This window comes from Pseudomonas sp. NFACC43, assembly GCF_900119645.1.
Taxonomy (GTDB): domain Bacteria; phylum Pseudomonadota; class Gammaproteobacteria; order Pseudomonadales; family Pseudomonadaceae; genus Aquipseudomonas.
In genome coordinates this window covers 229652-287322 of sequence record NZ_FPKK01000002.1, presented here as the reverse complement: position 1 = coordinate 287322, position 57671 = coordinate 229652, and the positions used below count along the sequence as shown (strand labels likewise).

The 57671-nt window shown below is 63.9% G+C and carries 47 protein-coding genes and 1 pseudogene (2 of these 48 running past the window's edge); 29 read left to right on the top strand and 19 right to left on the bottom strand.

The window, feature by feature from the left end:
* The 4 genes from spoT to BT179_RS05150 form a co-directional block, all read left to right on the top strand.
* A protein-coding gene (gene spoT, locus BT179_RS05165) for a bifunctional GTP diphosphokinase/guanosine-3',5'-bis pyrophosphate 3'-pyrophosphohydrolase (protein ID WP_072390731.1) crosses the window boundary here: on the top strand, positions 1 to 1059 show its 3' portion. Its footprint begins 1047 nt before the window's first position; the window shows 1059 of its 2106 coding nt (coding positions 1048–2106); the start codon falls outside the window, past its left edge; its stop codon occupies positions 1057 to 1059.
* Between the two features lie 23 nt (positions 1060 to 1082).
* A complete protein-coding gene (locus tag BT179_RS05160) occupies positions 1083 to 1463 on the top strand; it encodes a RidA family protein (protein WP_024780260.1) in 381 nt (126 codons plus the stop codon).
* Positions 1464 to 1518: 55 nt separating this feature from the next.
* A complete protein-coding gene (locus tag BT179_RS05155) occupies positions 1519 to 2259 on the top strand; it encodes a hypothetical protein (RefSeq protein ID WP_072390736.1) in 741 nt (246 codons plus the stop codon).
* 469 nt (positions 2260 to 2728) lie between these two features.
* A complete protein-coding gene (locus BT179_RS05150) occupies positions 2729 to 3472 on the top strand; it encodes an SDR family NAD(P)-dependent oxidoreductase (protein WP_072430962.1) in 744 nt (247 codons plus the stop codon).
* Between the two features lie 320 nt (positions 3473 to 3792).
* Here BT179_RS05150 and BT179_RS26935 read toward each other — a convergent pair.
* Positions 3793 to 3933 (bottom strand): annotated as a pseudogene (locus BT179_RS26935) (DUF6124 family protein); the annotation flags it as partial.
* Positions 3934 to 4122: 189 nt separating this feature from the next.
* Here BT179_RS26935 and BT179_RS05145 point away from each other — a divergent pair.
* Together BT179_RS05145 and BT179_RS05140 are read left to right on the top strand one after the other, a co-directional pair.
* Positions 4123 to 4488 (top strand): hypothetical protein, encoded by a 366-nt coding sequence (locus tag BT179_RS05145; protein ID WP_072390746.1) that lies wholly within the window; start codon positions 4123 to 4125, stop codon positions 4486 to 4488.
* Positions 4489 to 4634: 146 nt separating this feature from the next.
* A complete protein-coding gene (locus BT179_RS05140; protein WP_072430963.1) occupies positions 4635 to 6383 on the top strand; it encodes a diguanylate cyclase in 1749 nt (582 codons plus the stop codon).
* 30 nt (positions 6384 to 6413) lie between these two features.
* On the opposite strand, the gene BT179_RS05135 is transcribed toward BT179_RS05140, so the two are convergent.
* A complete protein-coding gene (locus BT179_RS05135; RefSeq protein WP_072430964.1) occupies positions 6414 to 7271 on the bottom strand; it encodes an NAD-dependent epimerase/dehydratase family protein in 858 nt (285 codons plus the stop codon).
* 188 nt (positions 7272 to 7459) lie between these two features.
* Between BT179_RS05135 and exbB the strand changes: the two genes are divergently transcribed.
* The 6 genes from exbB to BT179_RS05105 all read left to right on the top strand — a co-directional run bounded on the left by exbB (position 7460) and on the right by BT179_RS05105 (position 14295).
* Positions 7460 to 8440, top strand: coding sequence for a tonB-system energizer ExbB (exbB, locus tag BT179_RS05130; RefSeq protein ID WP_072430965.1), 981 nt, complete (start codon positions 7460 to 7462; stop codon positions 8438 to 8440).
* Positions 8441 to 8446: 6 nt separating this feature from the next.
* On the top strand, positions 8447 to 8875 hold the full coding sequence (gene exbD, locus BT179_RS05125) for a TonB system transport protein ExbD (protein ID WP_072390758.1): 429 nt from the start codon (positions 8447 to 8449) through the stop codon (positions 8873 to 8875).
* The gene (locus tag BT179_RS05120) at positions 8872 to 9627 is read left to right on the top strand and encodes an energy transducer TonB family protein (RefSeq protein ID WP_072390761.1); all 756 of its coding nucleotides are present in this window, start codon (positions 8872 to 8874) and stop codon (positions 9625 to 9627) included. The genes exbD and BT179_RS05120 overlap by 4 nt, the downstream gene beginning before the upstream one ends.
* 183 nt (positions 9628 to 9810) lie before the next feature.
* Positions 9811 to 10731: a hydrogen peroxide-inducible genes activator gene (locus tag BT179_RS05115; RefSeq protein WP_072390764.1), complete on the top strand. Its 921-nt coding sequence runs from the start codon at positions 9811 to 9813 to the stop codon at positions 10729 to 10731.
* Positions 10732 to 10740: 9 nt separating this feature from the next.
* Complete coding sequence (gene recG, locus BT179_RS05110; RefSeq protein ID WP_072390767.1) at positions 10741 to 12816, top strand: ATP-dependent DNA helicase RecG; 2076 nt, start codon at positions 10741 to 10743, stop codon at positions 12814 to 12816.
* Between the two features lie 78 nt (positions 12817 to 12894).
* Positions 12895 to 14295, top strand: a complete 1401-nt coding sequence (locus BT179_RS05105) for an aminoacyl-tRNA deacylase and HDOD domain-containing protein (RefSeq protein ID WP_072430966.1) — start codon at positions 12895 to 12897, stop codon at positions 14293 to 14295.
* A gap of 82 nt (positions 14296 to 14377) precedes the next feature.
* Here BT179_RS05105 and BT179_RS05100 read toward each other — a convergent pair whose 3' ends face one another.
* Positions 14378 to 14761: a helicase gene (locus BT179_RS05100; protein WP_072430967.1), complete on the bottom strand. Its 384-nt coding sequence runs from the start codon at positions 14759 to 14761 to the stop codon at positions 14378 to 14380.
* 463 nt (positions 14762 to 15224) lie between these two features.
* On the opposite strand from BT179_RS05100, the gene BT179_RS05095 reads away from it, so the two are divergent.
* Positions 15225 to 15599, top strand: coding sequence for a DUF6124 family protein (locus BT179_RS05095; protein ID WP_072430968.1), 375 nt, complete (start codon positions 15225 to 15227; stop codon positions 15597 to 15599).
* A 659-nt stretch (positions 15600 to 16258) separates the two neighbouring features.
* Here BT179_RS05095 and tagQ read toward each other — a convergent pair.
* From tagQ to tagH, 12 genes are all read right to left on the bottom strand, one after another.
* Positions 16259 to 17197: a type VI secretion system-associated lipoprotein TagQ gene (tagQ, locus tag BT179_RS05085; protein WP_072430970.1), complete on the bottom strand. Its 939-nt coding sequence runs from the start codon at positions 17195 to 17197 to the stop codon at positions 16259 to 16261.
* An 84-nt stretch (positions 17198 to 17281) separates the two neighbouring features.
* Positions 17282 to 18985: a formylglycine-generating enzyme family protein gene (locus BT179_RS05080; protein WP_371264377.1), complete on the bottom strand. Its 1704-nt coding sequence runs from the start codon at positions 18983 to 18985 to the stop codon at positions 17282 to 17284.
* A gap of 16 nt (positions 18986 to 19001) precedes the next feature.
* Positions 19002 to 20198 carry an ABC transporter permease gene (locus BT179_RS05075; protein ID WP_072430971.1) on the bottom strand — a complete coding sequence of 399 codons (1197 nt, stop codon included), beginning with the start codon at positions 20196 to 20198 and terminating at the stop codon, positions 19002 to 19004.
* The gene (locus BT179_RS05070; protein WP_072390795.1) at positions 20198 to 20914 is read right to left on the bottom strand and encodes an ABC transporter ATP-binding protein; all 717 of its coding nucleotides are present in this window, start codon (positions 20912 to 20914) and stop codon (positions 20198 to 20200) included. The genes BT179_RS05075 and BT179_RS05070 overlap by 1 nt, the downstream gene beginning before the upstream one ends.
* Positions 20914 to 24018 (bottom strand): serine/threonine-protein kinase, encoded by a 3105-nt coding sequence (locus BT179_RS05065; protein WP_072430972.1) that lies wholly within the window; start codon positions 24016 to 24018, stop codon positions 20914 to 20916. The genes BT179_RS05070 and BT179_RS05065 overlap by 1 nt, the downstream gene beginning before the upstream one ends.
* Complete coding sequence (locus tag BT179_RS05060) at positions 24015 to 24746, bottom strand: PP2C family protein-serine/threonine phosphatase (RefSeq protein WP_072390801.1); 732 nt, start codon at positions 24744 to 24746, stop codon at positions 24015 to 24017. The genes BT179_RS05065 and BT179_RS05060 overlap by 4 nt, the downstream gene beginning before the upstream one ends.
* Positions 24747 to 25400: a type VI secretion system-associated protein TagF gene (gene tagF, locus BT179_RS05055; protein ID WP_072390804.1), complete on the bottom strand. Its 654-nt coding sequence runs from the start codon at positions 25398 to 25400 to the stop codon at positions 24747 to 24749.
* A complete protein-coding gene (tssM, locus tag BT179_RS05050) occupies positions 25397 to 28897 on the bottom strand; it encodes a type VI secretion system membrane subunit TssM (RefSeq protein ID WP_072430973.1) in 3501 nt (1166 codons plus the stop codon). The genes tagF and tssM overlap by 4 nt, the downstream gene beginning before the upstream one ends.
* Positions 28894 to 30204, bottom strand: a complete 1311-nt coding sequence (locus BT179_RS05045) for a DotU family type VI secretion system protein (protein ID WP_072390810.1) — start codon at positions 30202 to 30204, stop codon at positions 28894 to 28896. The genes tssM and BT179_RS05045 overlap by 4 nt, the downstream gene beginning before the upstream one ends.
* Before the next feature lie 6 nt (positions 30205 to 30210).
* Entirely contained in the window at positions 30211 to 31545 is a 1335-nt protein-coding gene (gene tssK / locus BT179_RS05040) for a type VI secretion system baseplate subunit TssK (RefSeq protein ID WP_072430974.1), read from the bottom strand.
* Between the two features lie 15 nt (positions 31546 to 31560).
* Positions 31561 to 32067, bottom strand: coding sequence for a type VI secretion system lipoprotein TssJ (gene tssJ, locus BT179_RS05035; protein ID WP_072390816.1), 507 nt, complete (start codon positions 32065 to 32067; stop codon positions 31561 to 31563).
* Between the two features lie 66 nt (positions 32068 to 32133).
* Positions 32134 to 33597 carry a type VI secretion system-associated FHA domain protein TagH gene (gene tagH / locus BT179_RS05030; RefSeq protein ID WP_072430975.1) on the bottom strand — a complete coding sequence of 488 codons (1464 nt, stop codon included), beginning with the start codon at positions 33595 to 33597 and terminating at the stop codon, positions 32134 to 32136.
* A gap of 431 nt (positions 33598 to 34028) precedes the next feature.
* Between tagH and tssA the strand changes: the two genes are divergently transcribed.
* From tssA to comJ, 14 genes are all read left to right on the top strand, one after another.
* Positions 34029 to 35066 carry a type VI secretion system protein TssA gene (gene tssA, locus BT179_RS05025; RefSeq protein WP_072430976.1) on the top strand — a complete coding sequence of 346 codons (1038 nt, stop codon included), beginning with the start codon at positions 34029 to 34031 and terminating at the stop codon, positions 35064 to 35066.
* An 81-nt stretch (positions 35067 to 35147) separates the two neighbouring features.
* Positions 35148 to 35654 (top strand): type VI secretion system contractile sheath small subunit, encoded by a 507-nt coding sequence (gene tssB / locus BT179_RS05020; protein WP_003177230.1) that lies wholly within the window; start codon positions 35148 to 35150, stop codon positions 35652 to 35654.
* A 2-nt stretch (positions 35655 to 35656) separates the two neighbouring features.
* Positions 35657 to 37153 (top strand): type VI secretion system contractile sheath large subunit, encoded by a 1497-nt coding sequence (tssC, locus tag BT179_RS05015; protein WP_072390825.1) that lies wholly within the window; start codon positions 35657 to 35659, stop codon positions 37151 to 37153.
* A gap of 166 nt (positions 37154 to 37319) precedes the next feature.
* A complete protein-coding gene (locus tag BT179_RS05010) occupies positions 37320 to 37808 on the top strand; it encodes an Hcp family type VI secretion system effector (RefSeq protein WP_072390829.1) in 489 nt (162 codons plus the stop codon).
* A gap of 81 nt (positions 37809 to 37889) precedes the next feature.
* Entirely contained in the window at positions 37890 to 38339 is a 450-nt protein-coding gene (locus tag BT179_RS05005) for a type VI secretion system amidase effector protein Tae4 (protein ID WP_072390833.1), read from the top strand.
* On the top strand, positions 38339 to 38776 hold the full coding sequence (locus BT179_RS05000; protein WP_072390836.1) for a hypothetical protein: 438 nt from the start codon (positions 38339 to 38341) through the stop codon (positions 38774 to 38776). Before BT179_RS05005 ends, BT179_RS05000 begins: the two co-directional genes overlap by 1 nt.
* Entirely contained in the window at positions 38770 to 39282 is a 513-nt protein-coding gene (gene tssE / locus BT179_RS04995) for a type VI secretion system baseplate subunit TssE (RefSeq protein ID WP_072390839.1), read from the top strand. The genes BT179_RS05000 and tssE overlap by 7 nt, the downstream gene beginning before the upstream one ends.
* Positions 39279 to 41138 (top strand): type VI secretion system baseplate subunit TssF, encoded by a 1860-nt coding sequence (gene tssF, locus BT179_RS04990; RefSeq protein ID WP_072430977.1) that lies wholly within the window; start codon positions 39279 to 39281, stop codon positions 41136 to 41138. The genes tssE and tssF overlap by 4 nt, the downstream gene beginning before the upstream one ends.
* The gene (gene tssG, locus BT179_RS04985; protein ID WP_072430978.1) at positions 41102 to 42154 is read left to right on the top strand and encodes a type VI secretion system baseplate subunit TssG; all 1053 of its coding nucleotides are present in this window, start codon (positions 41102 to 41104) and stop codon (positions 42152 to 42154) included. Before tssF ends, tssG begins: the two co-directional genes overlap by 37 nt.
* A complete protein-coding gene (tssH, locus tag BT179_RS04980) occupies positions 42147 to 44825 on the top strand; it encodes a type VI secretion system ATPase TssH (protein ID WP_072390847.1) in 2679 nt (892 codons plus the stop codon). Before tssG ends, tssH begins: the two co-directional genes overlap by 8 nt.
* 186 nt (positions 44826 to 45011) lie before the next feature.
* Complete coding sequence (locus tag BT179_RS04975; protein ID WP_072390850.1) at positions 45012 to 46943, top strand: type VI secretion system Vgr family protein; 1932 nt, start codon at positions 45012 to 45014, stop codon at positions 46941 to 46943.
* An 18-nt stretch (positions 46944 to 46961) separates the two neighbouring features.
* The gene (locus tag BT179_RS04970) at positions 46962 to 47396 is read left to right on the top strand and encodes a DcrB-related protein (protein WP_072430979.1); all 435 of its coding nucleotides are present in this window, start codon (positions 46962 to 46964) and stop codon (positions 47394 to 47396) included.
* A gap of 12 nt (positions 47397 to 47408) precedes the next feature.
* Positions 47409 to 51773: an RHS repeat-associated core domain-containing protein gene (locus BT179_RS04965; RefSeq protein ID WP_256343831.1), complete on the top strand. Its 4365-nt coding sequence runs from the start codon at positions 47409 to 47411 to the stop codon at positions 51771 to 51773.
* Positions 51773 to 52252 (top strand): competence protein ComJ, encoded by a 480-nt coding sequence (comJ, locus tag BT179_RS04955; RefSeq protein WP_072397218.1) that lies wholly within the window; start codon positions 51773 to 51775, stop codon positions 52250 to 52252. Before BT179_RS04965 ends, comJ begins: the two co-directional genes overlap by 1 nt.
* Positions 52253 to 52380: 128 nt before the next feature.
* Here comJ and BT179_RS04950 read toward each other — a convergent pair whose 3' ends face one another.
* The 4 genes from BT179_RS04950 to BT179_RS04930 all read right to left on the bottom strand — a co-directional run bounded on the left by BT179_RS04950 (position 52381) and on the right by BT179_RS04930 (position 56057).
* The gene (locus tag BT179_RS04950) at positions 52381 to 53895 is read right to left on the bottom strand and encodes a DUF6630 family protein (RefSeq protein ID WP_072431373.1); all 1515 of its coding nucleotides are present in this window, start codon (positions 53893 to 53895) and stop codon (positions 52381 to 52383) included.
* A 343-nt stretch (positions 53896 to 54238) separates the two neighbouring features.
* Complete coding sequence (locus BT179_RS04940; RefSeq protein WP_072397222.1) at positions 54239 to 54514, bottom strand: HU family DNA-binding protein; 276 nt, start codon at positions 54512 to 54514, stop codon at positions 54239 to 54241.
* Between the two features lie 190 nt (positions 54515 to 54704).
* Entirely contained in the window at positions 54705 to 55853 is a 1149-nt protein-coding gene (locus tag BT179_RS04935; protein ID WP_072431372.1) for an NAD(P)/FAD-dependent oxidoreductase, read from the bottom strand.
* Between the two features lie 36 nt (positions 55854 to 55889).
* Complete coding sequence (locus BT179_RS04930) at positions 55890 to 56057, bottom strand: rubredoxin (protein WP_072397226.1); 168 nt, start codon at positions 56055 to 56057, stop codon at positions 55890 to 55892.
* A gap of 195 nt (positions 56058 to 56252) precedes the next feature.
* Here BT179_RS04930 and BT179_RS04925 point away from each other — a divergent pair, with 195 nt between their 5' ends.
* Together BT179_RS04925 and ubiA are read left to right on the top strand one after the other, a co-directional pair.
* Positions 56253 to 56816 (top strand): chorismate--pyruvate lyase family protein, encoded by a 564-nt coding sequence (locus BT179_RS04925; protein ID WP_072431376.1) that lies wholly within the window; start codon positions 56253 to 56255, stop codon positions 56814 to 56816.
* Positions 56816 to 57671, top strand: partial view of a 4-hydroxybenzoate octaprenyltransferase gene (ubiA, locus tag BT179_RS04920; protein WP_072397228.1) — the 5' portion only. 35 nt of this gene lie beyond the right edge of the window; only the first 856 of its 891 coding nucleotides appear in the window; it begins with the start codon at positions 56816 to 56818; its stop codon lies beyond the right edge, outside the window. The genes BT179_RS04925 and ubiA overlap by 1 nt, the downstream gene beginning before the upstream one ends.

Genomic DNA, 57671 nt, shown 5'->3' with positions numbered 1-57671 from the left:
AAGAGCACCCATGCCCGGGCCCGACAGTGGGTCAAGGGCGTGCTCGAAATGCAGCAGCGGGCCGGCAACTCCCTTGAATTCATCGAGAGCGTGAAGATCGACCTGTTCCCGGACGAGGTCTACGTGTTCACGCCCAAGGGCCGGATCATGGAGCTGCCCAAGGGCTCCACGGCGGTGGACTTCGCCTATGCGGTGCATACCGACGTCGGCAACAGCTGCATCGCCTGCCGGATCAACCGTCGCCTGGCGCCGCTGTCCGAGCCGCTGCAAAGCGGCTCCACCGTGGAAATCGTCAGCGCCCCCGGCGCGCGGCCGAACCCGGCGTGGCTCAACTTCGTGGTCACCGGCAAGGCCCGCACCCACATCCGTCACGCCCTGAAACTGCAGCGCCGCTCCGAATCCATCAGTCTGGGCGAACGCCTGCTGAACAAAGTGCTGAACGGCTTTGACAGCTCCCTGGACAAGATCCCGGCCGAGCGCGTGCAGGTGATGCTCAACGAGTACCGCCTCGAACTCATCGAAGACCTGCTCGAAGACATCGGCCTGGGCAACCGCATGGCCTATGTGGTCGCCCGCCGCCTGCTCGGTGAAGGCGAACAGTTGCCAAGCCCTGAAGGCCCGCTGGCGATTCGCGGCACCGAAGGCCTGGTGCTCAGCTACGCCAAGTGCTGCACGCCGATCCCGGGCGACCCTATCGTCGGACACCTGTCCGCCGGCAAGGGCATGGTGGTGCACCTGGACAACTGCCGCAACATCAGCGAAATCCGCCACAACCCGGAAAAATGCATCCAGCTCTCCTGGGCCAAGGATGTCACCGGCGAATTCAACGTCGAGCTGCGAGTCGAGCTTGAACACCAGCGCGGCCTGATCGCCCTGCTGGCCAGCAGTGTCAACGCCGCCGACGGCAATATCGAGAAAATCAGCATGGACGAACGCGATGGCCGCATCAGCGTCGTCCAACTGGTGGTCAGCGTGCACGACCGCGTGCACCTGGCCCGCGTGATCAAGAAACTGCGCGCCCTGGCCGGGGTCATCCGCATCACCCGCATGCGCGCGTAGCCCACCCATAACAAGGAGTCCTCATGACCAAGACCGTTATCACCAGCGACAAGGCCCCGGCCGCCATCGGCACCTATTCCCAGGCGATCAAGGCAGGCAACACCGTGTACATGTCGGGCCAGATCCCACTGGACCCGAAAACCATGGAGCTGGTGGAAGGCTTCGAAGCCCAGACCGTGCAGGTATTCGAAAACCTGAAAGCCGTGGCCGAAGCGGCCGGCGGTTCGTTCAAGGACATCGTCAAGCTCAACATCTTCCTCACCGACCTGAGCCACTTCGCCAAGGTCAACGAGATCATGGGCAAGTACTTCGAACAGCCCTACCCTGCCCGCGCGGCCATCGGCGTAGCCGCCCTGCCCAAGGGCGCGCAGGTCGAGATGGATGCCATCCTGGTCATCGAGTAACAAGGCCGGCGCAGCGTCCCCCGCTGCGCCGTTTTCGTTTTGAAAGGATTTCACCATGCGCAAAGCGCTTGCTCTCCCGCTGCTCGCCCTTCTCCTGGCCGGCTGCGCCAGCGACCCCGCCGACCGTGATATCAGCGGCACCTGGATCAACCAGGCGGCCATCGACGCTGCCGCCAAGGGCGGGCCGCTGCGCGAAGCGCTGCAGGCCTATGGCCCGAACCTGGAATGGGACGTCAACACCCGGGCCGGCCAGGCGCGCTACACCAATGGTTTTGAAAACGTCGAAGGCAAGCTGCTGGGCGAAGAAGACGGCGCGTGGAAAGTCGATTTCTATGGCAGCTCCGCCAGCGAACTCAAGCGCGACGGCGATCAGCTGAACCAGGCCGCCACCGAGAACGAACCCGAACAAGTCTTCGACCGTGCCCAGGTTCAGGTCCCGGCAGGCGCTCCCCTGGGTGCCAGCTTCGAACGCACCCTGTACGCCGCCTACCTGGGCGGCACCTGGCACATCCAAAGCGGCCCCGGCCAGGGCGCCACCGTGCAATTCCAGCCCGACGGCCAGGTCAGCGGCCTACCGGGCGCCGACCGCTATGCCCTGTGCCTGGCAGGCGACTGCGCCTCCATGAGCGGCGGCAACGACAACATCTGGCTGCAACAGAATGGCCAGGGCAACACCTGGATCTTCGCCCGCAATGGCAAGACGCTGGAAATCTTCCAGACCGTGAACGCGGCACTGGCGGATGAAATGCCGTCGTTCTCGCCGGGCAACCGACAGTGGGTATTGGAACAGCAATAAGCTGGACCTGAGCCTTTCAATCCTCTGCTCGCGATAGCGCGGTGAAGCGCCGCAGCCATCGCGAGCAAGGTTGACTGATCGATGCCGGTGCGACTGCCGCTAGCGAACTCAGTAGACCAGTTACCCACCCAATGAATCTCTATCGCACATTCTCTCGCCGATACCCCCCCAGCGGCGCCCCTCCCCTGAATACGCCGGAAGGCGACCCGCACCCAGCCCAGATTTTCTAGGATCCAAGGTTTTTCACTTCAGTAGTGCCCAATTCAGGCGGTCGACGCGTGTGATGTATATAGGCAGTAGAGAGCGAGATGGGGTCATTAAGACCTCCTCCCTAGTCTTTAAGACAACTCTAGTAAGTTGTCATAAAGACACCTCATGCTCTCAACCTGCTGATTTTATTAGCATCATGCTGCTGGCACAGAAAATGTAAAAAGCAATGCGGTTATTTCAATGATCGCGGAGCAGCGTAATGGACAGTGAGTACGACAATCGCATTGCAGTGGTAACGGGGGCCAGTTCAGGCATCGGCCTGGCCGTGGTGCAGCAGCTGCTGACTCAGGGCGCGTTGGTGGTGGCAATGGCGCGAGGGCGAGGCGGACTTACCGAACTCAAGGATATCCATGGAGATCGCCTGCATCTGTTCAAGGGCGATGTCACCTCGATGGCTGACCTGGAAGGGCTGGCGCGCTACAGCAGCGGTCTCGGCCCGGTGGATTTCCTGGTGCCCAATGCGGGAGTGGCAATCTTGGAAAACAGTCTGGACAGCACTGGTTTTGCCCGCAATTGGGAGGTGAACGGAGCAGGAGCACTAAACACCTTATCGGTATTACGTTCGCAATTGGCAACGTCCGCTTCGGTGGTATTCATCGGAACCTTTCTCAGCGCGCTGGCATTTCCAGGCCTTGCCGGCTACATCGCTTCAAAAGCGGCATTGACCGCTCATGCACGCACGCTGGCGGTGGAACTGGCCAGTGCGGGCATCCGGGTCAACGTTGTATCGCCGGGGCCAACCGCGACGCCGATCTGGAGGACGTTAGGGCTGGACAATGCTCAATTGTCGGCGGTAGCGGAAGCGGTTAATGAACGCTTGATCGGAGGCGAGTTTCTCCAGCCTGAGGCAGTGGCCGATGTGATCCTGTTGCTGCTGTCCAACCGCTCACGCGGTATCTATGGACAGGACATTGTGGTGGACGGCGGCTACACACTGCGCTAGATGCAGCGACATATCGAATGACTTACAACGCGTGATGATGCTGGGCTGCGCACCCATGGACCGGCTGCGAACGAAGCATCTGCCCGAAGAGCGAGGCAGGTGCTTCTGATCAACCGGTATCCATTACGCTCCAGAATCCGCGACATTATCTTCACGGCTCTCGCCTCGCCAGATCAGGAAGATGTGAATCGCATCCACGATTACCGGTTCGATCCGGCTGATGTTCCGTAAAGGCAGCCTTGCGAAAAGCTGCTCTAGATGGCGCCCCCCCTGAAAAACCCGATACAACGCATCAGTTTTTTCATCGGTCCCACTTGCCGTTATCGCGGCTCGACGTTATCCAACGCCCGATTCGCCAGCAACGTACCCAGCTCGATCAATTGCTGAATTCCATGGGCAACATGGCGGCGGGAGCCATCCAGTTCGAAAGCCAAGTCGCTGACCATGGCATCCGCACAAGCCGGCGGATTCTGGCGTAGTCGTAGGCAGAGGCGCAAAGCGGCGTGGCCTGGTGGAAGCCTGGCAGTCAGGAGATGAAGCACGCGGCGGGAGCCTCTCATTGCCCTGGCCGCCAGGCTTTGATCTATGGTGTCGAATCGCTCTGCCACAAGGCAGCGGCGCAATCCACCACTTCGCTTGGAAGAGAAACCATGCTGTTCAAAACCGATGACGAGCTGATCGCCGAGCGCTACTTCCGCTCCTCCCAGGACATTGGCGCCCTGTTTGGCATTAGCGCTGGCTTCACCTGCCTGCAATTCCCCGATCCCCGCCCCTTCGCGATGATCGTCACTGCGCTGTTTTTTCTTTGGGGCTATCTGTCGGGCGACGGTTACCGGCGGGTCGCCAAGGCCTACCTCAAGCAATACCCAGGCCCCTTGGGCGGCATCCGGTTCGCCTTTACCAAACTTCCCCTCGTGGTGCTCTGCCTGGGATTTCTCACCTTGATCATGATGGGCGCCGTGACCGCCGAACGTATTTCAGCGTGGGGACGGTTCTTGCCGCCGTCGCCTTTCTGAGCAATGACGCCTGGTTGAAACCCCTTGAGAGCATTCCCACCCCGGGCTTTGGCCCACACGGACTAGGCTTGGGATGAACTCCAACGAAACCTCCTGTTCCGTATCTTCAAAGCGCAGGTCGTTTACCTCCATGTGCAGGGGCCTTGATGGGATACCGTAAACCCAGCTTGAAAATCGCAGCCGCCGCGGCGGTGATCATCATGAGCTTCAATGCCGCCGTTGCGCCGCTGTGCCTGTCCTGGGTGGGGCAGACCCAACGTGACCGTCAGTTGGTCGAGGACCAACTGACCTCCCTTCGTGGCTTGCTCGAGCTGGTGGTGGATGCTGAAACCGGGCAGCGCGGCTACATCATCACCGGCGATGACCGTTTTCTGCAGCCCTACTACGCCACCATGACCAATCTGCCCGAAGGACTGCGCACGCTCGAAGCGCTGTACGCCACCGATCCGGAGCAAGAACAACAGGCCGTCCAGGGCATACGGGCCCTTGTGGACGAGAAGATGGCGAACCTGGCCGAGACCATCAAGCTGCGCCGTGACAAGGGCTACGACGCGGCCATGCAAGTGGTGATGCAGGGCGTCGGCAAGGGGCTGACGGACCGCATCAGGGAAAGCATCGCCACTCAGGTCAAAGGCGAAATGGATGAAGTTGTGCAGCTCGATCAGCAACTGGTGCAAAAAGCCCTGTTGGCCGTTGCCTTTTCCCTGTCGGGCACTTTGCTCACGCTGGTGCTGCTGGCCTGGCTTTTCCTGAGGATGCGTGAAGCCATACGCCAGACCGAAAACTCGGCTTTGGAGGCGTCCCAGGAGTCGAGTCGTGTCGAGGCGGGCATGGTGTTGCTGCGAAAACGCAACAGGGAAATCTCGCTACTCGGAGAAATGTCCCAACTGCTGCAGACCGAAATGACCCTGGCCGAAGGCCTGAAAGTCACTGCGGAATATTGCAATCATCTGCTGGCGAGAACCGCAGGTTCCGTTTATCTGTACAGCCAGGCAGCCGATCTGTTCGAGCTGGCCGGTGAATGGGGGGATGGACAACCCGCCTCCCCGACCATCATCCCCCACGAATGCTGGGGCCTGCGGCGTGGCAATGCCCACCATGGTGTGCTCGGCCAGCCACTGATTTGCTGCGAGCATTACTCGCCGCTGGACCCAGCCTCCGAGCGCAACCAGTCCAACCTCTGCCTTCCGCTCATCGCCTACGGCGAAGTGATGGGGATGTTCTACATTCGCAAGCTTGCCGAGGCCGGTAGCCAGGAAGCTTTCAGCGAGACGCAAATGGAGATCGCCAAGTCGATTTCCGAGCAGGTCGCGCTGGCCCTGTCCAACGTCAAGCTGCGCAATGCGCTGCATGACAAGTCGATCCGCGACCCACTGACCGGGCTGTTCAACCGCCGTTATATGGAGGAAACCCTCAACCGGGAGATGGCCCGGGCACAACGCATGGAGTCGCCGTTGAGTGTAGTCATGCTGGACCTCGATCACTTCAAGCAGATCAACGACATGCATGGCCACGCTGTCGGCGATGCCGTGCTGCGTTCGGTGGCGAATCTGCTGAAACAGTCGCTACGGACTTCGGACGTGGCCTGTCGGTATGGCGGCGAGGAGCTCATGCTCATCCTTCCCAACTGCACCAGCGAGCACGCCGTGCAGAAGGCACAACAGCTGTGCGATTCGGTGCGTGCGTTGATCATCACCGAGGCCGGCAAGGCCCTCTCGGTCACGGCCTCGTTTGGCGTGGCCTCGACGGGCATCGGTCATTTCGATGCGGCGGAGCTGGTCGGGATGGCGGACAAGGCGCTTTACCAGGCCAAGGAGACGGGGCGCGACCGGGTTGTTTTGCAAGCCTGCCGCCCTGAGGCGGCTGCAAGCCCGGTGCACCCGCAGGTGCCCTGAGCACAGCCGCATCCACCGCAGGCTGACGGATCAGCAGCGCCCTTCCAGAATCGCCGCATACCCCTCACGAAAGCTCGGATAACGCGGCGACCAGCCCAGGGCCTTGGCCCGGGCGTTGCTGCAACGCTTGCTGCCGGCGCGACGGACGCTGGCGTTTTCGGCCCATTGGGTGACACCCAGGTAGTCCCGCAGCCAGCCCACCACGTCGGCCAGGGCGGCGGGAGCATCGTCGACGCCGATGTAGCAGTCGTCCAGGGTCTTGCCCTGGCGATCGGCTTCCAGCAGGAAGGCCAGCAGGCCTGCGGCGTCATCAGCGTGGATGCGGTTGGCGTACAGGGGCGGGTCTTCCACCACACTGTAGCCCTGGCGCACCTGGGTCAGCAGCCATTCGCGGCCAGGGCCGTAGATGCCGGTCAGGCGGACACGGCTGGCCGGGATGCCGCTTTCGAGCGCCACTTGCTCAGCCTCGAGCATCAGCCGGCCGGAGTAGCCGCCGGCCACGGTGGGCGAGGTTTCATCGACCCACTCCCCCGCCTGTTGCCCGTACACGCTGCTGCTGGAGACAAACAGCAGCCGTTTCGGTTGCTGCCCGTGCTGCCTCAACCAGACCAGCACATGCTTCAACCCTTCGACATAGGCGGCGCGATAGCCCACTTCGTCATGTTCGGTGGCTGCGGCGCTATACACCAGGTAGTCCAGCGGAGCGGTAGGCCAATCGGCGGGGCATTGCTGGCTGAACAGGTCACCCGCCACCCCGAGCACACCCGCCGGGAGGTTGGAAACCGTACGGCGCAAGCCATACACCTGCCAGTGTCGGGCCTGTAGCTGGCTGGCCAGACGGCCGCCGATATCACCGCAACCGGCGATCAGAACAGAAGGCGCGGACATCAGAAACTCCTCGTTTAAAGCCGCAGACTAGCCCTCGAAAGGGACGAGCGGCTAGCGATGTCGGAAAAAAAGATACTCTATTACTTCTGCTAACAAGAATTACTTGCAATAATGCTCGCCACTTTTGTTCTCGGCCCCACGAGGCCTGGAAGAACATCAACCTTCTTTATCTCTCAGGTCCGGCCAGCATGAAACACTCTCTATCCTTCGCTTCGCCAACCCAACGACCTCGCGCCTGGAGCGCCGTGGCTGCGCTGTTGTTCAGCCTGCTGCTGACGCCCGTCGCCGCGTTCGCCGATGCGCAGACGCCCGCTACGGCTGCCCCAGCCACCGCGCCTGCCACCCAGGCACCTGCCGATGCGGCCGCTCCGGCTGCAACGCCGGTGGCCACCGAGCCGGCCCAGGCCGTCGAAGCCACACCGACCGACGCGCCTGAAGTGCTTGAAGCCGACAACACCCTGGGCATGGCCCATGACCTGTCCCCATGGGGCATGTACCAGAACGCCGACGTCATCGTGAAGGCCGTGATGATCGGCCTGGCCATCGCCTCGATCATCACCTGGACCATCTGGATCGCCAAGGGCTTCGAGCTGCTGGGAGCCAAGCGTCGCCTGCGCGGTGAGATCGCCGCCCTGAAAAAAGCCACCACCCTCAAGGAAGCCAGCGCCACTGCGGCGAAGGAAGGCACCCTCGCCAACCTGCTGGTGCACGATGCGCTCGAAGAGATGCGCCTGTCGGCCAACAGCCGCGAGAAGGAAGGCATCAAGGAACGCGTGAGCTTCCGCCTCGAGCGCCTGGTGGCCGCCTGCGGTCGCAACATGAGCAGCGGCACCGGCGTACTCGCCACCATCGGTTCCACCGCGCCGTTCGTGGGCCTGTTCGGTACCGTGTGGGGCATCATGAACAGCTTCATCGGCATCGCCAAGACCCAGACCACCAACCTCGCCGTCGTGGCGCCCGGCATCGCCGAAGCCTTGCTGGCGACTGCGCTGGGCCTGGTGGCGGCGATCCCCGCCGTGGTCATCTATAACGTTTTCGCCCGCTCCATTGCCGGCTACAAGGCCCAGGTGTCCGACGCGTCGGCCGAGGTGCTGCTGCTGGTCAGCCGCGACCTCGACCACCTGCCGCCTGAGCGCAGCTCGCAACCGCACATGGTGAAAGTGGGGTAATCGGCCATGGGCCTGCATTTGAAAGAAGGCGCAGACGACGATCTGGCCGAGAACCACGAAATCAACGTCACCCCATTCATCGATGTGATGCTGGTGCTGTTGATCATCTTCATGGTGGCGGCCCCGCTGGCCACCGTGGACATCAAGGTCGACCTTCCGGCGTCGACGGCCAAGCCCTCGCCCCGGCCTGAGAAACCGATGTTCCTGAGCGTCAAGGCCGACCAGCGCCTGTTCCTGGGCGAAGAGGAGGTCAAGGCCGAGAACCTCGGCGCGGCCCTCGATGCCAAGACCCAGGGCAAGAAGGACACGACGATCTTCTTCCAAGCCGATAAAGGCGTGGACTACGGCGACCTGATGAGCGTGATGGATGCCCTGCGCGGCGCCGGCTACTTGAAGGTCGGTCTGGTCGGCTTAGAGACGGCGCCCAAGAAATGATCACGACGCGCCAAAAGCTGACGCGTTACAGCGGTAGCCTGGCCGTGGTGCTGGGCGTGCATGCGCTCGCCATCGCGCTGGCGCTGAACTGGACGACACGGCCCCCCATCGAACTGCCGCCCCAGGCGATGATGGTGGAGCTGGCACCGGTTCCCGCCCCGCCACCGCCGGCGCCGCCTAAAGTCGTCACGCCGCCGAAACCGCCGGAGCCGGTCGAAGAGCTGCCGTTGCCCAAACTCGCCGAAGCGCCGAAGGCGGAAATCGCCGTGCCCAAGCCGGTCAAGCCCAAGCCCAAGCCTCAACCGCCCAAGCCCAAGCCCGTGGAGAAAAAGCCGGAGCCGCCGAAGGAACAGCCCTCGGAGCAGAAGCCCAGCGACGCCCAGCCGACCCAGGCACCGACGGAAAAATCCGCGCAGCCGGCCCCTGGCCCTTCGCCCGCACAGTTGGCGGCCAAGGCCAGTTGGCAAGGTACCTTGCTGGCCCACCTGGGCAAGTACAAAAAGTACCCGGCCAGCGCACAAGCGCGGGGCAAGGAAGGCTTGAACCGCCTGCGGTTCGTGGTGGACGCCGAAGGCAACGTGTTGTCCTTCGAACTGGTAGGCAAGTCGGGCAACGCCGATCTGGACCGGGCCACCCTGGAAATGATCCGCCGCGCCCAGCCACTGCCCAAGCCCCCGGCGGACATGCTGACCAACGGCTCCATCGAAATCGTTGCGCCGTTCGTGTATTCCATCGACAAGCGCAGGCGCTGATATTTGCAAGCCCCTGTTACAGGGGCTTGTGACCTTGTGGCGGGGGATTTATCCCCTCGCCACAGGTTGTTTCTTTCGCCACCGCCCCCTATTGCCCGGTGTCACACCGCACCTTCAGTCTGATAACGTGCGTCTATCGATTGCAGCCGGTATGCTTGGCTCGCAACTTCATGGATGCTCGCTATGACCCTCACAGAATTACGCTACATCGTGACCCTCGCCCAAGAGCAGCATTTCGGCCATGCGGCCGAGCGTTGCCACGTCAGCCAGCCGACCTTGTCGGTGGGCGTGAAGAAGCTTGAAGACGAACTCGGTGTGCTGATTTTCGAGCGCAGCAAAAGCGCCGTGCGCCTGACCCCGGTAGGCGAAGGCATCGTTGCCCAGGCCCAGAAGGTCCTTGAGCAGGCCCAGGGCATCCGCGAACTGGCCCAGGCCGGCAAGAACCAGCTCACCGCTCCGCTGAAGGTCGGCGCGATCTACACGGTGGGTCCGTACCTGTTCCCGCACCTGATTCCACAGCTGCACCGGGTCGCCCCGCAGATGCCGCTGTACATCGAAGAAAACTTCACCCATGTGCTGCGCGACAAACTGCGCAACGGCGAGCTGGACGCGATCATCATCGCCCTGCCGTTCAACGAAGCCGACGTGCTGACCCTGCCGCTCTACGACGAGCCGTTCTACGTCCTGATGCCGGCCCAGCACCCCTGGACCCAGAAAAAGACCATCGACGCCGCCCTGCTCAACGACAAGAGCCTGTTGCTGCTGGGCGAAGGCCATTGCTTCCGCGACCAGGTGCTCGAGGCCTGCCCGACCCTGACCAAGGGCAGCGAAGGCGCCAAGCACACCACGGTGGAGTCCAGCTCCCTGGAGACCATTCGCCACATGGTCGCCTCGGGCCTGGGGATTTCGATCCTGCCGCTGTCGGCGGTGGACAGCCATCACTATGCCCCCGGCGTGATCGAAGTCCGCCCGATGACCGCCCCCGTGCCGTTCCGCACCGTCGCCATTGCCTGGCGCGCCAGCTTCCCGCGACCCAAGGCCATCGAGATCCTCGCTGATTCGATCCGCCTGTGTTCCGTGGCCAAGCCGCCGTCCGCCAAGTAAGCCGCTGCCATGACTGAGCTGTCCAAAGTACCGGTCACGGCACTCAAGGGTGTAGGCGAGGCCATGGCCGAGAAACTGGCCAGGGTCGGGCTGGAAAACCTCCAGGACGTGTTGTTCCACCTGCCGTTGCGTTACCAGGACCGTACCCGCGTGGTGCCCATCGGCCACTTGCGCCCGGGGCAGGACGCGGTGATCGAAGGCACCGTCAGCGGCGCCGATGTGGTCATGGGCCGGCGCCGCAGCCTGGTGGTGCGCCTGCAGGACGGCACCGGCGGGCTCAGCCTGCGCTTCTATCATTTCAGCAATGCCCAGAAGGAAGGCCTCAAGCGTGGCACTCGCGTGCGCTGCTACGGCGAGGCGCGGCCTGGCGCTTCCGGGCTGGAAATCTATCACCCGGAATACCGCGCCATCACCGGCGACGAGCCGCCTCCGGTAGATGAGACCCTGACCCCGGTCTATCCCCTCACCGAAGGCCTGACCCAACAGCGCCTGCGTCAGCTCTGCCAGCAGGCCCTGACCCTGCTCGGCCCCAGCAGCCTGCCGGACTGGCTGCCCACGGAGCTGGCCCGGGACTACCAACTGGCGCCGCTGGCCGATGCGATCCGCTATCTGCATCACCCACCCGCCGATGCCGATGTCGAGGAGCTTGCCCTCGGTCATCACTGGGCCCAGCACCGCCTGGCTTTCGAAGAGTTGCTGACGCATCAACTGTCCCAGCAGCGCCTGAGGGAAAGCCTGCGCTCGTTGCGCGCCCCGGCGATGCCCAAGGCCAGGGATCTGCCGGCACGCTACCTCGCCAACCTCGGCTTCACCCCCACGGGCGCCCAGCAACGGGTGGGCAACGAGATTGCCTACGACCTGAGCCAGCCCGAGCCGATGCTGCGGCTGATCCAGGGCGACGTGGGCGCCGGCAAGACCGTGGTCGCCGCCCTCGCCGCCCTGCAAGCCCTGGAAGCGGGGTATCAGGTAGCGCTGATGGCGCCCACCGAGATCCTCGCCGAACAGCATTTCATCACCTTCCAGCGCTGGCTCGAACCGCTGGGCATCGAAGTCGCCTGGCTGGCCGGCAAGCTCAAGGGCAAGAACCGCACCGCCGCCCTGGCGCAGATCGCCGAAGGCGCGCCGATGGTGGTGGGCACCCATGCGCTGTTCCAGGACGAAGTGCAGTTCAAGAACCTGGCTCTGGTGATCATCGACGAACAGCATCGCTTCGGCGTGCAACAGCGCCTGGCCCTGCGGCAGAAAGGCGTGGGCGGACGCATGTGCCCGCATCAGTTGATCATGACCGCCACACCGATCCCCCGCACCCTGGCCATGAGCGCCTACGCCGATCTCGACACCTCGATCCTCGACGAACTGCCGCCGGGGCGAACGCCGGTCAACACCGTGCTGGTCACCGACACCCGCCGGGTGGAAGTGATCGAGCGCGTGCGCAGCGCCTGCGCCGAAGGGCGTCAGGCCTATTGGGTGTGCACGTTGATCGAAGAGTCCGAAGAGCTGACCTGCCAGGCGGCGCAGAGCACCTATGAAGACCTCACCGCCGCCCTCGGCGAGTTGAAGGTCGGGTTGATCCACGGGCGCATGAAGCCCGCCGAGAAGGCCGCCGTCATGGCCGAATTCAAGGCCGGAGCCTTGCAGTTGCTGGTCGCCACCACGGTCATCGAAGTGGGGGTGGACGTACCGAACGCCAGCCTGATGATCATCGAGAACCCCGAGCGCCTGGGCCTTGCACAGTTGCACCAGCTACGCGGCCGGGTCGGTCGAGGCAGCGCCGCCAGCCATTGCGTCCTGCTCTATCACCCGCCGCTGTCCCAGATCGGCCGCCAGCGCCTGGGTATCATGCGCGAAACGAACGACGGTTTCGTCATCGCCGAAAAAGACCTTGAACTGCGCGGCCCCGGTGAAATGCTCGGCACGCGCCAGACCGGTCTGCTTCAATTCAAGGTAGCCGACCTGATGCGTGACGCCGATCTGCTCCCTGCGGTACGCGACGCAGCCCAGGCTCTGCTGGAGCGCTGGCCGGACCACGTCAGCCCGTTGCTGGATCGCTGGCTGCGTCATGGGCAGCAATACGGCCAAGTGTGAGCAGTCTCTCAGTTTCCGGGCGCGTCCGCCGGGCAAGCTGGTTATACTGCTCAACTTGTTGGAAAACGGATACAGACCATGACTGACGCTGCTCTCGCCCCAGAAATCCCGCATGCTCCGTCTGTTATTCGGCTGCTGCTCGAGAAATCAGGCATCGCCTTCGACGAAGTTCTCGAACGACCGGGCCTGAACCCTGCCCGCAAGGTGCAGGCCGTTCTGCTGCACGATGCCGTCGGCGCACTCATGGTGCTGTTTCCCCAAAGCCAGTTGCTGGATCTCAATCGCCTGGCCGAGCTCACCGGCCGCAAGCTCACGGCGGTGCCGACCGAAAAGCTGGAGCGCATGCTCGGCAAACACAGCCTGAACATGTTGCCAGGCCTGCCCGCGCTCACCAGCTCCCCGTGCCTGTATGAAGAAAGCCTGCTGCGCGAGCCGATGCTGCTGATCAACTCGGGCGAGCCGGGGGTGTTGCTGGAAGTGACCAGCGAGGCCTTCAAGAGCATGCTCACCAAGGCCAGCGCCGCCACATTCGGCGAAGCCTTGAGCAATATCACCCCCAACCTGGACCGTCCCCACGACGACCGCGCGGAAATCACCCAGGCGGTACAGGCCTTCACGGCCCGGCGCATCCAGCAACGGCTGGAAGAAACCATCGAGATTCCGCCGCTGGCCGAGACCGCTCAGAAAATCATCAAGCTGCGGGTCGATCCGGACGCCACCATCGATGACATCACCGGCGTCGTCGAAACCGACCCGGCCCTGGCCGCGCAAGTGGTGAGCTGGGCCGCCTCACCCTACTACGCCTCGCCGGGCAAGATCCGTTCGGTGGAAGACGCCATCGTCCGGGTGCTGGGCTTCGACCTGGTGATCAACCTGGCGCTGGGCCTGGCCCTGGGCAAGACCCTGAGCCTGCCCAAGGACCATCCGCAACACACCACGCCGTACTGGCAACAATCGATCTACACCGCCGCCGTCATCGAAGGCCTGACCCGCGCCATGCCTCGCGCCCAGCGCCCGGAAGGCGGCCTGACGTACCTCTCCGGCCTGCTGCACAACTTCGGCTACCTGCTGCTTGCCCACGTCTTTCCACCGCACTTCTCGTTGATGTGCCGGCACCTGGAAGTCAACCCGCACCTGTGCCACAGCTATGTCGAGCAGCACCTGCTGGGCATCAGCCGCGAGCAGATCGGTTCATGGCTGATGCGCTACTGGGACATGCCCGACGAACTGGCCACCGCCCTGCGCTTCCAGCACGATCCGCATTACGACGGCGAATACGCCGCCTACCCGAACCTGGTCTGCCTGGCGGTGCGTCTGCTGCGCGCCCGGGGCATCGGCTCGGGTCCCGACGAGGAAATCCCCGACGCCCTGCTCGAACGCGTGGGCCTGGCGCGAGAGAAAGCCAACGACGTGGTCAGCAAAGTGCTTGAAGCTGAAGTGTTGCTGCGGGAACTGGCATCGCAGTTCAGCCACGGCTGAGTAGACTCACCTGGCTTGTGCAGGTCAGTGAAGCTCTTGTGGCGAGGGGATTTATCCCCTCGCCACAAGTATCCGCAGCACCTCAGACCTTGGACTTGGCCTTCTTCGGCTTCAAGTACCGGGTCAACCCCTGAAACCAGATCACCAGCGCCGGGTTGCCCTTGATCTGGATGGACTTGTCCTGGATACCGCTCATGAACGCCAGTTGCTTGTTCTTGGCCTGCATCGTGGCCAAGCCGTAGGCAGCGTCCTTGAAGGCAATGGCGAACGCTGGAGTTGGGTGGGTGCCGGACTGGCTGGTGATGCGCTGGTTTTTCACGGTGAAATGCCGGGCGACCTTGCCATCCAGAGTCTGCAGCTGGAACACCAGGTCCTTGTCGCCCAGTTGCTGCTGAAACGCCGGGTTGGTCCGGCTGGCCTTGCCCATCAACAACCCCAGCATCCACAGCAGGAAACGAAATTTCATCGGCACGGCCTCGTAAGAAAGATGAATGGCCGGGGCAGTTTAGCGATTCTTTGGCGGAACGCCATCATCGTGACGCTTTAGCGGAAGATGAGCAGTATTTCCTGCATGATGACTGCCAAGTCACGTTTTCCCAGCATGACCGTTTCCCTTCAGCTCCCTCGGAGATTTCCTTCAAAACGCCGGGCTGTCCATGAACTAGGCAGGGCTTCCGAGCGCCGCTAACCTCTGTTCGTCATCGCAAAAAAACGGTGACACGGACGTGCAAGTCCGTCTCAGGTCGCATTCGTTTATGGCTATTCGTCGAGCATTTTTCTATGCTCGCGGACTGTTATGGCGGCTGCGCGTGGGAGATCTTCGGATCTGCCGGGTTCCTGAGACCGGTCTTGCACACCTGCGCACAGCTGCCACCACTTTCGAAGTGCAATCGAAGGGTGTCGGCTCCATCACTCTCAGGATATTCACTATGTTCAAGGTCACCCCTAATCCACCGCCAAGCGGTCACATGTCCCGCGTCGATGCCCTCGAAGAAAAAAAGCTCGAAGACGCCGCCACCCGCGCCCTCGACTACTACCTCAAACCCCACCCCTCCTCATCTCCCGCACCCGATAAAAACCAGCTGTTCATCGTTGCCCCTCATATCGACACCGAAACCCTGCTGGCCAACGCCTCCGAAGACCTGCAATCGATCAGCACCATCGCCGCCGAACTGGCCGACGACGTCGACGACTCCCGCCGCAGCATAGCCTTGGCCATCAGCCGCATGGCCGATGGGGTTCAGTTGCTGGTCGAGCGGGCATTGGATGATCTGGAAACCCGAGAGACGGTGCAGAACGCCTAGATGTAAAGCCTTGCAATGAGGCAAACCGCGGCGACGCCATCGCGAGCAGGCTCGCTCCCACAATTGGACCGACGCATGGCCGGACGAGATAGGTCGGCTGTCAGGCCGCCTCGCTTTGGCTTTGGCTTTGGCTTTGGCTTTTGATCTTAGGCGCCCCATTAACCACAAGGGCCGAACGCAGGCATTGTGGAGTGGGCATCCCGGCATGGATGCCGGGATAGCCGCGCTGGGCCATGGATGGCCCTTCGCGGCGGGCCCACGGAGCAATGCCTTCGTTCGGGAACACCTCGCCTTGGCGAGGTGCCCAGTGGTGGGGCGAAGCCTTTTTGGTTACTTTTGGGGCATTTGCCAAAAGTAACCCGCCGTAAGGGCGGAACCATAAGCAGCCGTTACCGCAGCAATGGATATGCACACGGTCAACAAAATCCCCGCCAACTGCCAGGCAGCCATCGCGAGCAAGCTCGCTCTCACAAGGGAATCGGGGATAACGCGGATACTGCGACCAGCACAAAACAACTGTGGGAGCGAGCTTGCTCGCGATGGCGGCGGGTCAGTCAACATGAATGCCAACTGAACGGACGCTATCGCGAGCAAACTCGCTCCCACAGCTTTAACGCAGCGATCACTCCCCGAGGGAATGATCAGCAGCCCTCACTCAATCAAACGTTCGGGCAAGGCACCGGTGCCCAGTCGCCCAGGTCCGGGTTCTTGCACATGCTGTTGACCTGGGTGGTGCCGGCGCTGGCCACCTGCTTGCTTTCATCCTGCTTGGCCTTGGCGGTCTGCAGGGTCTTCTCGGTGGTCACCGCCTCTTTCGGCACGGTTGGCAGCACTGGCGGCTTTTTCGCAGGCTTCACGGGTTTCTTGGTCTTGGTGGTGGTCGCCACGACCGGGGTGGTCTCGGCGGTCGCCACGGTCACGACGTCGGTGCGCTGCACGCCCACTTGCTGCAGGTCTTTTTCATAGGCCTGGGTGTAGTTGTTCAGGTCTTCCGAAGCCTTGCCGTTGACCGCGACGATCAGGTCGTTGGACTCTTTCAGGCCGGCGACGATTTCTGCCAGGCGCTTGCGGCCCTCGGTGTCGTTGACGGTCTTGGCCTTGCGGTCGGCAACCAGTTTGGTGAACGCGCTCTGGTAGCACTGCTGCGAAGCCTTGGCGTACGCGGTGCTGCGGTCGATGTCGGTAACGCTTTTGTTGACGTCGGCGGCATAGGAAGCGATGCGCTGGTTGTCATCAGCGATCTGCTTCTGGCGCTCGGTGTAGTAACCGGCGGCGCCGCCCGCCAGGGCACCGCCCGCCGCACCGATGGCGGCGTTGCGGCCACGGTCTTCCTTGTCGGCGGTCAGGGCGCCCAGCAGCGCACCACCGACGGCACCGACAGCGGCACCGGTGATGACCGACTTGGTCATGTTCCCCTCAGTGGCCCGCAGGTGCTGCACCGGCTCGTAGCAGTTGGGGTAGTACTCGACCTTGGTGCTCGATGCGACCTTGGACGTCGGCGACGTCGCGCAGCCGGTCAGGACGGTGCTGAAGCCGACCGCGACCATCAGCAAATGACGCTTGGAAACCGAAGCAAAAGGTTTACGGGAGAAAAGCATAGTTGTGTTCTCTTTTAAGTTTTGACCAGCTCAGCACGGCCCAACGCCGCCTGAGTCCCTTCCAAGCTCGCTGACAACGGGCGGTCATGATCGTTGACCGCTCGATGCGAGCAATTCCTTCAATATCGCCGCCGGATCGGCTCGTTTTTGCTGACGATAGTCACCGACATGGCGAACGAACAACGTTGCGCGCGCCACCAGGCTCTTGCCCAGCACCGGCTTGCGCTCCAATTCCTCCTTGATGCGTTGAAACTGCGCCTGGATCACGGCATCGGTGTAGCGCGTGCCCGTGGCGAGGTTGTCGATGTAGATCGCCACCGCGCCGTCCAGCGCGCTGCGGCCGTTGTCGATGGCCGTGGCGAACAGCTGGGCGCTGGCTTCGTCCTTGGCCTCCACGGCCGCCTCGCGACTGCGCTGCAGATTGGTCAGGCGAATGTTGTAGTTGTTGACGGTCTCGGCCACCAGGGCCGCGGACTGGATCAGATTGCCGGCCGCTTCCTCACGCTGCTGGGCGATGAGCGACACGTTGCGCTTGAGCTCTTCATTGACCAGCCCCAGCTCGGCCTGCAGGCGTGGATCGACGCTGGCGGCGATGATGCTGTCCAGGCGCTTGGTGGGATCCTGGGCGTCGTCGATGGCATCGGTCAGGGACGCGAGGCGGCCCTCTTTCTGCCACTGGGCGAACAGTTCCTTGTAGCGTGAGCGCGGTGCCGACAAGGCCCCCACGGCCACCCGGAAACCGGTGGTTTCGTTGCTTTGCTCGGTACCGTCAGCGGCGAACAGCGGGTACTCGCGGCGCATGCCGGTGAACAGCGTGCCCTCGCCTTCCAGGTAATTGCCGCCCTTGACCACAAAGCCGCCATACGCCCCCTGGCGACGTCCGGAATGCACCAGCTGGAAGGACTCCTGAACCATTTCCGCCGCGTTGCCGATCACGTCGAACAGACCGACAGGGTTCGGCAGTTTGGTGCCGATGGGCATCAAGCGTGCGGCCTGGCCGGTGCCGCCGGCCACCTGGTTGAACACCGCCCAGTCAGCCAATGGGCCATCGCCTTCGCTGCCTTCGACCCGCCGGGGGAACAGCCGCCCTTCCAGATCCTGGCGGCTGACGGCTTGCCCGCCCCGGGCGGCGAATTCCCATTCCACTTCGGTGGGCAGGCGCACGAAGCCCAACCCGCCGTCTTCGGCGGACGTACCGCGGCCGCTCACCGGCAACAGGTCCTTGTGGTATTTCATCAGCCAGGCGCTGTAAACGGCCGAGAAACGCTCAGCCTCGAATTTCGACAATTTCACCTTGGGCAGGCGCCCGGCCATGCCCTGGGGAAGCTCGGCCAGCAAAGCCTCACAGGCCGGTGCCGGTTCGCCGCTGGCCAGGGACTGTGCCTGGGCCATCACCTGGGCGTATTGCCGGGCCGTGACTTCGTACTTGCCGATGAAGTACAGCATCGGCTTGAGCGGGGTCTGGGCATCGGTCTTGGGCATCAACGGCGTGATGGTCTTGTTCCACTCCTTGGGCAGGTCCTTGAGGGTGAACTGGCCGTTGATGAAGTCGCGCCGGTAACCGGAAATGAACGACTGCTGGTAGCCGGCCTCACCCTCGCTGAACGGATAGCCCAGGCTGATCTCGCGGTCGTCCAGGGTGCCCTGGGCGAGGATGTAGACGTAGCGGAACACCATCTGCCCCTCGCACGGCAGCGGCAGGCTCACGTCGTCGGGCAACGGCTTGGGGTTGTCCAGCTTGTCGGTGCCTTCATCGGCACACACAAGGCCGGCCAGGCTCAGCGCCATGGCGGCGCCCAATAGCTTATACATCGCGGATTCCTTCAGAGGCCTGGATGCGCGCCACCCGCCAGCCGCCGCACGCCGCCGCCAAGGCACTGGTGCCGAGCACGGCCACCAGGGCCAGGATGTAGTGACGCACCAGCAGATGGCTGGCGTACTCGCCCGGCATCTGCGCAAACAGATAATTGAGGCCCGACTGCGCCAGGCCATACAGGCCGGCGCTGAGCAAGGCCGCAAACGTGGCACTGTAGAGCGCCTGCAGCACCACGAACAACAACAGCGCCGCGGTGGAGACTCCCAGCAGGCGCAGCACCGACAGCTCCCGACGCTTGCGCTCGACCGCCGCCAGCGCTCCGGCGAAGATCGCCGCGAATGCCCCGGCCAGGGCCAAGCCGGCGATGATCCAGAACACGATCGACAGATTGCGACTCAGCGATTGCACTTGTGCGATGGCCTGGGCCTGGGTGGCCACCAGCAGGTTCTGCGCGGCGAAGTACTGACGCAGCGGCTCCACGTCGCCGAGGCTGCGGGCATACAGGCGGAATGCCGGGTACACCCGCTGCTCGGCCACGCCCACCGCATCGCCGGGCCAGCCGAACGCGGCTACGGCACGACCGTCGCGGTAGTCCTCGGCCGCCTCCAGCAAGGCCAGTGGCGCAAACAGGCCATCCCGGGCAAAGGCCTCCAGGGGCAGCACGTGCAGCACCTGGACCCGCGTGCGCTGCGCCTCGCTGCGACCGGCCACCTGCCGGCCGAAACTGGCCTGCAACCAATCACCCGCCCTGGCACCGAGCTTCTCGGCCGCGGTCTGGCTGAGCACCACCTGGTCCAGTCCTTGTGGCAGCGGCAGGCGCTCCAGCAAGGGATCGTTGGCGGCGGTGGGTATCATCTCGACGGTGACGCCCGCCGTGGCACTGCTCAAGTCCGCCGTGGCGGCGATCTGCCGGGTTCGCGGCAAGGCAAAGGCCACGTCACCGCGCTGGCTCAATTGTTCGATGAAAGCGGCGCTGAACCGGCCACCGCCCAGAGGGATGATTTCCCGGGTGGCCGGATCGTTCTGCAGGCGTTCGGTCAGGCTGGTGACCAGGCCGAACTTGAGGCCGAACAGCACCAGCAACGGCGCCACCACGGCCACCAGCGCCAGCACCGAGCACGCCGACAGCCAGGCATCGTTGCGGTAATCCTGCCAGGCCAGGGAAGCCACCAGCGCGCCGCGCATCAGCAAGCCTCCCCGAGGGTGGCGGTCACGCCGCCGTCCGTGTCGCGACGGCAACTGATACGCCGTACCTGCAGACCGCTGGCCCGGGCCAAGGCTTCGTCGTGGGTGGCGACGACACAGCACACGCCGCTGTCACGGGCCTGGGACACCAGCAACTGCATGACTCGCTCTGCGTTCAAGGGGTCGAGGGCAGCGGTCGGTTCGTCCGCCAACAACAGGCGCGGGCCGTGGGCCAGGGCGCGCGCGCAACTGACCCGCTGGCGCTGGCCCACGGAGAGGTCCGCCGGCTTCTTGTCCAGTTGGTCGGCTATGTCCAATTTTTCGGCCAGGCGCGTCACGCTGCCGTCATCCTTCAAGCCCAGCAGTTTGCGCGATAACTCGATGTTGCCGCGTACGTTCAGGAAGCCCAGCAGGCCACCGGTCTGCAGAACATAGCCCAGGTGACGACTGCGCAGCTCAGCCAAGGTGTCCTGTTGCGACCCACGCCACAGTTTGCCGATATCCAGCGACATATTGCCGGGCGCGAAGTCGAACTGCCCGGCCTGGTCCGGCGCCAGCACCAGCGCCAGCAAGTCCAGCAACGTGCTTTTGCCGCAGCCACTGGGACCGACCACCGCCAATTGTTCACCGGCACGCAGGTGCAGCCTCCCAATTACCAGGCTGTAGCGCTGGCTGCCGGTGCCCCGGCTCTTGTGCACGGCGTTCAGGGTCAGCATCACGGCAGCGTCGACAGCGGAACACGGTACAAGGCATCGCCAGGCTCGGCATCGCCGAACCGTACCCAGTTCGCCAGGTCGTTGTGGAAGGTCTCGTAGAGGCGGATCTTGGAATCCAGCTCATCGATGAAATCTTCCTGCTCGGCCACGCTCAACGACAGCCACAGATCCTGGGTCATGTTCAGCGACTTGCTGCGGTACGGCAGCCCTTCCAGGTACTCGCCGAGGATCCCGCCATCGGCCAGGTTGCCACCCTTGCGCAAGGCCGACGGGTCGCGGCTCATGTAGGCACTGGCGCTGGCGATTTCCTGGAAGAAGTCCTTGGGCGAACGCTGGGTCTTGCGAGCCGCGTCGACGATCAGCTTCAGCGACTGCTGCAGGTCGTTGAGTTGCAGCTTGGTCAGCATCACGCAGACCTGGAACGCCGGCAGCGCCGGATTGGTCAGGTCGCGGTCAGCGGTCCAGGCGCTGACCAGCTGTGGCGCCTGGCTGGCGGCCTTGCGGCCCAGGAAATCCATGTGCATCGCATAGCCCACCGCTGCCGACTTGTCGGCCAGGCTCGGCGCGGCACTCAACATCGGTACGCTTTGCGGCTTGTTGCTGCGCACCTGGTGCACCAGGTCGGCGAACACCGAACCGATCTCGTCCACGCGCTCGCCGAACTTGCGCACATCGGCTCCAGGCACGGGGATGTACAGGTCGCCGATCTGCGGGTTGGCGTCGGCCGTCAGGATGCGGTACTGGCTCTGGGCGCCGGCGTGGGTTTTCTTGCCGGCGTCGCTGAGCAGGTGCAGGGCGTAGATCTTGATCTGCTTGCCCAGAGCCGCCTGGCGCACTTCGGCCTCGTTCATCTGGGTGGCGGCGAACGGGTCGTTCTTGCGCAAGGCACCGGCGTCGGTGACCAACAGGATCAGGCGCCCGCCGTAGCCGGACCAGTCCATGCCTTCCACCGCTTCCATGACACCGGCAAACGCGTCCTCGTTGAACGAATGGCTCGATACCGTGGAAGCCTTGACCTGCCGCGCCAGATCCATGAAACGTTGCGGGTCGCGCCCCTGCTCCAGGGTGATGAGGGTCTTGGCGACGTATTCCAGGCCCGGGGTCTTCTTGACGCTGCTGCGGAAACCCACCATGCCGAAGCTGACGCTGTCCAGCTCGCCCCGTTCGGCGATACGGGTCTGCAGTTGATGGACCACGTCGCGAACCTGGTCGATGTAGGGCTGCATGGACACGGTGGTGTCCACCACCAGCACCACGGCGGTACGGAACGCATCGGCGTTGGCCGTGGTGATCGGGGTGTTGGTCGAGGCGCGGGGCGTGTTGCCCGGGTCGATGGAGGCCACGTTCAACAACTGCACCGGCTGGCCGTTTTCATCGAAGCTCTCGCGGGAATCGAAGATCGGCAACAGGTAGAACTGATTCTGCGGCACCGCGCTGGCGGCCGGTTCCAGGGCCAACACTTGCTGGTTGTCCTCGCGGTTCTGCTGGGCCTTGAGCAGGACGTTCCTGGCGTTCATCGGGTTCGCCAGCAGCTTCTCCACTTCACCGGGCTGACGCAGGAACATGACCGGCGCGCGGCCCGAACGCTCGGTGAACTTGAGCACCAGGCTCTGCTTCCAGTCGCTGACCTGGGCGGCCGGCAGCCAGCCATCGCTGCGTCCGTCCGTGGCGGCGCCCACCCGTACCCACGGACTGCCATCGACGTCCTTGCGCTGGTAGACATACAACACGGAAAACGCCGGCAGCGCCTTGCCCGGCGCGGCACCCGGCTCATCGACCAGGGTCGCGCCCGGCTTGCTCAGTACCCGCTGGAACAGGGTTTTCTTGCCAGCCATCAACAACGGCCGCTGGCCGCCATCGGCCTGGTTCGCCACGGGCGGATTCACTGGGGGCGTCACGGGAGGCTGGGCCGGTGAGGCATCGGGGGCTTTCGCCGGTGGCACGTCGGGGGTCTTGGCCGGCGGTTTCGTGGCCGATGAACCGGAAGCAAGCGGCGGCTTGCTGGCCTGGCCGCTGTCGCCGGACAGCCACCAATAACCCGCGCCGCCCAATGCCAGCGCCACGGCCACCGCCACGGCGGCCAGGGCGAATACCGGGGTCTTGCGCGGTGGCGAAACCGCCGGTCGCGACGGGCTCACCGGCGGTGGAACCGGCCTGGCCTGGGGTTGAGCCTGGGACGAGGGCGGCACCGGGCCGCTCGGGATGTCAATGGACATCGGCGTCAGGCCGGCCAGGTCATCCCCCACAGGCTTCGTCGACACCGGCAGCGGCAAAGGCCGGATCAGGGTCGCGTCGGACTCCGGCGGCAGGTTGTCCAGGGCCCGCAGCAAGGCGGCCGCATCCGGGAAGCGCTCCGCCGGATCCTTCGCCAGCAGCTTGCGCAGCACGTCCTGGTACCGGCCGTGATGCACCGGCAGTTCCGGCAGCGGTTCGGTCAGGTGGGCCAGTGCCGTGGACAGCGCGTCGTTGCCGGTATAGGGCAGTTTGCCGACGAGGATTTCATACAGCACCACGCCCAGGGCATACAGGTCGGCGCGGCCGTCGATGTCCTGTCCGCGAGCCTGTTCCGGGCTCATGTAGCTGGGCGTGCCCACGGCGAAACCGGCCTGGGTGAACTGGGTGCGGTCGTCCAGTGACTTGGCGATGCCGAAGTCCGAGAGCACCGCCGTGCCGTCGGCGCGGAACAGGATGTTGGCCGGCTTGACGTCGCGGTGTACCAGGCCCAGCCCATGGGCATAGCCCAGCGCGGAAGCGATCTGGCGGATATAGGCCAGCCCCTGCTCCGGCGAAAGGCCGGCGGCGATGCGCTCCTTGAGCGTGCCGTTGGGCAGGTACTCCATCGCCATGTAATACAGCTCACCGACGTTGCCGATGTCATGGATGGTGACCGTGTGAGGGTGCGACAGGCGGGCCAGGGTCTTGCCTTCGCGCAGGAAGCGCTCGCAGAACGTCGGGTCGGCGGCCAGTGCCGCGGCCATGACTTTCAATGCCACCTTGCGTTCCAGGGATCGCTGGGTCGCCAGGTAGACACTCGCCATGGCGCCTTCGCCGATCTCCCCTTCGATGTCGTAGCCGGGGATCTGGATATTCAACACGGAACTCATGACGGCACCTTCACGACCACCACGGTGATATTGTCCGGCGCACCGCGCATCAGGCCCAGGGACACCAGGCTGCTGGCAATTTCGCCGGGGTCGTCGTGGTTCAGCACTTCGCGGATCTCATCGTCCTCGACGGTCTTGGTCAGCCCGTCGCTGCACAGCAGGTAACTGTCGCCGGGCACCAGCAGCAGTTCGACCAGCGCCAGCTTCAACTGCGCCTCGACCCCGATGGCCCGGGTGACCACGTTGGCCCGGGGATGGACCCGGGCTTCGGCTTCGCTGAGCAGGCCACTGTCCTGCAGGTCCTGGACGTAGCTGTGGTCCCGGGAGATGCCTTCGAGCACCCCGTCGCGCAGGCGATACAAGCGGCTGTCACCGGCCCACAGGCACATGCCGCGCAGGTCTCGGGTGGCCAGTACCACGACGGTGCTGCCCATCATGGTGACGCCGCGGTTGGCGGTTTCTTCGCGCACGGCGGCGTTGACCCGCAGCAGATCGCTCTGCAGCGCCGCGACGTATTCATCCAGGGAGCGGCCCACGGCAATGGATCGCAGACTGTCGACGATCAGGCTGCTGACGTAATCGCCCGCGGCGTGCCCGCCCATGCCATCGGCCACCACCCAGAGGCCGTTTTCCGGCAGGTCCAGGCAGGCGTCTTCATTGACCTGGCGGACCATGCCGACATGGCTCTTGCTTGCAGACTTGAATGCTTTCCCAGCACTTGGACGCATCTACACAACACCTTCTTGGCCGAGCAAAAATTGCGCGAAATCGGCGGCAGCCGGCAGGCCCCGACACCGCATCAAACCGGGCGCGATGCGCTCCGAACCCTGCCCCCACCACAGGCTTGTGCCTTCGCAGGCCGACTCGGCGAGCGCGGTCATGCGCGCCTGTGGGTCGGTGGCATCGAAGCGATGCAGGCTGGCGAACTGGCTGCTCGGCAGGCGCGTTCGATACGCAGGGCTGCCCAGGCTTTCCAGCTCCGTGCCGAAAGCCTCGAAACTGGCCTCCACGTTCAGGGTGCTCAACAGCAGGTTTTCCACCCGCTCGAACCACTCGTCCGCACCACCCACCACCGACGCCGGATCGGCGTCGGGTTCCAGCAGCACCGCCACCGTCAAGGGGAAATAGCGGCCGACCCGGTCGATGCTGGGCATCACCACGCCCACGGCCGCCTCCGGCCCGCATACGCCCGGCGCGACCATGAAGCGCCACAGCGGGCTGACCAGATAGGCGTCCAGCCAGCGCTCGCCAAGGCTGGTCTGGCTGGCGAGCAGCCCCGCCGCCAGCCAGGAGTCCCACGGGGCGATGAAGCTCTGGGGCAAGCCACGGCTGACGAAGTCCCCCCGGCTGGCCAACTTTCCATAGAAGCCCGGTGTACTCATAGCCGCTCCGGCAGGCTGAAGCCGCTCAGTACCCGGCTCTTGAACGGGTTGAAGGCACTGTTGGCCCGCAGCTCGTAGGAGGCGCTGGCGCCATCGACCCGCAGCCGCAGGTTGAAGCGGTCCGGCGAGTTGCCAGCCGTCAGGTCCGATTGTTCCAGCAGGCGGAACCAGGCCCACGGACCGTCCAGGGTGATGCCGGAACGGCCGCTGGACGATGGCGGCATGATGGAAATCCGTACCACGCCGATGCTGCCGGGGTTGGGCCATTGCATGGCGGTCGGCCGGCTCGGACCGTGGTCGTAGCTCAGCTGTTGACCGTCGAGGTCCAGCAGGAACTGGGTGATGGTGGAATCCATCGCCACTGGCTTGAGCTCGAAACGCACCATCGGTTGCGTGCCGCCGGAACGGAAGAACGCATCGCGGATGGTGGCCGCGCGCTGGAAGGTCTGCAGCACGCCGGGGGCGATGCCGAGCTTCTGGGCGGCGCCCGGTTGCCAGCGCCAGGTCGGCGTCGATGTGTCGACGTAGGGCTGCAGGTATTTGCGGAAGTAATTGTCCATCACCCCGCCCACCCCGAAGAACTGGCCGAAGTCATCCAGGGTCGCATCCCGCGCGCTGCCCGGCGACATGGGGTAACGCCCCGCCAGGGACTGGCGATAGATGTTCACCACTTCGCTGGTCCAGGCGGCGTTCAGTTGATTGCGTACCCCGCCCATCATGCTGTTGGTGGTGGAGTTGACCACCGACTTGACCAGCCCTTGCACCAGCGGCGGCTGGCGCTCGGCGTTCAGGCTGACACGGGTGGCCGCAGCGGCGGCCTGGTTCTTGGCTTCACCGAGCAGCGCGTCGCCGCTGGCACCGACCATGGCGCTGACCTGCACGTACAGGGCGTTCATGTCGGCCAACAGGCCATCGATGGCCGCCGGCTCGCCATCCGTCTTGCTGACGATGCTGTTGAGCTCGGCGAAGTGCGCGGTCACTGGATCGTCGCTTTGCGCCGGTGCGCTCTGGGTCGCCTGTTCCTGGCCCAGCAGGCTGCCCAGGCGTTCCTTGAGTTTGTCGACACCCCCCTCCGTGGGCACGCCCTGGGCGGCCAGCTGGCGCTCTTGCTGTTGCAGATCGGTTTCCTTCGCCACGGCCACCAGCAGTTTTTTCAGGGGCGACGTCGGACCGGAAATCACCCGCAACACGTCGGCGGCCTGGGCCACGCTGGTGATGGGCACGAAGTCGATATCGGCCAGCAGCGCGTCCCATTGCCGCTGGTAGTCCTCGAAGTACAGGCGACGCACATCGGCGGCCAGGCTGGCGACGTTCTGCTGGTCGGCCTGCTCAAAGCCCAGCACCCACTGCTCTTCGGCCAGGGTGCCGGTCTGGCTCAGGCTGGCGAGCAGGAAGCCCTGGCGATAACCCTTGACGGTGAAGAACCCGCTCAACGGCTCGCCCAGCGGCTTGCCGCTCTTGCGACTGAACACCAGCGCGGCGTCGCGCCCGGCGGCTTCGTTGATGCGGAAGTCGGGTACGCCGTCGGGCAGTTTCTGCCGCTTGATCCGGTCGTAGACACGCTGGGCCACCGGCAGTTGTTGCAATTGCCGACGCAGGTCGTCGATCAGCCGCGGGTCCAGGCGCGCGGTCGGCGGACGGCGCTCGAACAACGCCTGCAGATGCTCGCCCAAGGCCAGGCGCTGCTCGGCCGGCAGGTCTCGCGGCAGGCTGCGATCCCAGTCCAAGGCGACCCAGGCCTTGATGAAATCGGCATCGTAGTGCTCGTTGTCGGCGAGCATCAGGTAGGCCTTCAAGCCCTCATAGAGGAAGTCCGAATTGCCGCCGCTGTGCAGTTGCTCTTCGATGCGCGTCAGCAGGCGCGGGGCGAACACCGCGATCAGCAGCTTGCGGTAGACGCTGCCGGACTCGGCTTCGAGCATGTCGCCCTGGTACAGGCCCAGGCCTTCGGCCCAGCTCGGGGCGTCGTCGGCCAGATGTTTCACGGCGTTGAGCAATGGCAGCACCGCCAGCACATCGCGCTGCGCCGGGCTGAGGTTCTGCACCGTCTGGCCCAGCGGCGCGACCTTCTGGTCGACCTGGGCGATATAGGCCTGGTTGGCGCGATAACTGACCCACCACAAGGTGCCGACCACCAGCACCAGCACCACGGTGCTAGCCAGCACGCCCCGGGCGATCCACTTGCGCCGGCGCTCGACCTTGGGGTCGACGCCCACCAGCCCACGCTCGGCGAAGGCCACGGCGGTGAAGAGCTTCTCGATGAAGTAACTGCGCCCGGTACCGGTCTGGCGCGCCAGATGCTGGCGGTCCAGGTTCATGCTCTGGGCCATGGAGCCGATCAGTCGATCGATCGGGCTGCCTTCCTGGGTACCGCTGGTGAAATACACCCCACGCAGCAACACGCGCTCTTCGAAAGCATTGGGCTTGAACACCCCTTCGAGGAAGCTTTGCAGGCAATCCTTCAGGGCGCCGAACTGTTGCGGGAAGCCATAGATCAGGTCGCGTCGCGCCGGATCGCGCTCCTGCTGCAGGCGCTCTACCAGACGGTCGTTGAGGCGCTGCTCCAGGCCGGCGAATTCGCTTTGCAGGTGGGCCAGCGGGCTGTCGTTGCTCTTGCCATCGTCCAGGGCAAAGGTCATGCCCCAGACCTGGGCGCGTTCTTCCTTGCTCAGGGTGTCGAAAAACTCCATGAACCCCGGCACCAGGTCGAGCTTGGTCAACATGAGGTAGACCGGGAAGCGCACCCCCAGCTGGGTGTACAGCTCCTGGATGCGCAACCGGATCGCCGCGGCATGGGCGGCGCGCTCGGCGTCGCTGCCCAGCAGCAGGTCGGAGAGGCTGATGGCGATGAAGGCACCGTCGATCGGGCGACGGGCGCGCTGCTTTTTCAGCAGGCCCAGAAAGCCCAGCCATGCCGCCTTGTCGACGGTGGCATCGCTGTCCTGGGTGGTATAGCGCCCGGCGGTGTCGAGCAACACGGCCTCGTCGGTGAACCACCAGTCGCAATTGCGCGTGCCACCGACACCGCGCACCGCACCGGCGCCCAGTTGCGCGGCCAACGGGAAATGCAGCCCCGAGTTGACCAGGGCGGTGGTCTTGCCCGAACCCGGCGGGCCGATGATCACGTACCACGGCAGCTCGTAGAGGTTGCGACGCTCGTCGCCCCCAAGCTTGGCTTTCTTGAGCAGCGCCAAGGCTTCGTCCATGCGCTGGCGCAGGGTTTCGAGCTCTTCGGCAGTGGCGATACTGGTGGGGTCAGGCGGCGTTTGCGCGGCCAGGCTGCGCATGACTTCGGCGGCCTGCCGGCGGGCCTGGATGATGCGCAACACCCGATAGGCGATCCACACCGCGAACACCAGGATGATCAATGCCCAACGCCGGCCTTCGGGCACCAGCCAGTCCAGCAGCGGGCCCACGAACCAGATGATCAGGCTCAGGGCGATCAGCCCCAGCAACGGGATGACCCAGCGGATCATAAAACTGAAAAACGCTTTCACTCGACCCCCTCCGCCAAAACTGTGATTTCAACCCGACGATTGCGTGCACGCCCCTCGGTGGTGGCGTTGGACGCCAGCGGCTCGGTGTCGCTGCGGCCTTCGGCGCTGAAGCGCTCGGGTTGACCGGTCTTGGCCGAAAGAATCTGCAGCACCGACTGGGCCCGTGCTTCGGACAGCGCCCAGTTGGACGGGAATCTCAACGTGGCGATCGGTCGGTTGTCGCTGTGGCCGGTGACCAGCACCTGGCCCTTGACCTTGCGCACCGCGTCGGCGATGCGCAGCATCAGCGGCTGGAAATCGTCCTTGATGCTGGCGCTGCCGGAGGCAAACAGTTCGTCGCCGCGGATGGTCACCACCGAACGGTCGACGGCGTCTTCCACGGCGATCCGACCGGCCCTGATTTCATCGGCCAGGAAACCGGCCAGGCGTGGGCGCTCGATGACTTTGGGCTGCACCACGGGTCGGTCGATGGCCTGCACCGGGATCTCCCCCAGGGCATGGATATTCTTGAACACCGGCTCGGCATCGGAGGCCAGTTTCATGCGCAGGCCGAACAGCAGCGCCAGCAAAAGGGCCGCGCCGATGGCCACGGCGATCCATGGCGGCATGAATTGCGCCAGGCGATCCCGGCCCACGGTGACGCCGCGCCAGTGCGGCGACAGCTCGCGCTCGTAGTCGCCACGGGCGCTGCGGATTACCGCGCTGGTGCGTTCGCGCAAGGCTTCCAACTGGCTGCGACCGTCGTTCATCACTCGGTAGCGTCCCTCGAACCCCAGGCACATGCACAGGTACAGAAGCTCCAGCAGGTACAGGCGCTCCCGTGGGCTTTGCAGGCAATGCTCCAGCAACTGGAAGACCTTTTCGCCGCCCCAGGCTTCGTTATGCACAGTGATCAACAGGCTTTGCTTGCCCCAATCGCTGGTGCCGCCCCAAGGCGTACTCAACACGGCTTCGTCCAGGGCGGTGCACAAGGCGTAGCGGGCCAGGAGCACATCGTTGCGCACCACGCCGGCGGCTTCGGCGCGTTCCTCGAACTGCCGCAGGTAGGCCAGCAACTGCGCCCGCAGGCTGGCCGGCGCCGGGTGCGCGATGGTGTTGCGCAGGCGCGTCAGCAACGCCAGCAAGGGGCCGGCGGCGCTTTCCAGCGGATTGAGACCCTGGGCCTTGCCGGTCAGGACCGGCGCGGCCGGCACCGACAGCGGTGTCGACGCGGGTGCCGGTGCGGGGCGGCCCGCCTCCGGACGGAAGGGATCGGCGCCACGCCCACCGGGCGTCGGCATGAACTGGGTACGATCGTCGTTGCTCATCGCCAATTATCCTCGGATCGCCCAGAAAGCCAGGTTCAGCCCCGGGAACTGGCCGGCGATGTGGAACGCAAAACCGCCGGAGTTGCCCAACTGCTTCCAATGGTCGCTGCCCCGGTCGAGCTCGTAGTAGGTGGATCCGGCGTGGTACGGCAGCTGGCGTGGCGCCACCGGCAACGGCAACAGGCCGATGCCCGGCAGTTGCAGGTTGACCAGGTCGCGGATGTGCTCCACCGAACCGATCTTGCTCTGCTGGCCGAAGCGGCTGCGCAGGGTCTCGGCGGGAACGTCGGCGCGCACCACCAGGATGAAGCTGGCACTGTCGAGCAGGGTCTTGTCGGCCAGCATCGCCACGTGGATGCCGTAGGCCTTTTCCACGATCGGAATGGGAATCGCCTTGCTGTCGATCAACATGGACAGGGCTTCGCGCAGGGCCTGCATCACCGGCGCATAGCTCAGTGCCAGGTCGTCGTGCTGGTACTGCGGGTACTCCTGCGGTCGTCGGCCGGAGGCGGTGAAGGTGGAGAACTCACCGGCCAGGGCCACCAGCTCGCTGTAGAACCGCTCGGGGTGCAGCGGGCTCAACTGGCTCAGGTGCTGGATCAGCGGCTGAGCCCGGTTGACCAGTTGCAGCAGCATGAAATCGGCAATCTCCGAGGCACCACCGGCGCCGGACGCCACCACGCGCCCGGCCAGGGCTTCGCCACGCTGGTGAAGCAGGCCCAGCAGCTCACTGCGAAACGCGGCCAACGGTTTGGAGACGAGCACATCGAGCACCGGCGGGATGTAGGTCTCGTCGAGCACCAGGGCGCGGTCGGCGCGCTTTTCCTTGATGCGCACCACGCCGACGGCAGCGTAGTCACCGATGCCGTCCTGCTCCGTCAACAGGCGCAACGCCCGCGAACCCACCGCCACCGGTGCGCGGTTTTCGAACGGCGCGTTGTCGTCCCGCACTTCGCAGACCTGGCTCACATAGCGCGCCGCGCCCAGGGCTTCGCCCTCATCGACGGTGTCCCGGGTACCGGCACGCTTGAGCGGCAAGGCCAGGTACACCAGGCCATCGCGCAGGTTGTCATCGACATTCAGGGGCGTCGGCGCCACATCGTCCTGGGGGATGTTGAACGGTGTGCCGTCCGGCAACAGCCCCCGCGCGCGGATGATCGCCAGCTTGCCCTGGGCCAGCAGGCCCTGGTCGATCAGCAATTCGGAAAACCCCCAGGCGCCGGCCGACAGCGGGCGGCTGCGAGCGTCAATAAGGTTTTCCAGGTAACGGTCATGCTGCTGGAAGTGCTGCGTTCCAATGAACATGCCTTCCGACCAGACCACGCGATTGTTCCAGGACATGGGGGCTCCGATTGCTTATTGGGCAGGGCTGGATGGGGTAACGACGACGTCGCTGCGCACGGCGCGTACATCGAGGCTGATCTGGTATTCGGTGTATTGGCGCGCCGGGACATTCAACACCGTGCGCCACAACGAGCGGTCCAGCTCGCGATAACCCACCAGGATGCCGATATGGCGGGTCGATGGGTCCAGATCGCGTTGCAGGCTCAGCTGCTGGCCGGGCTGGACTAGCACTTCGTCCTGATCGATCAGGTCAGCGCCCAGCGTCGCCTGGGCCCGTTCGGCCAGGGCGAAATAATCGGAGCGACCGAAGGTGGCGGCGTTCTTCAGTTCGAAAATCCGCACCCGGACCGGGGCCGGCTGGCCGGTGGCACCGGGGTTGAGACCGTTTATGGCGTGGAAGTGCAGCTCGATGGCGGCGGTATCGGCCTCAGCCTCTTCGGGCTGGTTGTTGGCCGCATCCTTGGCGCACGCCGTCAGCACAAGCGCGGCGGCGACTGCGAGTAAAAACCTGGGAATCATCCTGCGTCCTCAATGACGTTTGAGCTATCCGTTGTTTGACTATGAAAGGTTAGGGGGCGTCGACGCTCAACGGCGTCGCTGTCGTGTGCTGTGTTCTTCGTAGGCACGGCTGAATTCACGACCGAACAGGTCCTGGAAATCCTCCTGGGCTTCCCGGGAAATGTTGCTGTAGAGCTCGGTGAATTGCTGCCAGTACTGGGCCTGCCGCGAGCCGCTGAAAATACCCGAAAGCCCACCGGGCTTGGCCATGCGTTCTTCCAGTTGCGACGGCTCGAAGCGCCCCAGCAGATGCTTGATGGCCGCTTCCACACCGGCCATCACCGCCAATTGGTGGGCGCGCAGGTCATCGAAACTGTCACGCACCGCCGCGTCCGGGGCCATGAACGCCTGGTTGCCATGGCGCAGCAGCAACAGCATGGCCTCGTCGACGTTGGGTGCGAACTTCAGCGGGTTGTTCTCCACCGGCTGGATCATCGTCTGCTGGATGCGGAACTCACCCTTGAGGCTGCTGCGGGCGCGCAAGACATCGATCAGGCCTTCGACCATCAGCCGGTAGCTGCGACCGATGCTTTCCATCTGCGCCTCGGCCTGGGCCTTGTCCAGGCGCAACTGCTCCAGCCCGGCTCCGCGCAAAAAGGCCTGCAGCAGATCGGGCCGGGCGCCTTCGACGGGCTGCTCGGGTGCGACCGGCGGTGCAACCGGCGGCTCGACACGGGCGACCGGAGGTGGAACAGGCTCGTCCGGCACACGGGTTTCGAACACGCTGATCTGCGGCGCAGGGATCGGGTTCGGAGGCACCGGTATCGATACCGGCTCCACCACAGGCGGCGGAACAGGCTGGGGGTTGACCGCCACCGGCTCGGGCTTGTCGCTGAACGGGTCCCAGTCCTCCGGAATCACCGGGGCGCCCGTCATCGCCACAGGCTCGACCAGCGGCGGCGGGCTGGGGCGCGGCATCGGCGTGGGCGGACGGAAATCGTGCTGCTGGGCCGGTACGTGATCGGGCTGGGTGGCCGGCGGGATGCTCGAGGGTGTCAGGAAGTCGAACAGATCCGGCATCGTGTCCATGGAGGACACGCCCTGGAACTGCGCAGGCGACACCACGGGAATTGGCGAAGGCGTATGCAGGGGGGCGCTCTGCTGCCCCATCAGGGCTTCGAAGCTGCTGGGCGATTCGGCGAACGGGTTGCTGTCGGTGACCGGCAGGTTGAAATCGACACGCGCCTGGATCTCGTAGTCGCCGATGCGGATCACTTCGCCGTCCTGCAGGAGCTCGCTGTTGCCCTTGCGCAGGCGAACGCCGGCCTTGACCAATTCCACACCGTTAGTGCTGTTATCGGTCAGATAATACCGGCCATCCTTGTATTGAATAACGCAATGTTTACCGGAAACCAGGCGCTCGGGGTCCGGTAATACCCAATCATTATCGGAATTACGGCCAATTGCCATCACTCCTTGATCCATGGACTTTTCAGAACATTGACCGGGAGTAATCTTGTGATAACTAGTGATAGTCAAACACAGCGGCATCTCGCCTCCTTGCTGAACACTTCTTTACTCGTCTTCGCATGCGAGCGTATCGAGGCATACGCACCTCGGCGACTCGCTTGAAAAACCCCTGCAAACTGCCGTGAAACGGCTTTTTGCCAGCATGATGGCTGATATTAACCGGCCTGCATGACAAAAAACCTGTCTGCGTACCCTCCTCGACCTGCCAGTCGCGCGGGTTGTTAAGCGCCTCACAACTGTAACAGACTGGAAATAGCTTACCTTGACAAGCGATAAGTACTACACCAAAAATGCACAACTTCTTGATTAAGCGTGATGGCACTTTAAGATCATTAAGCATCTAAACGGCCATTACCCTCAAGGAATATGCAAAGTTTCATGCGAGGTTCCGTCTGGAACTTGCGTATGCACTGCCCGACTTCATTCATCGGGCGATAGGGAGATCGATCCAAGTGGATGTGCCTTTGTTGCTCGCCGCCGTTTCCGCGACCTCGCCGTGCGGCGACGACCTGGAATATGACCCGGATTTCTTGCGCCTGGAACGTGACTCCCGCGGTCAGCCCGAGCGCAGCATGGGCGATTCGATCCTCCCCGCAGAACCTCCCGAGTGGCGCAGCGTCCGGCAGCAGAGCCTGGACCTGCTGCAACGCAGCAAAGACCTGCGCATCACCCATTACCTGTTGCAGAGCTCCCTGGCCCTCGAAGGCATTCCCGGGCTCGCTCGCGCCCTGACGCTGATCAGCGAGTTGCTCAAGCAATACTGGGCCGACCTGCACCCGCGCCTGGACGCCGACGACGACAATGACCCCACGGTGCGCATCAACGCCCTGGCCGGCCTGACGTCCGATGCCACTATCCGCCTGTTGCGCGAAAGCATCCTGACCCGTTCGCGCACCTTCGGGTCCGTCAGCCTGCGCGCTGCCGCCAACGCCAGCGGCTTGCAAAGCTTTCCCGACGAAACCCTCGGCGCCGAGCAACTTGCCGGTGCCTTGCGCGACAGCGACCCCGAGCACCTGGAAACCATCCGCGCCGCTCTGCTGGAGGCCCGCAGCGCCGCCGAAGCCATCGAGCAGCAGGTCAGCGATCAGGTCGGTTCCGCCCAGGGCGTAGACCTCGGTCCACTCAAGCAACCTCTGAAGATGGCCCTGCAGATTCTCGGCCAGCCCGCCGCGCAGAACGGCGACAGCGAGCAACCCGAGGCCAGCGGCGACGACAGCGATGCATCCACCGAACATGCCTATGCGCCGAGCGCGCCGCGCAGCACCGGTACGAACGCTGGAAGCGCTGAAATCAACAACCGCGACGATGTGCAGCGCAGCCTCGACCGGATTCTCGCTTACTACACCCGTCATGAGCCCTCCAGCCCCCTGCCGGTGCTGTTGAACCGGGCCAAGCTTCTGGTCAACGCCGACTTCGCGACCATCGTGCGTAACCTGATTCCCGACGGCATGAGTCAATTTGAAAACCTGCGCGGCCCAGACAGCGAATAAAAGCGAGCGGATCACGCAGTCACGTCACCGGCCCCACCGGATGACGCCAACACCGTCGCTCAAGCGACCAGGAGCAGCAACGTGGCGAAGCAAAGTTCTCAGAAATTCATCGCGCGCAACCGCGCGCCTCGAGTGCAGATCGAGTACGACGTCGAGCTCTACGGCGCCGAGAAGAAGGTCCAGTTGCCCTTCGTCATGGGGGTTATGGCCGACCTCGCCGGCAAGCCTGCCGAGCCTCTGGCACCCGTGGCCGATCGCAAGTTCCTCGAGATCGACGTCGACAATTTCGACTCGCGCCTCAAGGCCATGCAACCTCGCGTGGCGTTCCATGTGCCCAACGAACTGACCGGTGAAGGCAACCTGAGCCTGGACCTGACGTTCGAAAGCATGGACGACTTCAGCCCCGCAGCCGTGGCCCGCAAGGTCGACTCGCTGAACAAGTTGCTCGAAGCGCGCACCCAACTGGCCAACCTGTTGACCTACATGGACGGCAAGACCGGTGCCGAAGAAATCATCATGAAGGCGATCAAGGACCCAGCGCTGTTGCAGGCCCTGGCGAGCGCGCCGAAGCCAGCACAGGATCAATGATCATGACCGACAATACAGCCCGCGAAGGCGCCCAGAACCTGGGTGCGACCCAAGAAACCAGCGAGTTCGCGTCTCTGCTGCTGCAGGAATTCAAACCCAAGACCGAGCGCGCCCGCGAAGCGGTCGAGACCGCCGTGCGCACCCTGGCCGAGCAGGCCCTGGCGCAGACTGACCTGGTGTCCAACGACGCCATCAAGTCGATCGAATCGATCATCGCCGCCATCGACGCCAAGCTCACCGCCCAGGTCAACCAGATCATCCACCACCCGGACTTCCAGCAGCTGGAAAGCGCCTGGCGTGGCCTGCACTACCTGGTCAACAACACCGAGACCGATGAGCAGCTCAAGATCCGCGTGCTCAACATTTCCAAGACCGACCTGCACAAGACCCTGAAGAAATTCAAGGGCACGGCGTGGGACCAGAGCCCGATCTTCAAGAAGATGTACGAAGAAGAATACGGCCAGTTCGGCGGCGAGCCTTACGGCTGCCTGGTGGGCGACTACTACTTCGACCAGTCGCCACCGGATGTCGAGTTGCTGGGCGAGCTGTCCAAAGTCTGCGCGGCCATGCACGCACCGTTCATTTCCGCCGCCTCGCCAACGGTGATGGGCATGGGCTCGTGGCAGGAACTGTCGAACCCGCGTGACCTGACCAAGATCTTCACCACTCCGGAATATGCCGGCTGGCGCTCGCTGCGTGAATCGGAAGACTCGCGCTACATCGGCCTGACCATGCCGCGCTTCCTGGCGCGCCTGCCGTACGGCGCCAAGACCGATCCGGTGGAGGCCTTCGCCTTTGAAGAAAACACCGACGGTGCCGACAGCTCCAAGTACACCTGGGCCAACGCTGCCTACGCGATGGCGGTGAACATCAACCGTTCGTTCAAGCACTTCGGCTGGTGCTCGCGCATCCGTGGCGTGGAGTCGGGCGGTGAAGTGGAAAACCTGCCGGCCCACACCTTCCCCACCGACGACGGTGGCGTGGACATGAAGTGCCCGACCGAAATCGCCATTTCGGACCGCCGTGAAGCGGAGCTGGCGAAGAACGGTTTCATGCCGCTGCTGCACAAGAAAAACACCGACTTCGCCGCGTTCATCGGCGCCCAGTCGCTGCAGAAACCGGCCGAATACGACGACCCGGACGCCACTGCCAACGCCAACCTGGCCGCGCGCCTGCCGTACCTGTTCGCCACCTGCCGTTTCGCTCACTACCTCAAGTGCATCGTGCGCGACAAGATCGGCTCCTTCAAAGAGAAGGACGAAATGCAGCGCTGGCTGCAGGACTGGATCCTCAATTACGTCGATGGCGATCCGGCGCACTCCACCGAGACCACCAAGGCCCAGCACCCACTGGCGGCGGCCGAAGTGATCGTCGAAGAAGTCGAGGGCAACCCGGGGTACTACAACTCCAAGTTCTACCTGCGCCCGCACTACCAGCTCGAAGGGCTGACCGTGTCGCTGCGCCTGGTATCGAAACTGCCGTCGGCCAAGGGCGCGTAAAGATTTACTGAAACGGGTGGCCGGCAACCCTGTGGGAGCGAGCTTGCTCGCTCCCACAGAGGATCTCCAGCAGGCTGGAGATCGTCTTCCCCCCGTTCAGCACCCGTAATTTCGCAAGGTCAGCGTCAACCAAACAATGTGGTTAGAAGCCACACAGGGAGAAAACATGGCTGTTGATATTTTCATCAAGATCGGCGACATCAAGGGCGAGTCCATGGACAAGGCCCACAAGGACGAGATCGACGTCCTGAACTGGAGCTGGGGCATGTCCCAGTCCGGCAACATGCACGTGGGCAGCGGCGGCGGCGCGGGCAAGGTCAACGTCCAGGACCTGTCGCTGACCAAGTTCGTCGACAAGGCTTCGCCGAACCTGATGATGCACTGCGCCAGCGGCAAGCACATCGACAAGGTCAAGCTGACCGTGCGCAAGGCCGGCGGCGAAAGCCAGGTCGAGTACATGATCATCAACCTGGAAGAAGTGCTGATCACCTCCCTGAGTACCGGCGGCTCGGGCAGCGATGATCGCCTGACCGAAAACGTCACCCTGAACTTCGCCAAGGTGCTGGTGGACTATCAGCCGCAGAAAGCCGACGGCACCAAGGAAGGCGGTCCGGTCAAGTTCGGCTGGAACATCCGTCAGAACGTCAAGGTGTAGTCAAACACACCCCCGGTGCCACGCGCCGGGGGTGTTTGGTGCTTGCTCGAATCCAATCCTCTACAGCGCGGTATCTGAGTCATGGCCAAGCCTTCGTTTATCAATTTGTGGAACAGCTATCCGCCCTACCCGTCGGCGACGCCGGCCTGCGACGGCCCCTGGATCAATCAGTGCGCCATTCGCATGAGTATCGCCTTGTGTGGCGAACGGACGTTACCCGTCAACTCCTCGACTTATACCCTCGACCCTCGATGCGCGCATGGGCACGCCCGTGGCGCGGAGTCATTAGCGAACTGGTTATGGAAAAAAAGCCAGCTCGGCCCACCCAAGATCTACACCAATAGCGTGGCTGACCGTACAACGCTGATGGGCAAGACCGGCATCATTTTCTTCAAGGATTGCTACCAGCAAAGCAGCGATACGGCCGGTCGACCTACCGGCGACCACATTGACCTGTGGAACCGTGGCCTGACCAAGAGTGGAGACTTGTTCTCGAGGTCCAAGGCCGTCTGGTTCTGGGAGCTTACCTGATGCGCAGCCCAATGTTCCTTTCGGCGCTGACGGCAAGCTTCGTCAGCCTGAGTGCATGCGCCGGGCAGGACACAGCCGCTGTTGCTGCGCCGACCCAGGCGGTTTTCGTCGGACAGCCGATAAGTCTGGTCAATGATCAAGGTCGCTGCACACTTGTCAAACCTGACCAGAGCCGCCTGACACTCGATATGGAATGGCCTTGCCAGTTCAGCCTGGGTTCCGATAAGCAGTTGCGCGTGGAGATGTTCAATCAAGTTCCGATCTTCTCCGTTGAACGCAGCGAGCATATGCCAGCCCCCAGCCGCGATTGTCTGACCAAACTCCAGGCGGTGCGCCAGATCAAGGGAACGATGGAAGTCTCGCAAGTGAGCCAGTTCGCCTCCTGCGGGCCGGGTCACTGGGACCAGAAAATGTACGTGGCGCCCTTTACGTGGTAACCGAAATCGCCACCCGCGATCGCCTGCAACCGTCCCTGCTGGATCGGTTGACTGACGACGACCCGACCAATCCCAAGGAAAGCGCCGATAAGCGCGTGCTGTCGCTCACCCAGCTGAAAGCCTCGGTGCTGCGAGACCTGGCGTGGCTGCTCAACACCACCTCCCTGCTCGACGCCGATGCCACGCTGCATACGCCGGCTGGAACATCGGTGGTGAATTTCGGTCTGCCGGCCCTGGCCGGCAACAGCGCATCGAATGTCGATGTCGCGGCCCTGGAAACCTTGATTCACCAGGCCATCGCCACCTTCGAGCCGCGGATCCTGCGCCACACCCTGCGTGTGCGGGCCCGGGCGACGGCGGAGATGAACCACAACGCCTTGAGTTTCGAGATCGAAGGCGACCTTTGGGCGCAGCCCGTGCCGCTGCGCCTGATGCTGCAGACCGACCTGGACCTTGAGACCGGCCACGTACGCGTGGTCAACGCCGACCAGCGGAGACGCTCATGAACCCGCGCCTGCTGGAGCTGTACAACCAGGAACTGCACCACGTGCGCGAAAGCGCTGCGGAGTTCGCCAAGGAATACCCGAAGATTGCCAGTCGGCTGACGTTGTCCGGCATGGACTGCGCCGACCCTTACGTCGAGCGATTGCTGGAAGGCTTCGCCTACCTGACCGCGCGGGTGCAGCTCAAGCTCGATGCCGAATACCCGACGTTCACCCATAACCTGCTGGAAATCGCCTACCCGCATTACCTGGCACCCACGCCGTCGATGACCGTGGTGCAGATGCAGGCCGATCCGGACGAGGGCTCATTGAGCAGCGGCTTCGAGCTGCCCCGGGACAGTGTCCTGCGGGCGGCCCTGGGACGCGAAACCCAGACCTGCTGCGAGTACCGCACCGCCCACGCGGTGACGTTGTGGCCGCTGCAGGTCAGCCAGGCCGACTATTTCGGCAACCCCTCCACCGTGCTCGGGCGCCTGGCCGCCAGCGAGCCGAAGGCCAAGGCCGGCCTGCGCCTGACCCTGCGCACCGGCGCCGAACTGCCGTTCAACAGCCTGGCCCTGGACAACCTGCCGCTGTACCTCAGCGGTGCCGATGAGCAACCGTTCCGCCTCTACGAACAATTGCTGGGCAATGCCTGCGCGGTATTCGCCCGCCAGCCCGGCGGCAACTGGGTCGAGCGCCTGCCCCAGGACGCCCTGCAGTCCCGCGGCTTCGATGACAGGGATGCCGCGCTGCCGGTGGTTGCCCGTGCCTTCCAGGGCTATCGCCTGTTGCAGGAATACTTCGCCCTGCCCCAGCGGTTCCTGTTCGTCGACTTCACCCAGCTGGGCCGGGCGGTCAAACGCTGCGACGGCCAGGAACTGGAATTGATCGTGCTGTTCGACCGTCACGACCCGAGCCTGGAAGGCAGCGTCGGCGCCGCACAGTTCCTGCCGTTCTGCACCCCGGCGATCAACCTGTTTCCCAAGCGCCTGGATCGCATCCACCTGTCGGAACGGGTCAATGAACACCACGTCATCGCCGACCGTACCCGGCCGATGGATTTCGAAGTGCATTCACTGACGTCCCTCGCCGGCCATGGAACCGGGCCGGAGCAGCCGTTCCTGCCGTTCTATGCCGTGCGTGACCCGTCCCGCTATGGCCGCGACCAGGCCTACTACACCGTGCGCCGCGAGCCGCGGGTGCTGTCCAGCGACCAGCGGCGCAACGGCCCACGCTCGACCTACGTCGGCAGCGAAACCTTCGTCAGCCTGGTGGACAGCCATCAGGCGCCCTATCGCCACGACCTGCGCCAACTGGGCGTGACCGCGTTGTGCACCAACCGCGACCTGCCGCTGTTCATGAGCGTAGGCAATGGCAAGACCGATTTCACCCTCGCCGACAGCGCGCCGGTAGGCGCGGTGCGCAGCGTGGCCGGCCCGAGCCGCCCGCGCGCCAGCCACGCCCACGACGCCAAGGCCTGGCGCCTGATCAGCCAGTTGTCGTTGAACTACCTGTCCCTCAGCGAGCAAGGCCAGGGCGCCGCCGCCCTGCGCGAACTGCTGCGCCTGTACGGCGACAGCAACGATGCGGCGTTGCAATTGCAGATCGAAGGCCTGCGGGAAGTCAGCAGCAAGGCTTGCACCCGACGCCTGCCGATGCCCGGCCCGATCGTCTTCGGTCGAGGCCTGGAAATCACGCTGGAATTCGATGAAAACGCGTTTCGCGGCACCGGGGTATTCCTGCTCGGCGCCGTGTTCGAGCGCTTCCTGGCACGCTACGTGTCGATCAACAGTTTTACCGAGACGGTGATCCGTACCACCGAACGCGGCGAGATCATGCGATGGAAAGCCAAGCCCGGACGACGTCCGACCCTGTGAGTACCCTGGATGCGATGCACCAGGAGCCCTGGGAATACGACTTCTTCCAGGCCTTGCGGCGTATCGAATGCGAATCCCCCGACCTGCCGCGCCTGGGCCATTCCCTGCGCCTGGCCGACGACCCGCTGCGCCTGGGGCAACAGGCCGAGTGCACCTTCGCGCCCGCGACCCTGGCCTCGGTGCAACCCGGTGTCGACGGGGCACCGGCACGCCTGGAGCAGTTCTTCTTCGGTCTCGGTGGCCCCAACGGCCCGATGCCGCTGCACATCACCGAATACGTGCGCGAACGCCAGCGCAACAACGCCGACAGCACCAGCAAACGTTTCCTGGACGTGTTTCACCATCGCCTGCTCAGCCTGTTCTACCGGGCCTGGGCCGAGGCGCGGCCGACCGTCAGCCACGACCGCCCGGACGATGACTACTGGTCGGCGCGCCTGGCCGCCCTCAGCGGCCGGGGCATGCCAAGCCTGCTCGAACAAGGGCTGATTCCCGATACGGCGAAGCTGCACTACAGCGGTCACCTGGCGGCGCAGACCCGTTACCCGGACGGTTTGAAGGCCATCCTCGGCGAGTACTTCGGCCTGCCAGTGGAGATCGAAGAATACGTCGGCCAATGGCTGGAATTGCCGGAGCGCAGCCGCGTGGGCGTCAGCGCCCATCAATTGGGCGTGGACTTCTGCCTGGGTCGCCATGTGTGGGATCGCCAGCACAAATTCCGCATCCGCCTGGGGCCGCTCAAGCTCGTCGACTACATGGGCATGCTGCCCGGCGGACAACCGTTCAACGAATTGGTGGCCTGGGTCGCCGAATACCTGGGTCATGAGCTGGACTGGGATTTGAACCTGGTCCTTGAACAGCCCGAAGTCCCGCCGCTTCAACTCAACGGCCGTTTCCGCCTGGGCTTCAATACCTGGCTGGGACGGCCGCAGACCGATGCCAACGATCTAATACTGGCCCGGCATTACGCCGAACAGGCCAACACCTCACAGACCTCAAGGAGCCATGAGCATGGGTGAAATCAGTCGCGCCGCGTTGTTCGGCAAACTCAACAGCGTGGCCTACAAAGCCATCGAAGCCGCCACCGTGTTCTGCAAGTTGCGCGGTAACCCCTACGTGGAACTGGCCCACTGGTTTCATCAGTTGCTGCAGCTGCAGGACTCGGACCTGCATCGCATCATCCGCCAGTTCAACATCGAACCGGCGCGCCTGGCCCGCGACCTGACCGACGCCCTCGACCGGCTGCCCCGAGGCTCGACCTCCATCACCGACCTGTCCTCCCATGTGGAAGAAGCCGTGGAACGCGGCTGGGTCTACGGCAGCCTGATGTTCGGCGAAAGCCAGGTGCGCACCGGCTACCTGGTGATCGGCATCCTCAAGACCCCGAGCCTGCGCCATGCGCTGCTGGGGCTGTCGTCGGAATTCGACAAGGTCAAGGTCGAAACCTTGAGCGAGCGATTTGACGAATACATCGGCGACTCACCGGAAAACGCCCTGACCGCCAGCGACGGTTTCAACGCCGGCAGCGTGCCCGGCGAAGCCAGCGGCGCCATGGCCCCCAGCGCCATGGGCAAGCAGGAAGCCCTCAAGCGTTTTACCGTCGACCTCACCGAACAGGCCCGCAGCGGCAAGCTCGACCCTATCGTCGGGCGCGACGAGGAGATCCGCCAGCTGGTGGACATCCTCATGCGACGTCGGCAGAACAACCCGATCCTCACCGGTGAAGCCGGCGTGGGCAAGACCGCCGTGGTGGAAGGCTTCGCCTTGCGCATTGTCGCCGGTGACGTACCGCCGTCCCTCAAGGACGTGGAGCTGCGCAGCCTCGACGTCGGCCTGCTGCAAGCAGGCGCGAGCATGAAGGGCGAGTTCGAACAGCGCTTGCGCCAGGTCATCGAAGACGTCCAGGCGTCCCCCAAGCCGATCATCCTGTTCATCGACGAAGCCCACACTCTGGTGGGGGCCGGTGGCGCCGCCGGCACGGGTGACGCGGCCAACCTGCTCAAGCCGGCCCTGGCCCGTGGCACCCTGCGCACCGTGGCCGCTACCACTTGGGCCGAGTACAAGAAGCACATCGAAAAAGACCCGGCCCTGACCCGTCGCTTCCAGGTGGTGCAAGTGGCCGAGCCGTCGGAAGACAAGGCCCTGCTGATGATGCGTGGCGTGGCCTCGACCATGGAAAAACACCACCAGGTGCAGATCCTCGACGAAGCCCTGGAAGCCTCGGTCAAGCTGTCCCACCGCTACATTCCCGCGCGCCAGTTGCCGGACAAATCCGTGAGCCTGCTGGACACCGCCTGCGCCCGCGTCGCCATCAGCCTGCACGCCGTGCCGGCGGAAGTGGACGATAGCCGCCGGCGCATCGAAGCGCTGGAAACCGAGCTGCAGATCATCGCTCGCGAGCATGCCATCGGCGTGGTCATCGGCACCCGTCAGACCCAGACCGAAAGCCTGCTGAGCGCCGAGCGCGAACGCCTGGCCGAACTGGAAAGCCGCTGGGCCGAAGAGAAAACCCTGGTGGACGAACTGCTCGCCACCCGCGCCACCCTTCGCGAGCGCGTCGGCGTAGTGGACAGCGAGGACGGCAGCGAAGCCAGCCACGATTTGCGCGAGAAACTGGTGGACCTGCAACAGCGTCTGACCGCCCTGCAAGGCGAGACCCCGCTGATCCTGCCGACCGTGGATTACCAGGCCGTGGCCTCGGTGGTCGCCGACTGGACCGGTATCCCGGTGGGCCGCATGGCCCGCAACGAACTGGAAACCGTGCTCAACCTCGACCAGCACCTGAAAAAACGCATCATCGGCCAGGACCATGCCCTGCAGATGATCGCCAAGCGCATCCAGACCTCCCGCGCCGGCCTCGACAACCCGAGCAAGCCGATCGGGGTATTCATGCTCGCCGGCACCTCCGGGGTGGGCAAGACCGAGACCGCCCTGGCCCTGGCCGAGGCCATGTACGGTGGCGAGCAGAACGTCATCACCATCAACATGAGCGAATTCCAGGAAGCCCACACCGTGTCCACCCTCAAGGGCGCGCCACCGGGCTACGTCGGCTACGGTGAAGGCGGTGTACTGACCGAAGCCGTGCGGCGCAAGCCCTACAGCGTGGTGCTGCTGGACGAGGTGGAAAAGGCTCACCCGGACGTGCATGAGATTTTCTTCCAGGTGTTCGACAAGGGTGTGATGGAAGACGGCGAAGGCCGGGTGATCGACTTCAAGAACACCCTGATCCTGCTCACGACCAACGCCGGCACCGAGCTGATCGCGGATGTCTGCAAGAACCCGCAGGACGTGCCGGAGCCTGAGGAAATCGCCAAGGCCCTGCGCCAGCCTCTGCTGGAAATCTTCCCGCCGGCGTTGCTGGGGCGCCTGGTGACGATTCCGTACTATCCCCTCAGCGACGAGATGCTCAAGGCCATTACCCGCCTGCAACTGGACCGCATCAAGAAGCGCGTGGAAAACACCCATAAGGTGGCGTTCGACTACGACGACGCGGTGATCGACCTGATCGTCTCCCGTTGCACCGAAACCGAAAGCGGCGGACGCATGATCGACGCCATCCTGACCAACAGCCTGCTGCCGGACATGAGCCGCGAATTCCTGACCCGCATGCTCGAAGGCAAGGCCTTGGCCGGGGTGCGGATCCGCGCCGAGGATAACGAACTGCGATACGATTTCAGCGACGCGGCCTGACCTGACAGGTACACCGATAGCCCTGTGCAAGAGAGCCTTGCGGGAGCGAGCTTGCTCGCGATAGCGGCATAACATTCGACCTCGATGTTGACTGACACACCGCCATCGCGAGCAGGCTCGCTCCCACAGTGAATCCGGCTCCTTCAGGGAATCGGCGGCGCAGCCATTACAACGATGAGATAACCGATGTTATTGAACCAAGCCTCACGCCTGGCCAAAATCACCAGTCCCCTCGGGCCGGAGGTGCTGCTGCTCAAGGACATGGGCGGCGGTGAAGAACTGGGGCGGCTGTTCAACTATGAGTTGCAGTTGCACTCGCTGGACAACGCCATCGACCTCAACCAGGTGCTCGGCAAGCCCATGTGCGTGAGCATGCAGCTGGACGGCGGTGGCGAGCGGCATTTCCACGGCATCGTGGCCCGCTTCAGCCAGAACGTCGACCAGGGCCAGTTCGCCAGTTACCAGGCCACGCTGCGGCCCTGGCTGTGGTTGCTGACCCGGACCTCCGATTGCCGGATCTTCCAGAACCTGACCATCCCGCAGATCATCAAGCAGGTGTTCCGCGACCTGGGTTTCTCGGACTTCGAGGACGCCCTGAGCCGGCCTTATCGCGAGTGGGAATACTGCGTGCAGTATCGCGAGACCAGTTTCGATTTCGTCAGCCGCCTGATGGAGCAGGAAGGGATCTATTACTTCTTCCGCCATGAACAGGGCCGGCATGTGCTGGTGCTGGCAGACGCCTATGGCGCCCACACCACGGTACCCGGCTACGGCTCGGTGCCCTACTACCCCAAGAACGAGCAGCAGCGCGAGCGCGACCACATCCACGACTGGCACCTGGCCCAGGAAGTCCAGCCCGGCTCCCTGGAGCTCAACGACTACGATTTCCAGCGCCCCAGCGCCCGCATCGACGTGCGCTCGGCCATGCCTCGCCCCCATGCCGCCGGTGACTATCCGCTGTACGATTACCCCGGCACCTACGTGCAGAGCGAAGACGGCGAACACTATGCCCGTACCCGCATCGAAGCCTTGCAGACCCTGCACGAGCAGGTCGAGCTGGCCGGCAACGCCCGTGGCCTGGGTTCGGGTCACCTGTTCAGCCTCACCGGCTTTACCCGCCAGGACCAGAACCGCGAATACCTGATCGTCGGCGCCCGCTATTACATTTCCCAGGAAAGCGGGGAGACCGGTGGTGGCGCGCCTTCGGCACAGTTCGAAAGCAGCCTGACCTGTATCGCGGCCCAGCAAAGCTATCGGCCGCTGCCCATTACCCACCGGCCCATCGTCAAGGGACCGCAGACGGCCCTGGTGGTCGGCCCCAAGGGCGAAGAGATCTGGACCGATCAGTTCGGCCGGGTGAAGGTGCACTTCTACTGGGACCGTCACGATCAATCCAACGAAAACAGTTCGTGCTGGATTCGCGTCTCGCAATCCTGGGCCGGGAAGAACTGGGGCTCGATGCAGATCCCGCGCATCGGCCAGGAAGTGATCGTCAGCTTCCTCGAAGGCGACCCCGACCGGCCGATCATCACCGGTCGCGTCTACAACGCCGAACAGACCGTGCCCTACGAACTGCCCGCGAACGCTACCCAGAGCGGCATGAAAAGCCGTTCGAGCAAGGGCGGCACGCCAGCGAACTTCAATGAAATCCGCATGGAGGACAAGAAGGGCGCCGAGCAGCTGTACATCCATGCCGAGCGCAACCAGGACATCGTGGTCGAGGTGGACGAAAGCCATTCAGTGGGCCACGACCGCAACAAGAGCATCGGCCACGACGAGACGGTGACCATCGGCAACAACCGGCTGCGCATCGTCAAGCAGGAGGACATCTTGTCCGTCGGCCTGCGCAAGACCGACAGCATCAGCCAGAGCTACGTCATTGAAGTGGGCGAGAACCTGCGCCTGGTATGCGGTGAAAGCATCCTGGAGCTCAACGCCAGCGGCCAGATCAACCTGACCGGCGTGCAGATCAGTTTCTATGCCAGTGGCGACGCCGAATTCAACACCGGCGGCGTGCTGCACCTGAACAACGGCGGCGGCCCTGGTGCCACGCCGGATGGCCAGGGCGTCAAGGCGAGCATCGATGCCAACATCAGTGCTGCATTCCCCAAGGGCTAATCTCGAGTTTTTCGCGCCATGAGCTACCGCATCAATGAGTTCCAGTTCCAGTTGCCGCCCAGCGAATTGCTGGACGCCTCGATCAATATTCTCAAGTTTCCCGAGCTGGGCACTTCCCTGATCGTCAGCCGCAGCCTGCTGGCCGAGGGCGAAACCCTGCAAAGCAACCTCGACGACCAGCTCAAGCGCCTGGAAAAACAGGTGCAGGACCTGCGCTGCCAACCAGGTGCCAGCGTGCGCCTGGGGGCCAATCAGGAAGTCGAAGGCATCGAGCTGCGCAGCCAGTTCAACAAGGGCAACGAAAAGGTCTTCCAGTACCAGTTGGCGCTGGTGCTGCCCGGCACCCGCAAAATGCTTGCCCTGAGCTATGTGAAAGCACAGAAGCTGGGCGACGCCGAGGCCGCTCATTGGGCAACCATCAAGAACTCCCTGCTGTTCGACGTTCCCGCCTGATGAGTCGCTTGCATGTCTGATGCACTGTGGGCGGCCCGCTTGGGCGATGCACTGGAACATACCTCGATGATGGCCGACATCCTCGGCGGCGTGCTGGAGGTGGCAGCGAATATCGCGATCACCGCCCTGGCCACCGCTGCCGTGGTGGCGGCCACCGGGATCACCGTCGCCACCGGCGGCCTGGGCTGTTTCCTGCTGGGCGCCGTGGTCGGCGCCGTCGTCGGCATCGCCATGAGCAAGACCGGAGCCGACAAGGGCCTGAGCAATTTATGCGAGGGCATCGGCAATGCCCTCTTTCCCCCCACGGTGCAGGCCAACATCCTCACCGGCTCCACCGACACGCTCACCAACAACATTCCCGCGGCCCGCGCCGCCGGAGCGATCGAGTCCCATGTCGCGCCGGCCGGCACCGAGCTGGAGGCCCCCGAGGCCGAGCCCAGCTACCTGGACATGGCCGAGAGCTTCTTCTCGCAGATGTGGCGACCCACCGTAGCCACGCCTGCTCCCGGCGCCGTGCCCAAGCCAGAAGACCTGGTCATCTGCACCAAGCACCCGCCGATGCCACCGCAGTTCCTGGCCGAAGGCTCGGACAAGGTCACCATCAACGGCCAGCCCGCCGTGCGCAGCGGCGACCGCAGCACCTGCGATGCCAAGGTGGTGTCGTCCGGGCTGATCTCTCCGGATGTGACCATCGGCGGCGGTTCGGTGGTGGTGCGCGAGATCCGCAGCGGCAAGACACCGGGCGTGGGCCTGGCGGTGACTGCGTTGCTGATGCTCAAGGGTGGCAAGGGCAAGTTCTTGAGCAAGCTGCCGTGCATGTTGGTTGGCGGGGCGGCGTCGATGGCGGTCAGTAGTGCGATGGGCGCGGCGGCCAATGCGGCCATGGGCTCGTCGAACCCGGTGCATGCCGCCACCGGCGCAAAAGTGCTGGGCGATGTCGAGGAGCTGGACTTCGTCTTGCCCGGGATCCTGCCCATCGACTGGCAGCGCTTCTATAACAGCCGCGACGAACGGGGCGACAGTTTGTTCGGCGTCGGCTGGAGCGTGCCCTACGAAGTGTGCGTCGAAATCCGGCCGCATCCGGAGGGCGGCGAAACCCTGGTCTACACCGACGAACAGGGCCGCCCCATCGACATGGGCTCGATCCCCCTGGGCGGTGCGGTGTTCAGCGCTGGCGAAGGCCTGGCCGTGCGTCGCCACGTCAACGGCCAATTGCTGATCGAAAGCGACGACGGCCTGTACCGCTTGTTCGAGCCCACGCCTGCCAACCCATCGCACTTGCGCCTGAGCCAGCTGGGCGATCGCAACGACAACCGTATTCACCTCGACTACGACGAAACCGGGCGCCTGGTGCGGCTGCGCGATGCTTTCGACCTGATACAGGTGGAGCTGGCCTACGAGCGTGAACGTGTCATCCAGATCCAGCGCCTGTACCCCGACCAGCAACGCGAAGCACTGGTCAGCTACGGCTACGATGCGCTGGGCAACCTGGTCGAAGTACGCGACGCCGCCGACCTGGTGCAACGACGCTTCGCCTATGACGCAGGGCGGCGCATGGTGGAACACCAGTTACCGACGGGCCTGCGCTGCTTCTACGACTGGGCCTTGATCGACGGCCAGGAATGGCGCGTGGTCCGTCACTGGACCGACGAGGGCGATGCCTACCAGTTCGACTACGACCTTTCGGCCGGCACCACGCGCATCACCGACACCCTGCAGCGCGTCAGCACGCGACACTGGAACAGCCAGTACCAGATCACCCGATGCAGTGACAACCTCGGTCAGACCTGGACGTTCGAGTGGAACGACGAACGCCAGATGCTCGGCGCCACCGACCCGCAGGGCGGGCGCTACGCCTACAGCTATGACGCAGCCGGCAACCTGATCGGCGAAACCGACCCGCTGGGTCGCAGCGAATCGACCCTCTGGCTCGAACACTGGTCCCTGCCGCTGGTGTACACCGATGCGGCCGGCAACAGCTGGAAATACCGCTACGATCAACGTGGCAACTGCATCGGCGAAACCGATCCCCTGGGCCACGTCACCCGCTACCGCTACGACGCCCACGGCCAGGCCATCGAAATCATCGACGCCACCGGCAAAAGCAAGAAGCTGCGCTGGAACCCTTTCGGGCAACTGGTGGAGCACATCGACTGCTCGGGTTATCCGACACGCTTGAGCTACGACTCGCGTGGCCACCTGCAAACCATCACCAACGCCCTGGGCGAACGCACCCAATTGAGCTACGACGCCCGGGGCCGTCTGATCGGCAGCCAATTGCCGGACGGCCGCACCGAGCAGTACCAGCGCGACGTCGCCGGCCAGTTGACCGGCTACACCGACCCTGCCGGACACACCACGCTCTACCAGCACAACCGCCGCGGCCAGGTCCGCCAGCGCACCGACGCCCAGGGCCGGCAGGTGCAGTTTGCGTATGACAGCTATGGGCGACTGCAGGCGCTGGTCAACGAGAACGGCGAGAGCTATCGGTTTGCCTGGGATGCGGGAGACCGGTTGGCCGAACAGCAGGACCTGGATGGCAGCGCCAAGCGCTACACCTACGACCGACTGGACAACGTCACAGCGGTAACGGCCGTTCCGGCCCCTTACGGCACAGGCCTGGTGGTCGTTCCCGAAACGCCACCATCGCCCATCGTGCATCGACTGGAGCGCGACGCCGTGGGCCGGCTGATTGCCAAAGTCACCGACGATGGCCGCACCGAATACGCCTACGACCCGCTGGACCAGCTTACCGCCGTCACCTTCACCGACCATCAGGGCAACGCCCAAGGCCTGAGCTTCGCCTACGACGCCCTCGGCCAGTTGGTGGCCGAAAACAGCGCCGCCGGCAGCCTGCGATACCACTACGACGAACTCGGCAACCTGATCCAGACCCAACTGCCCGATGGCCGCTGGCTCAACCGGCTGTACTACGGCAGCGGGCATCTGCACCAGATCAACCTCGACGGTCAGGTCATCAGCGACTTCGAGCGCGACCGCCTGCACCGCGAAGTGCTACGCACCCAAGGGCAGGTCAGCACCCGCAGCGAATACGACCGCTGCGGCCGCCTGCGTGCGCGCCAACGCCGCCACGGCAGCCAACCGTCGAACCTGCCGGCGACGCTGCAAAAACGCTTCGAGTACGACCCCGCCGACAACCTGATCGGCAAGCTCGATCAGCAACCGGCCGCACCACACCGCCAACTCCTGCACTACGACGCCACCGGCCGCATCCTCGCCAGCCAGGACAGCCTCCACGGCCAACGCGAGACGTTCGCCTACGACGCCGCCGCCAACCTGCTGGACGGCCCGCAGGCCGGCGCTGGACGGGTGGTGCACAACAAGCTGCTGACTTATGAGGACAAGCGTTACCGCTACGATGCCTTTGGCCGGATGATCGAAAAGCGCAGCGCAAAACGGGGCCTGCAACGCTTTGCCTATGATGCCGAGAGCCGCCTGGTCGAAGTGCGCAACGAGAACGGCAGCATCGTGCGCATGACCTACGACCCGCTGGGCCGACGCATCGCAAAAACCGAGCATGACACCCATGGCTATCCGCTGGGCGAAACCCGTTTCGCCTGGGACGGCCTGCGCCTGTTGCAAGAGCATCGCCACCAGCAGACCAGCCTGTACCTTTACGACGACAACAGCTACGAACCCCTGGCCCGGGTCGATGGCACTGGCCCGCTGCAAAAAATCCGCTATTACCACAACGACCTCAATGGCCTGCCAGAGCAGCTCACCGAAGCCGACGGACACAACATCTGGCGGGCGACCTATCGGGTGTGGGGCAACACGCTGGAAGAGCTGCGCGAGCCGTATTACATCGAAGAGCAGAACCTGCGGTTCCAGGGACAGTACCTGGACCGGGAGACGGGGCTGCATTACAACTTGCACCGATATTACGATCCCGACACCGGCCGATTCATCACACCGGATCCGATCGGGTTGGCCGGAGGGTTCAATCTTTACGCGTTCGTCCTGAATCCATTCACTTGGCAGGACCCCCTTGGCCTTGCCGGCTGTACGCTGATCAAGGCACGGTCAAAACAGTACGATTACAGGCTGCGATTGAAACGCTCCGAGTATCCCCAGACATTTGGACACATCGACGGCGCGATCAAAAAAGGTCATCCCTACATTGTGACCATTCAACGCGACACCGCTAAGCTCAATCGCAAACTCAGCCTGAAGGACGTCAAGACCAAAGCAGGCAAGGACCGGGACGAGTGGCCGATGGCAATGTTCAAGGAAGGCGGCACCGGCGCCAGCGTCAAGTACATCGATCCCAGCGACAACCGGGGGGCCGGCTCGAGTATCGGCAACATCCTGTCCGACCTACCCGACGGAACCAGAGTCAAAATCGAGGTTTACTGATGAAAAATACCGCTCAATCCGTGGATCTGTTGATCTCCCACAGCCAGATTCAATTCCGTTCACGGCCCTTCGACGAGACCTCGAGCCAGTGGGGCAAGACCAACCTGGAACAAGGTGCGATCATCCATAAAGACTATGTGGTGTTCGACCCTTTGCCCGAGGACGCTTTCGGCGCCAATGTGCATTTGAAACTGGAGGATCACTTCAACCTTGATCCCACCGCCCAGCGCTGCATCGTCGTGCCGTTTCAAGTCACCGACATCAACCATGTGGAAGTCGCCTCCGCCGCTGAAAAATTCAAGGTCGAGCTTGACCTGCAGGCACGCGACTACGCGTTGTACTTCGAAGTGTGCGAAGGGGACGAGATTTTCTACAAGATCACGCTGGTGCCCTCAGACAGCAAGGCACCTGCCAAGTACCTGCTGGACGACCCTTGGGGCGGTGAGAAAGACAAGGTCCTGGTGGAAGGGGTTCGCTAGCGCTCTACGTTTCCAGGGCGGGTCGACAAAGGCGAACAGGACAAGGTGCCAGTCCGTCCGTCCCGGCACAGCCGGAGCGCAGCGCCCAGGAAGCTGGGCGCAGGCGCACATCCTGGCTGTGGCCCCGGTCAGTCGAAACCCAGCACCTCGCTGCCCTTGGCCTCGAGCATCGCGTCGAACGTCGGCAACCTGGCGACGAAATCCGCTTCGAACGCCAGGTAGCGATCCTGGGCCGGCAGGTAACGCACCTGCGGCTTGATACGCCGGATATCCTGGCTGGACAGCTTGAGCACCTGGTTGCTGCGCTGATTCCAGATCCAGGCCAGGGTGTGGGAACCGAACGTTTGAGTGACGTAGTTCCAGACCCACCAGTCACCGTGCCCCCGGCTGACATGAACCCGCCCGTGGAACGTGCGCAGCGTGATGACGTTCCTGGGTTCTGTGACAAGCAGGCGCGTGTCCTGGCGCACCTCGCTGCCAAAGCCATCCAGCAGCGCCTTCGTTGCGGCCCCCGTGACCACGTTGAAGCGCCAGGCCAGCAGCACGGTCTCGTGGTAGCGCGGGTCTTGGAGGCTCTTTCGCTTGTCTTCGCTGAACAGCAGGATCTCATCACCCCCCAGGTAGGCGGTCGAGCTTCGGAGGTGGTAACCGTCCACTGCCGGCATCGGCTGGGCGGCGATGGCTTGGTGCGGTGGGTCCTGACTCCAGGTCCAGCACAGGGGACCGTTGTGCTGCATGAACAGCAGGCGACGGGCCCCGATAGGCAATATCGTCAGTTCATCCGGGTGTTCGAAAATGACTTCGCTGGCCTGCGCCGTGATCCGCCAGATACGCGTCATCGGCACTGGCTCGTAAATACGCTGGCGTTCGAAGACCTCGCCGTCCACCACGACACAGGGCTGCTCGAAGCCCGGCCATTGCACCTGGGCAGGGCCGAAATCCTGGATATCGTCACCCTGGCGCACTTCGTATCGGTAGCGGTCGTCCGCATTGTAATCGCCGCTTTTGACCCGGCGTCTCCACAGGCTGCGCCGGGCATTGGCATCGATGAGTTGCAGGTCGGCACCGTCGAGCCCATCGGTACGGTGCTCGAGCATGTCCTGCTCCGCAGGCGGCCACTGGTTGTAGTCGATCAGGAAGCACAGCCACCGTTCATCGTCCTGCTCGGTAACGGCGGCCCAACCGTTGCGGTAGTTGTATTCATCGACGTAGGTGGGGCCGGGATAGTCGTGCACTTCCTGCAGCCACTTCAGCTTGCCGCGCTTGGACCTGGCCGGCTTGCGCGGGGCTTTTCCCTCGGCGACAACCGGTTGCCGGGGCTCGATCAGGCTCGGCGTGAAGTCCTCCTGGTCCTGCCAGTGCCTGGCAAATGCCTGGCGCTGATCGGTCGGGACAATGACCGGTCGGTAGTCATCGCCGCCGGCATCCAGGTTCCACAGGTCGTAGCCTCGTTCGGCCAAGGCATTGGCCAGCGCCTGGAAGCAGATCTCGGGCATCTCATTGCAGAGCTCATCCAGCAGCGCCTCGAAGGGCCGGCCGACAAACACGTCGATATCGGGGTAGTAATGCTGGAGCAACGCAAGGAGCTCGCCCCCCGGGATTTTCCAATCGACATGAACCAGCGGATCGAAACGAGATCGCATCACGCCTGCACTCCTTGAATGTAAGAGCCAGCCCCGTCAGATATTGGCCGGCACGAAATCCGGACCGCCCCGTTTGTCCCGCACCATCAGGGCGAATGCATCAACGGCGTCCACATGCCGTCCGGGCTGTGCCATGCCGCGCCCGCCCAGCGCGTATCGGCCACCCGCTCGGCCTTGTGGCGTTCCAGGAGCCGCATGGCGCCACACCGACGCTGCCCATGTTCACGTCAGCGCCCACGGCGACTCGGGAGGCTCAGGCAAAAAACCATGAAAAAGGGCACTCGATTCGCACCGATGTGCCCTTTTTGTTGCCACTTCCCCCCAACCGAGGTGGTTGCAGCAATTACGGATTGACGATGTCCTTCAACGATTTGCCCGGCTTGAAAGCGACGGTGTTGCTGGCCTTGATTTTCACCGGCTCACCCGTCTGTGGGTTCTTGCCAGTGCGGGCGCCGCGGTGGCGTTGCAGGAAGGTGCCGAAACCTACCAGGGTAACGCTGTCCTTGCGATGCAGGGCGCCGGTGATTTCTTCGAGAACGGCGTTGAGGACGCGGTTGGCCTGTTCCTTGGTGAGGTCCGCTTTTTCCGCGATGGCGGCGGCGAGTTCTGGTTTACGCATGAATGAAGCCCCTTTGACGGTTTTTTGTTGTTATGTCTGGGCTGGTCTCATGGGAACAGCCCCTAAGGCACCGCAGGCTCTACACTGCGGCAGACGGAAGTGAGAATGGCACGGGGCAGCAGGCGGCGCCAGTGGCCGGATGAGCTTTGTGGGACGAAAAGTAGGGTTTTTGCGACAGAACCCCCAGTATTTACGCCAACAGGGGCGGAAGTTCCTTGTTCAGCTCCAGCTTTTCCATCACTGCCGCACCTGTCAGGGCATAGCCCAGCAGGTTGCCCTGGGCATCGCGGCACAGGGCCTTGATGTCGGCGCCCTGCCCTTCGACGCTCCAGACGCCTTCGCGGCCTCGCGGTGGCGGTGAAACCACCAGCGGGCATACCGGTGTCTTCACGGTGATCGGCATGGGGCCATAGCTCACGGCGGTCGGATTGCCGGCCAGGGTCTGGGCCAGGGCCCGGGCGCAGCTCATCAGGGGCATGACGTAGAGCAGGTTCAAGCCATCGACCTCGGCGCAATCGCCCAGGGCGAAGATGTTGGCGTGGGAAGTCTTCAGGTGACGGTCGACCACCACGCCGCGATTGACCACCAGGCCCGCGGCAGCCGCCAGGTCGATGCGCGGGCGCAAGCCAATGGCCGAGACCACCAGGTCGCAGGCAATCACCTGGCCGTCGGACAGGTGCGCCTCCAGCCCGTCGGCCACCCGCTGCAGGCGATTGAGCACCGGCCCCAGGTGGAAACGCGCGCCGAGGCTTTCCAGCCCGGCTTGCACCGCGGCGGCGGCAGCCGGGGGCAGCAGCGTCGGCATGACTTGCTCGCACGGCGCCACCAGTTGCACTTCGTAGCCGCCAAGGATCAGGTCGTTGGCGAATTCGCAGCCGATCAGGCCGGCGCCGAGCAGCAGTACCCGACGTTTGCCGACAGCAGCCGCCCGGAAGCGCCCGTAGTCTTCCAGGTCATTGACGGGAAAGATCAGGTCCGCGGCGTCACCCTGTACTGGCACCCGCACGGTTTCGGCGCCCCAGGCGAGGACCAGGTCGCGATAGCTCACCGCTTCCTCGCCGATCCACAGGCGCTTGTGGCCCGGATCGATACCGCTGATGCGGGTATGGGTACGCACTTCGGCCTTCAGTTGCTCGGCCATGGCGCCCGGCTCGGCCATGCTCAGGCCGTCGGCGTCCTTGTTCTTGCCGAAGCCGGTGGAGAGCATCGGCTTGGAGTAGGAGCGTCCGTCGTCCGCGGTAATCAGCAGCAGCGGGGTTTCGCTATCGAGCTTGCGAAACTCCCGGGCCAGGTTGTAGCCGGCCAGTCCGGTACCGACGATGACGACAGGTGCGCTCATGTTGCTCTCCATGCTGTTCTTGATGGGGACGACGGATCAGGCGATCTCGATCATTTCGAAGTCCATTTTGCCGACACCGCAGTCCGGGCACAGCCAGTCTTGCGGAACATCCTCCCAGCGGGTGCCGGGGGCGATGCCATCATCCGGCCAACCGTCGGCTTCGTTATAGATCAGGCCGCAGACGATACATTGCCACTTCTTCATTCGGGTACTTCCTCGGGTATCAGGCGTTTGCCGGTATGGTTGGGTCGATGCGGTCGCCCTTCCGGCTCAGGGCGTTTTGTACTGATCGGTCGCCGCAGATGCAAGCACGATCGACGCGATGGCAGGCCGGGGCCGTCAAAACCGACGATCGCCATGGTAAGCTCGCGACCTCCTTTGCTGCCATTCAAGACCCCTGTGCCGCATACAAATTCGATATTTCCTACACTTCACTGGTGGCCTCGGCACCTGCTTTCGCCCCGCCCCGATGCCTGTGTGCTCGACTGGCTGTATGACGAAGGTTCCCTGACCCGGCGCCTGACGCGCCTGTCGGACGACCACTTCAGTGTGATGCCGCTGCTTGAAGGCTGGCAGCCATTGCGGGCCGACGAATGCGCCGCCCTGGACCTGGCCGAGGGCAGCGAAGGCTGGGTCCGCGAGGTGTACCTGCTGGGGCATGGCGAGCCTTGGGTGTTCGCCCGCAGTGTGGCGGCGCGCAGCGCACTGGAAGCGGACGGGTTGCAGATGGACGCACTGGGCAGCCGCTCCCTGGGGGAGCTGCTGTTCTGCGACCAGGCGTTCCAGCGCCGCGCCATCGAGGTTTGCCATTACCCTGAGCCGTGGCTGCCGGCGCAGGTGCGCGCGCCACAACTGTGGGGCCGTCGTTCGCGTTTCGATCGCGGCGCGTTGAGCGTGCTGGTGGCGGAAATCTTCCTGCCGCGCCTGTGGAGCGTCGCGCGCGCCTATTCGGAGACTTGCTGATGTACCTGCAACTGCTCAAATCCTTGAATCGCCTCAACCCACGGGCCTGGGATTTCCTGCAACTGACCCGCATGGACAAGCCCATCGGCATCTACCTGTTGCTGTGGCCGACGCTCTGGGCGTTGTGGATCGCCGGAGAGGGTTCCCCTTCCCTGGCCAACATCGTGATTTTCGTCCTCGGCGTGGTACTGACCCGCGCTGGCGGTTGCGTCATCAACGACTGGGCCGACCGCAAGGTGGACGGCCATGTGAAACGCACCGAGCAGCGCCCGCTGGTGAGCGGCAAGGTCAGTTCGAAGGAAGCGCTGGTGTTTTTCGCAGTGCTGATGGGGGTGAGTTTCCTGCTGGTGCTGTGCACCAACGCACCGACCATCCTGCTGTCCCTCGGCGGGCTGGCGCTGGCCTTCACCTACCCCTTCATGAAGCGCTACACCTATTACCCGCAAGTGGTGCTGGGCGCGGCGTTCTCCTGGGGAATGCCGATGGCGTTCACCGCCGAGACCGGCCACCTGCCGGCGGCCGCCTGGCTGCTGTACATCGCCAACCTGCTGTGGACGGTGGGCTATGACACTTACTACGCAATGACCGACCGGGACGACGACCTGCGGATCGGGGTGAAGTCCACGGCGATTCTCTTCGGCGACGCCGACCGCGTGATCATCCTGACGCTGCAGGGCCTGGCGCTGGGCTGCCTGCTGCTGGCCGGCGTGAAGTTCCAGCTGGGCACCTGGTTCCACTTGGGGCTGGTGGTCGCCGCCGGGTGTTTTGCCTGGGAGTTCTGGTACACCCGCAGCAGGGACCGGATGCGCTGCTTCAAGGCATTCCTGCACAACCACTGGGCCGGGTTGGCAATTT

Bases quoted from the DNA above. Each gene is read 5' to 3' on its own strand.
- BT179_RS05115 (WP_072390764.1), top strand. From the start codon at position 9,811: ATGACCCTCACAGAATTACGCTACATCGTGACCCTCGCCCAAGAGCAG.
- exbD (WP_072390758.1), top strand. From the start codon at position 8,447: ATGGGCCTGCATTTGAAAGAAGGCGCAGACGACGATCTGGCCGAGAAC.
- BT179_RS05140 (WP_072430963.1), top strand. From the start codon at position 4,635: ATGGGATACCGTAAACCCAGCTTGAAAATCGCAGCCGCCGCGGCGGTG.
- exbB (WP_072430965.1), top strand. From the start codon at position 7,460: ATGAAACACTCTCTATCCTTCGCTTCGCCAACCCAACGACCTCGCGCC.
- BT179_RS04940 (WP_072397222.1), bottom strand. From the start codon at position 54,514: ATGCGTAAACCAGAACTCGCCGCCGCCATCGCGGAAAAAGCGGACCTC.
- BT179_RS05060 (WP_072390801.1), bottom strand. From the start codon at position 24,746: ATGCGTCCAAGTGCTGGGAAAGCATTCAAGTCTGCAAGCAAGAGCCAT.
- tssH (WP_072390847.1), top strand. From the start codon at position 42,147: ATGGGTGAAATCAGTCGCGCCGCGTTGTTCGGCAAACTCAACAGCGTG.
- BT179_RS05150 (WP_072430962.1), top strand. From the start codon at position 2,729: ATGGACAGTGAGTACGACAATCGCATTGCAGTGGTAACGGGGGCCAGT.
- BT179_RS05045 (WP_072390810.1), bottom strand. From the start codon at position 30,204: ATGAGCAACGACGATCGTACCCAGTTCATGCCGACGCCCGGTGGGCGT.
- tssK (WP_072430974.1), bottom strand. From the start codon at position 31,545: ATGTCCTGGAACAATCGCGTGGTCTGGTCGGAAGGCATGTTCATTGGA.
- BT179_RS05070 (WP_072390795.1), bottom strand. From the start codon at position 20,914: ATGCTGACCCTGAACGCCGTGCACAAGAGCCGGGGCACCGGCAGCCAG.
- recG (WP_072390767.1), top strand. From the start codon at position 10,741: ATGACTGAGCTGTCCAAAGTACCGGTCACGGCACTCAAGGGTGTAGGC.
- BT179_RS04965 (WP_256343831.1), top strand. From the start codon at position 47,409: ATGTCTGATGCACTGTGGGCGGCCCGCTTGGGCGATGCACTGGAACAT.
- BT179_RS05135 (WP_072430964.1), bottom strand. From the start codon at position 7,271: ATGTCCGCGCCTTCTGTTCTGATCGCCGGTTGCGGTGATATCGGCGGC.
- BT179_RS05000 (WP_072390836.1), top strand. From the start codon at position 38,339: ATGCGCAGCCCAATGTTCCTTTCGGCGCTGACGGCAAGCTTCGTCAGC.
- BT179_RS05065 (WP_072430972.1), bottom strand. From the start codon at position 24,018: ATGAGTTCCGTGTTGAATATCCAGATCCCCGGCTACGACATCGAAGGG.
- BT179_RS04975 (WP_072390850.1), top strand. From the start codon at position 45,012: ATGTTATTGAACCAAGCCTCACGCCTGGCCAAAATCACCAGTCCCCTC.
- tagF (WP_072390804.1), bottom strand. From the start codon at position 25,400: ATGAGTACACCGGGCTTCTATGGAAAGTTGGCCAGCCGGGGGGACTTC.
- tssC (WP_072390825.1), top strand. From the start codon at position 35,657: ATGACCGACAATACAGCCCGCGAAGGCGCCCAGAACCTGGGTGCGACC.
- BT179_RS05005 (WP_072390833.1), top strand. From the start codon at position 37,890: ATGGCCAAGCCTTCGTTTATCAATTTGTGGAACAGCTATCCGCCCTAC.
- BT179_RS05100 (WP_072430967.1), bottom strand. From the start codon at position 14,761: ATGAAATTTCGTTTCCTGCTGTGGATGCTGGGGTTGTTGATGGGCAAG.
- tssG (WP_072430978.1), top strand. From the start codon at position 41,102: ATGGAAAGCCAAGCCCGGACGACGTCCGACCCTGTGAGTACCCTGGAT.
- comJ (WP_072397218.1), top strand. From the start codon at position 51,773: ATGAAAAATACCGCTCAATCCGTGGATCTGTTGATCTCCCACAGCCAG.
- BT179_RS05160 (WP_024780260.1), top strand. From the start codon at position 1,083: ATGACCAAGACCGTTATCACCAGCGACAAGGCCCCGGCCGCCATCGGC.
- BT179_RS04970 (WP_072430979.1), top strand. From the start codon at position 46,962: ATGAGCTACCGCATCAATGAGTTCCAGTTCCAGTTGCCGCCCAGCGAA.
- BT179_RS05155 (WP_072390736.1), top strand. From the start codon at position 1,519: ATGCGCAAAGCGCTTGCTCTCCCGCTGCTCGCCCTTCTCCTGGCCGGC.
- tssF (WP_072430977.1), top strand. From the start codon at position 39,279: ATGAACCCGCGCCTGCTGGAGCTGTACAACCAGGAACTGCACCACGTG.
- BT179_RS05145 (WP_072390746.1), top strand. From the start codon at position 4,123: ATGCTGTTCAAAACCGATGACGAGCTGATCGCCGAGCGCTACTTCCGC.
- BT179_RS05075 (WP_072430971.1), bottom strand. From the start codon at position 20,198: ATGCGCGGCGCGCTGGTGGCTTCCCTGGCCTGGCAGGATTACCGCAAC.
- tssJ (WP_072390816.1), bottom strand. From the start codon at position 32,067: ATGATTCCCAGGTTTTTACTCGCAGTCGCCGCCGCGCTTGTGCTGACG.
- BT179_RS04930 (WP_072397226.1), bottom strand. From the start codon at position 56,057: ATGAAGAAGTGGCAATGTATCGTCTGCGGCCTGATCTATAACGAAGCC.
- BT179_RS05080 (WP_371264377.1), bottom strand. From the start codon at position 18,985: ATGGCGCTGAGCCTGGCCGGCCTTGTGTGTGCCGATGAAGGCACCGAC.
- BT179_RS05120 (WP_072390761.1), top strand. From the start codon at position 8,872: ATGATCACGACGCGCCAAAAGCTGACGCGTTACAGCGGTAGCCTGGCC.
- BT179_RS05010 (WP_072390829.1), top strand. From the start codon at position 37,320: ATGGCTGTTGATATTTTCATCAAGATCGGCGACATCAAGGGCGAGTCC.
- BT179_RS05095 (WP_072430968.1), top strand. From the start codon at position 15,225: ATGTTCAAGGTCACCCCTAATCCACCGCCAAGCGGTCACATGTCCCGC.
- tagH (WP_072430975.1), bottom strand. From the start codon at position 33,597: ATGCCGCTGTGTTTGACTATCACTAGTTATCACAAGATTACTCCCGGT.
- BT179_RS04935 (WP_072431372.1), bottom strand. From the start codon at position 55,853: ATGAGCGCACCTGTCGTCATCGTCGGTACCGGACTGGCCGGCTACAAC.
- tagQ (WP_072430970.1), bottom strand. From the start codon at position 17,197: ATGCTTTTCTCCCGTAAACCTTTTGCTTCGGTTTCCAAGCGTCATTTG.
- BT179_RS05105 (WP_072430966.1), top strand. From the start codon at position 12,895: ATGACTGACGCTGCTCTCGCCCCAGAAATCCCGCATGCTCCGTCTGTT.
- BT179_RS04950 (WP_072431373.1), bottom strand. From the start codon at position 53,895: ATGCGATCTCGTTTCGATCCGCTGGTTCATGTCGATTGGAAAATCCCG.